The 57,671-nt window shown below is 63.3% G+C and carries 47 protein-coding genes and 1 tRNA gene (2 of these 48 running past the window's edge); 17 read left to right on the top strand and 31 right to left on the bottom strand.

The window, feature by feature from the left end:
* The 4 genes in view from ACXZ1M_RS17025 to ACXZ1M_RS17010 are tightly spaced (at most 33 nt apart) and all read right to left on the bottom strand, a layout consistent with a single transcriptional unit that may run on beyond the window.
* Window positions 1-1,709, bottom strand: partial view of a xanthine dehydrogenase family protein molybdopterin-binding subunit gene (locus ACXZ1M_RS17025; protein WP_459048849.1) — the 5' portion only. Its footprint begins 520 nt before the window's first position; 1,709 of the gene's 2,229 nt are visible here — the first part of the coding sequence; the start codon lies at window positions 1,707-1,709; its stop codon lies off the left edge, out of view.
* Between the two features lie 10 nt (window positions 1,710-1,719).
* Complete coding sequence (locus ACXZ1M_RS17020) at window positions 1,720-2,178, bottom strand: (2Fe-2S)-binding protein (protein ID WP_373990404.1); 459 nt, start codon at window positions 2,176-2,178, stop codon at window positions 1,720-1,722.
* 28 nt (window positions 2,179-2,206) lie between these two features.
* Entirely contained in the window at window positions 2,207-2,935 is a 729-nt protein-coding gene (locus ACXZ1M_RS17015) for a DsbC family protein (protein ID WP_459048848.1), read from the bottom strand.
* 33 nt (window positions 2,936-2,968) lie between these two features.
* Entirely contained in the window at window positions 2,969-4,195 is a 1,227-nt protein-coding gene (locus ACXZ1M_RS17010) for an FAD-dependent monooxygenase (RefSeq protein ID WP_459048847.1), read from the bottom strand.
* 77 nt (window positions 4,196-4,272) lie between these two features.
* Between ACXZ1M_RS17010 and ACXZ1M_RS17005 the strand changes: the two genes are divergently transcribed.
* Window positions 4,273-4,348 (top strand) — tRNA-Phe (locus tag ACXZ1M_RS17005).
* 506 nt (window positions 4,349-4,854) lie between these two features.
* On the top strand, window positions 4,855-6,687 hold the full coding sequence (locus tag ACXZ1M_RS17000) for an ATP-binding protein (protein WP_459048846.1): 1,833 nt from the start codon (window positions 4,855-4,857) through the stop codon (window positions 6,685-6,687).
* Window positions 6,688-6,921: 234 nt separating this feature from the next.
* Here the strand turns inward: ACXZ1M_RS17000 and ACXZ1M_RS16995 are convergent, their stop codons facing one another.
* Window positions 6,922-8,172, bottom strand: a complete 1,251-nt coding sequence (locus tag ACXZ1M_RS16995; RefSeq protein ID WP_459048845.1) for a P63C domain-containing protein — start codon at window positions 8,170-8,172, stop codon at window positions 6,922-6,924.
* Between the two features lie 285 nt (window positions 8,173-8,457).
* On the opposite strand from ACXZ1M_RS16995, the gene ACXZ1M_RS16990 reads away from it, so the two are divergent.
* From ACXZ1M_RS16990 to ACXZ1M_RS16980, 3 genes are all read left to right on the top strand, one after another.
* On the top strand, window positions 8,458-9,876 hold the full coding sequence (locus ACXZ1M_RS16990) for a hypothetical protein (protein WP_459048844.1): 1,419 nt from the start codon (window positions 8,458-8,460) through the stop codon (window positions 9,874-9,876).
* A gap of 577 nt (window positions 9,877-10,453) precedes the next feature.
* Window positions 10,454-10,735 carry a type II toxin-antitoxin system RelE/ParE family toxin gene (locus ACXZ1M_RS16985; RefSeq protein WP_459048843.1) on the top strand — a complete coding sequence of 94 codons (282 nt, stop codon included), beginning with the start codon at window positions 10,454-10,456 and terminating at the stop codon, window positions 10,733-10,735.
* 16 nt (window positions 10,736-10,751) lie between these two features.
* Window positions 10,752-11,081 carry a HigA family addiction module antitoxin gene (locus ACXZ1M_RS16980; protein ID WP_459048842.1) on the top strand — a complete coding sequence of 110 codons (330 nt, stop codon included), beginning with the start codon at window positions 10,752-10,754 and terminating at the stop codon, window positions 11,079-11,081.
* 28 nt (window positions 11,082-11,109) lie between these two features.
* Here the strand turns inward: ACXZ1M_RS16980 and ACXZ1M_RS16975 are convergent, their stop codons facing one another.
* Together ACXZ1M_RS16975 and ACXZ1M_RS16970 are read right to left on the bottom strand one after the other, a co-directional pair.
* On the bottom strand, window positions 11,110-13,206 hold the full coding sequence (locus ACXZ1M_RS16975) for a TonB-dependent receptor family protein (RefSeq protein ID WP_459054031.1): 2,097 nt from the start codon (window positions 13,204-13,206) through the stop codon (window positions 11,110-11,112).
* A 147-nt stretch (window positions 13,207-13,353) separates the two neighbouring features.
* Complete coding sequence (locus ACXZ1M_RS16970; RefSeq protein WP_459048841.1) at window positions 13,354-14,298, bottom strand: MYG1 family protein; 945 nt, start codon at window positions 14,296-14,298, stop codon at window positions 13,354-13,356.
* A gap of 110 nt (window positions 14,299-14,408) precedes the next feature.
* On the opposite strand from ACXZ1M_RS16970, the gene ACXZ1M_RS16965 reads away from it, so the two are divergent.
* Window positions 14,409-15,752: a diguanylate cyclase domain-containing protein gene (locus tag ACXZ1M_RS16965; RefSeq protein WP_459048840.1), complete on the top strand. Its 1,344-nt coding sequence runs from the start codon at window positions 14,409-14,411 to the stop codon at window positions 15,750-15,752.
* 3 nt (window positions 15,753-15,755) lie between these two features.
* Here ACXZ1M_RS16965 and ACXZ1M_RS16960 read toward each other — a convergent pair whose 3' ends face one another.
* On the bottom strand, window positions 15,756-16,628 hold the full coding sequence (locus tag ACXZ1M_RS16960) for a bile acid:sodium symporter family protein (RefSeq protein ID WP_459048839.1): 873 nt from the start codon (window positions 16,626-16,628) through the stop codon (window positions 15,756-15,758).
* A 145-nt stretch (window positions 16,629-16,773) separates the two neighbouring features.
* Here ACXZ1M_RS16960 and ACXZ1M_RS16955 point away from each other — a divergent pair, with 145 nt between their 5' ends.
* From ACXZ1M_RS16955 to ACXZ1M_RS16945, 3 genes are all read left to right on the top strand, one after another.
* Window positions 16,774-18,555, top strand: coding sequence for a DUF885 domain-containing protein (locus tag ACXZ1M_RS16955; protein WP_459048838.1), 1,782 nt, complete (start codon window positions 16,774-16,776; stop codon window positions 18,553-18,555).
* Between the two features lie 112 nt (window positions 18,556-18,667).
* Window positions 18,668-19,438 (top strand): ParA family protein, encoded by a 771-nt coding sequence (locus tag ACXZ1M_RS16950; protein ID WP_459048837.1) that lies wholly within the window; start codon window positions 18,668-18,670, stop codon window positions 19,436-19,438.
* A 59-nt stretch (window positions 19,439-19,497) separates the two neighbouring features.
* Entirely contained in the window at window positions 19,498-21,510 is a 2,013-nt protein-coding gene (locus ACXZ1M_RS16945; protein ID WP_459048836.1) for a DUF4910 domain-containing protein, read from the top strand.
* Between the two features lie 13 nt (window positions 21,511-21,523).
* Here the strand turns inward: ACXZ1M_RS16945 and ACXZ1M_RS16940 are convergent, their stop codons facing one another.
* Window positions 21,524-22,060, bottom strand: coding sequence for a DUF2058 domain-containing protein (locus ACXZ1M_RS16940; protein ID WP_459048835.1), 537 nt, complete (start codon window positions 22,058-22,060; stop codon window positions 21,524-21,526).
* Between the two features lie 97 nt (window positions 22,061-22,157).
* Between ACXZ1M_RS16940 and ACXZ1M_RS16935 the strand changes: the two genes are divergently transcribed.
* Window positions 22,158-24,107, top strand: coding sequence for a S9 family peptidase (locus ACXZ1M_RS16935; RefSeq protein WP_459048834.1), 1,950 nt, complete (start codon window positions 22,158-22,160; stop codon window positions 24,105-24,107).
* Here the strand turns inward: ACXZ1M_RS16935 and ACXZ1M_RS16930 are convergent.
* From ACXZ1M_RS16930 to ACXZ1M_RS16845, 18 genes are all read right to left on the bottom strand, one after another.
* Window positions 24,091-26,520 carry a cyclic nucleotide-binding domain-containing protein gene (locus ACXZ1M_RS16930; RefSeq protein ID WP_459048833.1) on the bottom strand — a complete coding sequence of 810 codons (2,430 nt, stop codon included), beginning with the start codon at window positions 26,518-26,520 and terminating at the stop codon, window positions 24,091-24,093. The genes ACXZ1M_RS16935 and ACXZ1M_RS16930 overlap by 17 nt on opposite strands.
* 2 nt (window positions 26,521-26,522) lie before the next feature.
* A complete protein-coding gene (locus ACXZ1M_RS16925) occupies window positions 26,523-27,878 on the bottom strand; it encodes a multiheme c-type cytochrome (RefSeq protein ID WP_459048832.1) in 1,356 nt (451 codons plus the stop codon).
* On the bottom strand, window positions 27,875-31,636 hold the full coding sequence (locus ACXZ1M_RS16920) for a hypothetical protein (protein WP_459048831.1): 3,762 nt from the start codon (window positions 31,634-31,636) through the stop codon (window positions 27,875-27,877). The genes ACXZ1M_RS16925 and ACXZ1M_RS16920 overlap by 4 nt, the downstream gene beginning before the upstream one ends.
* Window position 31,637: 1 nt before the next feature.
* Entirely contained in the window at window positions 31,638-33,665 is a 2,028-nt protein-coding gene (locus ACXZ1M_RS16915; RefSeq protein WP_459048830.1) for an SH3 domain-containing protein, read from the bottom strand.
* The gene (locus ACXZ1M_RS16910; RefSeq protein ID WP_459048829.1) at window positions 33,655-35,595 is read right to left on the bottom strand and encodes a heme-binding protein; all 1,941 of its coding nucleotides are present in this window, start codon (window positions 35,593-35,595) and stop codon (window positions 33,655-33,657) included. Before ACXZ1M_RS16910 ends, ACXZ1M_RS16915 begins: the two co-directional genes overlap by 11 nt.
* Window positions 35,592-37,040, bottom strand: a complete 1,449-nt coding sequence (locus ACXZ1M_RS16905; RefSeq protein ID WP_459048828.1) for a cytochrome c3 family protein — start codon at window positions 37,038-37,040, stop codon at window positions 35,592-35,594. The genes ACXZ1M_RS16910 and ACXZ1M_RS16905 overlap by 4 nt, the downstream gene beginning before the upstream one ends.
* Before the next feature lie 6 nt (window positions 37,041-37,046).
* Window positions 37,047-37,847 (bottom strand): hypothetical protein, encoded by an 801-nt coding sequence (locus ACXZ1M_RS16900; protein WP_459048827.1) that lies wholly within the window; start codon window positions 37,845-37,847, stop codon window positions 37,047-37,049.
* A gap of 130 nt (window positions 37,848-37,977) precedes the next feature.
* Window positions 37,978-39,231: a c-type cytochrome biogenesis protein CcmI gene (ccmI, locus tag ACXZ1M_RS16895; RefSeq protein ID WP_459048826.1), complete on the bottom strand. Its 1,254-nt coding sequence runs from the start codon at window positions 39,229-39,231 to the stop codon at window positions 37,978-37,980.
* On the bottom strand, window positions 39,228-39,668 hold the full coding sequence (locus tag ACXZ1M_RS16890) for a cytochrome c-type biogenesis protein (RefSeq protein WP_459048825.1): 441 nt from the start codon (window positions 39,666-39,668) through the stop codon (window positions 39,228-39,230). The genes ccmI and ACXZ1M_RS16890 overlap by 4 nt, the downstream gene beginning before the upstream one ends.
* Window positions 39,661-40,200, bottom strand: coding sequence for a DsbE family thiol:disulfide interchange protein (locus tag ACXZ1M_RS16885; RefSeq protein WP_459048824.1), 540 nt, complete (start codon window positions 40,198-40,200; stop codon window positions 39,661-39,663). Before ACXZ1M_RS16885 ends, ACXZ1M_RS16890 begins: the two co-directional genes overlap by 8 nt.
* Window positions 40,197-42,152: a heme lyase CcmF/NrfE family subunit gene (locus ACXZ1M_RS16880; protein ID WP_459048823.1), complete on the bottom strand. Its 1,956-nt coding sequence runs from the start codon at window positions 42,150-42,152 to the stop codon at window positions 40,197-40,199. The genes ACXZ1M_RS16885 and ACXZ1M_RS16880 overlap by 4 nt, the downstream gene beginning before the upstream one ends.
* Window positions 42,149-42,586, bottom strand: a complete 438-nt coding sequence (gene ccmE / locus ACXZ1M_RS16875) for a cytochrome c maturation protein CcmE (protein WP_459048822.1) — start codon at window positions 42,584-42,586, stop codon at window positions 42,149-42,151. The genes ACXZ1M_RS16880 and ccmE overlap by 4 nt, the downstream gene beginning before the upstream one ends.
* Window positions 42,576-42,734: a heme exporter protein CcmD gene (ccmD, locus tag ACXZ1M_RS16870; protein ID WP_459048821.1), complete on the bottom strand. Its 159-nt coding sequence runs from the start codon at window positions 42,732-42,734 to the stop codon at window positions 42,576-42,578. Before ccmD ends, ccmE begins: the two co-directional genes overlap by 11 nt.
* Window positions 42,731-43,471: a heme ABC transporter permease CcmC gene (gene ccmC, locus ACXZ1M_RS16865; protein ID WP_459048820.1), complete on the bottom strand. Its 741-nt coding sequence runs from the start codon at window positions 43,469-43,471 to the stop codon at window positions 42,731-42,733. The genes ccmD and ccmC overlap by 4 nt, the downstream gene beginning before the upstream one ends.
* Before the next feature lie 25 nt (window positions 43,472-43,496).
* Window positions 43,497-44,153, bottom strand: a complete 657-nt coding sequence (ccmB, locus tag ACXZ1M_RS16860) for a heme exporter protein CcmB (RefSeq protein WP_459048819.1) — start codon at window positions 44,151-44,153, stop codon at window positions 43,497-43,499.
* Window positions 44,147-44,851 carry a cytochrome c biogenesis heme-transporting ATPase CcmA gene (ccmA, locus tag ACXZ1M_RS16855; RefSeq protein ID WP_459048818.1) on the bottom strand — a complete coding sequence of 235 codons (705 nt, stop codon included), beginning with the start codon at window positions 44,849-44,851 and terminating at the stop codon, window positions 44,147-44,149. The genes ccmB and ccmA overlap by 7 nt, the downstream gene beginning before the upstream one ends.
* A gap of 15 nt (window positions 44,852-44,866) precedes the next feature.
* Entirely contained in the window at window positions 44,867-46,504 is a 1,638-nt protein-coding gene (locus tag ACXZ1M_RS16850; RefSeq protein WP_459054030.1) for a M28 family metallopeptidase, read from the bottom strand.
* Between the two features lie 51 nt (window positions 46,505-46,555).
* The gene (locus ACXZ1M_RS16845) at window positions 46,556-48,019 is read right to left on the bottom strand and encodes an amidohydrolase family protein (RefSeq protein WP_459048817.1); all 1,464 of its coding nucleotides are present in this window, start codon (window positions 48,017-48,019) and stop codon (window positions 46,556-46,558) included.
* Between the two features lie 120 nt (window positions 48,020-48,139).
* On the opposite strand from ACXZ1M_RS16845, the gene ACXZ1M_RS16840 reads away from it, so the two are divergent.
* From ACXZ1M_RS16840 to ACXZ1M_RS16830, 3 genes are all read left to right on the top strand, one after another.
* Window positions 48,140-49,093: a DUF2167 domain-containing protein gene (locus tag ACXZ1M_RS16840; protein ID WP_459048816.1), complete on the top strand. Its 954-nt coding sequence runs from the start codon at window positions 48,140-48,142 to the stop codon at window positions 49,091-49,093.
* Between the two features lie 3 nt (window positions 49,094-49,096).
* Complete coding sequence (locus ACXZ1M_RS16835) at window positions 49,097-49,810, top strand: site-2 protease family protein (protein ID WP_459048815.1); 714 nt, start codon at window positions 49,097-49,099, stop codon at window positions 49,808-49,810.
* A gap of 61 nt (window positions 49,811-49,871) precedes the next feature.
* Window positions 49,872-50,684, top strand: a complete 813-nt coding sequence (locus ACXZ1M_RS16830) for a DNA-formamidopyrimidine glycosylase family protein (protein ID WP_459048814.1) — start codon at window positions 49,872-49,874, stop codon at window positions 50,682-50,684.
* Here ACXZ1M_RS16830 and ACXZ1M_RS16825 read toward each other — a convergent pair.
* From ACXZ1M_RS16825 to ACXZ1M_RS16815, 3 genes are all read right to left on the bottom strand, one after another.
* On the bottom strand, window positions 50,626-52,047 hold the full coding sequence (locus ACXZ1M_RS16825) for a GntP family permease (protein ID WP_459048813.1): 1,422 nt from the start codon (window positions 52,045-52,047) through the stop codon (window positions 50,626-50,628). The genes ACXZ1M_RS16830 and ACXZ1M_RS16825 overlap by 59 nt on opposite strands.
* A gap of 125 nt (window positions 52,048-52,172) precedes the next feature.
* A complete protein-coding gene (locus tag ACXZ1M_RS16820) occupies window positions 52,173-54,077 on the bottom strand; it encodes a hypothetical protein (RefSeq protein WP_459048812.1) in 1,905 nt (634 codons plus the stop codon).
* Window positions 54,070-55,017 carry a glycosyltransferase gene (locus ACXZ1M_RS16815; RefSeq protein ID WP_459048811.1) on the bottom strand — a complete coding sequence of 316 codons (948 nt, stop codon included), beginning with the start codon at window positions 55,015-55,017 and terminating at the stop codon, window positions 54,070-54,072. Before ACXZ1M_RS16815 ends, ACXZ1M_RS16820 begins: the two co-directional genes overlap by 8 nt.
* A 91-nt stretch (window positions 55,018-55,108) precedes the next feature.
* Here ACXZ1M_RS16815 and ACXZ1M_RS16810 point away from each other — a divergent pair, with 91 nt between their 5' ends.
* From ACXZ1M_RS16810 to ACXZ1M_RS16795, 4 genes are read left to right on the top strand one after another with little or no spacing between them, the layout of a single operon-like run.
* Entirely contained in the window at window positions 55,109-56,257 is a 1,149-nt protein-coding gene (locus ACXZ1M_RS16810) for a TIGR04552 family protein (RefSeq protein WP_459048810.1), read from the top strand.
* A 43-nt stretch (window positions 56,258-56,300) separates the two neighbouring features.
* Window positions 56,301-56,621: a hypothetical protein gene (locus ACXZ1M_RS16805; protein ID WP_459048809.1), complete on the top strand. Its 321-nt coding sequence runs from the start codon at window positions 56,301-56,303 to the stop codon at window positions 56,619-56,621.
* Entirely contained in the window at window positions 56,540-57,076 is a 537-nt protein-coding gene (locus ACXZ1M_RS16800) for a hypothetical protein (protein WP_459048808.1), read from the top strand. The genes ACXZ1M_RS16805 and ACXZ1M_RS16800 overlap by 82 nt, the downstream gene beginning before the upstream one ends.
* 29 nt (window positions 57,077-57,105) lie before the next feature.
* Complete coding sequence (locus ACXZ1M_RS16795; RefSeq protein WP_459048807.1) at window positions 57,106-57,528, top strand: hypothetical protein; 423 nt, start codon at window positions 57,106-57,108, stop codon at window positions 57,526-57,528.
* A gap of 53 nt (window positions 57,529-57,581) precedes the next feature.
* On the opposite strand, the gene ACXZ1M_RS16790 is transcribed toward ACXZ1M_RS16795, so the two are convergent.
* Window positions 57,582-57,671, bottom strand: the final stretch of a protein-coding gene (locus tag ACXZ1M_RS16790) for a S8 family serine peptidase (RefSeq protein WP_459048806.1). Its footprint extends 3,084 nt past the window's final position; only the last 90 of its 3,174 coding nucleotides appear in the window; its start codon lies beyond the right edge, outside the window; the stop codon is at window positions 57,582-57,584.

Raw genomic sequence — 57,671 nt, 5'->3', positions numbered from 1 at the left:
CCCATCAGCTTTTTGCGGTAGGCCACCGGATCCATCTTGGCCGCGTGCGCGGCTTCGTCGATCAGGGTTTCCATCACAAAGGCGGTGTGGGTCGAGCCGACGGAACGCCACCACAGCACCGGCACATTGGCCTTGACCGAGTGTGCGCTCAGATTCAGCGGTACTTCATACGGCTCGCCCATGCCTTCGACCATGGTGGCGTCGACGCCGTCCTTGACCATCATCGGCTCGAACGGCGTGCCGGTGACGATGGATTGGCCGACAATGACGTGATCCCACGCCACGATCTCGCCCTTGGCATCGATGCCGATGTCGGCGCGGTGCACGTGCGACGGACGGTAGTAGCCGCCCTTGATGTCGTCCTCGCGGCTCCAGACGACTTTAATCGGCTCCTTGTGGCCTGCGGCCTGCCACACCTTGGCGATGTTGACCGCTTCCACCAGATAGTCGGAGGTCGGCACCGCGCGGCGGCCGAAACCGCCACCGGCCATCATCGTATTCAGCGTCACCTGCTCCGGCTTCAAACCGGCGGTGGCGGCGATCGCGCCCTGGTCCACGGTCTGGAACTGCGAGCCGGCCCACACGGTGCAACCGTCCTTGCGCAGGTCGACCACGCAGTTCAACGGCTCCATCGGCGCGTGCGCCAGATAAGGGAATTCATAGACGGCCGAGATTTTCTTCGCCGCGCCGGCCAGCTTGGACGTGTCGGCCTTGCGCACGGGATTCCCCGGCTTTTGCGCCAGCGCCTTGTACTCGGCCAGCTGCTTGTCGCTGCTGACTTTCTCGACGGCGCTGGTGTCCCAATCGATGGCCAGCGCTTCGCGGCCGCTCTTGGCCGGCCAGTAACCGTCGGCGATCACCACCACGCCGCTGCCGCCACGGTCGGTCTTCACTTCCAGCACGTCGATCAAGCCCTTGATGGCCTTGGCCTTGCTGGCGTCGAACTTGGCCACTTTGGCGCCGAACACCGGCGGACGCGCCACCACGGCGACCTTGCTATCGGGCGCCTTGAAGTCGATGCCGAACTGCTGCTTGCCGCTGGACTTGGCGCGCGCATCGAGCCGCTTGACCGGCTTGCCGATGATGGTGAAGTCCTTCGGGTCCTTCAGCTTGACGGTGGCGGGCACCGGCTGCTTCATGGCTGCATCGGCCAGCGAACCGTAAGTGGCCCGCTGCCCCGCAGGTCCGATCAGTGTGCTCTTGACGGCTTTGATCTGGTCGGCCGGAACCTTCCATTGTTCGGCCGCCGCCGCGATCAGCATCATGCGCGCCCTGGCGCCGATTTCGCGGTACTGGATGAACGAATGCGCCACGCTGCCCGAGCCGCCGGTGATCTGGATGCCGAACAGCGGGTCCTTGTACTGATCACCTGCCGGCGCCAGCGCGCCGTCCACCAGCGACCAATCGGCCTCCAGCTCTTCGGCGATCAGCATCGGCAGCGAAGTCTGCACGCCCTGCCCGAACTCCAGGCGATTGACCTGCACCGTCACGCGGTTGTCCGGCGCAATCCGCAGGAAGGCGTTGGGCTGGTGCACCGTGGCCGGCGCCTGCTGCGCATTGGCGAAACGGCCGGCGCCGGGCAGGAAGAAGCCCAGCACCAGACCACCGCCGGCCACTGCGCCGGTTTTCATGAAGCTGCGGCGCGACAGGCCGGAGGCGGATGCGGACGCGCTCACCATCGCGCCTTGATTAAACCATTCGATACGCATGGTGTTTTCCTCAGGCGATGGATTTGGCGGCGTCTTTGATGGCGGAGCGAATGCGCTGATAGGTGCCGCATCGGCAGATATTGCCGCTCATGGCGTTATCGATATCGGCATCCGAAGGATTTTTATTCGTGCGCAGCAGCGCGGTGGCGCTCATGATCTGGCCGCTCTGGCAGTAGCCGCACTGCGGCACGTCGATCTTGACCCACGCATCCTGCACGGCCTTGCCGACTTTGTCGGTTTCCATCGCTTCGATGGTGGTGATCTTCTGCCCGGCGACGGCCGAAATCGGCGTCACGCAGGAGCGGGTCGGCTGGCCGTCCAGATGCACGGTGCAGGCGCCGCACAGCGCCATGCCGCAGCCAAACTTGGTGCCTGTCATATTCAGGTTATCACGCAGGGCCCACAGGATAGGCGTCGACGGATCGGCGTCCACCTGTACATCTTTACCATTGACGTTCAAAGTGATCATGCATGTCTCCCTGGTTTGGCTACGATTGTTATTGCTTAACCTTGCTGAACTTCTCTTCCAGCGTCTTGGTGTCGATGGCGCCCGGCACGCGCGAGCCGTCGGCGAAGAAAATCGCCGGCGTCCCCTGCACGCCCAGCTTGCGGCCCAGCGCCAGCACTTCATCGTTCGGCGACTCGCACGACGCGGCGGCGGCCGGAGCGGCTTTACCGCCGATCATCCAGTCGTCCCAGGCCTTGCCGCGATCCGCCGAGCACCAGATGTTCTTCGACTTGGCGAACGAATCGTCCGACAGGATGTTATACATGAAGGTGTAGATGGTGACGTTGTCGATTTCCTTCAGCGTGGTCTGGCGCAGGCGCTTGCAATAGCCGCAGTTCGGATCTTCGAACACCGCGATCACGCGCGAGCCGTCGCCCTTGACGGTCTTGATGGATTTATCCAGCGGCAGATCGGAGAACTTGATCTTCGAGATTTCCTCGATGCGCTCGCGCGTCAGGTCGGCGCCGGTGGTTAGGTTGAAGATATGGCCGTTGATCAGGTAGGTGGCGGTTTTGTCGGTGTACAGGATGTCGCTGCCGATGCGCACTTCATACAGGCCGCTGTACGGCGTTTCCTTGACCGAATCGACCTTGACGTTCACGCCCAGGCGCGGCTCGATCAGCTTCTTGATCGCCTCGGTGCTGGGCGGGGTTTGTGCGCCGACGCAGGACGCCATCAGCACGGACAAGGACAACAACGCGAACTTACTCTTTCTCATGACTTCTCCGGTAACTGCTGTTTCAACTGCCGATTACTTGCCCATCGCGTGGGAGATGAGGCGGCGCTTCAGCACAGGTAATTTATTCAACAAGTTTAATCCCAAATTGCGCACCACGCGCAGGGGCTCGATATCGGTCTCGAACAAGCGCGCCAGGCCGTCGGTGGTCAGCTGCATCAACAGCACGTCCTCCTTGCGCGCGCGTTCGTAGCGGGCCAGCACGCGGTCGTCGCCGATGCCGCGCTGCGGTTCGCGCTCGGACAGCGTCTTGACAAGTTGCGCCACATCGGCGAAGCCGAGGTTCATGCCATGGCCGGCCAGCGGATGGACCACGTGGGCGGCGTCGCCGATCAGGGCAACGCGCGGCGCGATCATGCTGTGCGGGCGCACCAGGCGCAATGGGAAATCGCGCACCAGTTCCGGCTGCAGCGGCGTCAGCGCGCCCAGCTTCTCCTGCGCGTAGACGGCCAGGCGGGCGGCGATCTGCGCGGCCGATTCGGTGCGCAGTGTATCGGCCAGTTGTTCCGGCGCGGACCACACCAGCGACACTTTATTACCGGGCAGCGGCAGCAGCGCCACGATGCCTTCTGCGCCGGTGAACCACTGGTAAGCGGCGCCGTGGTGCGGCAGTTCGCATGCGAAGTTGGAGACCACGGCGCACTGGTTATAGCTGCGGTAATCGAGGCCGATGTCGCACTGGCCGCGCACCCAGGACTGGGCGCCGTCGGCGCCGACCACCAGTGCGGCCTTGATGCTGGTGCCGTCGTCGAGGTGGATGCTGGCGCTGTCGTCGGCGCGCAGCAAGCCAGTGGCGCGGCCGCTGACCAGCTTCACGTTCTGGGCGAAGCGCAGCGCGGCGTCGAGCGCCTGGTTCAGGTTGCGGTCTTCCAGGATCCAGGTCAACGCATTGGTGTGGGCGCCGTAGGCGTCGAAGGCCAGCGCGCCGGCGTGAGGGCCGTCGCCCTGGACGATCATCGCATCGACCGGCGCCACGCGGGAGTGATCGAGCGCATCCCAGACCCGCAGGGACGACAACAGATGATGTGCGGTGTGATTGAGCGCGTAGACGCGCGCATCCCACCCCGGCTCGCCGGCCTGCTGCTGTAGCGACGGCGGCGGCGCCGTCGGCCCGAGCAAAGTCACACTCAGGCCGGCCTGGGCCAGGCCCAGCGCAGCGGTCTTGGCAATCGCGCCATTGCCAACGATGCAAATATCACTTTCGATCACGCGCAGCGCAGCGGGAGAGGTGGGCTTATTCATCCGGCCATTATAGCGTTTGTAGGAAACAGAATTTGCCCCTTGCGCTTTTTCCGGCAGATGCTATAATTCTGCTCCTTGGCCTGGTAGCTCAGTTGGTAGAGCAGAGGATTGAAAATCCTTGTGTCGGTGGTTCGATTCCGCCCCGGGCCACCAAGAATATAAAAAAACGCCACCTTCGGGTGGCGTTTTTGTTTCTACGACACATAGTCCTTGTGTCGATAGTCCTTGTATCGGCCCATTCCCGAGTCGAGCCCCCCCCCCCTCCCCCTCAAATATCGCTTCAAGTTAAACTGGCCCGAGTGAAAAGACACACACGACGGGAAAGATTGGTAGGCGTCAGACAGGCAACAGCCCTCTCTAGCCTTCATATGCCTCCCTTCACTCCGTACCCAGCCGAGGTGCCGACCTATGCAGCAATTCGATCAATCAAATGCGGGCGACATATAACCATGCCCACCAGAGCTAAGCCTTGAACCCAGAGCTCCTTGTAGTATTCCGCCCGCCTCTCGTTTAAGCCTTAAAACGCTTGTCAGAGCTGTGCAGCGCTCGTCAATGTTTCGCTGCAGATACTCAAATCCTCTCCGCTGAACTATACTCGGGTACGGTGTTCAGACATCTGCATTGGCGTCGGCGGGTGAGTTAACTTTGGGGGGATTTGCATGGACGAAGTACTGGTGCTACAAGAGCGAATTGACTTGGCCACGCGCATCGGCGAAAGTCATTATCGCGAGTTCAAAAGCGCTGTTGAAGGACCGCCAGAATCCAAAAGAAAGCGGCCTCCGAAGGATATTTGTGCCGATATCGCAAAAACGCTAGTTGCGTTTGCCAACTCCGATGGAGGCGAACTTTATGTCGGCATAGAAGACGACGGAACGATCTCTGGGCTACTGCACACTCCCGCCGAAATTGAATTGCTTCAGGGTGCATATAAAAGCCATGTGCATGGCGACACGCCCCTGCCACGCCCCCAGATCAGCCTCGTGGCAATCAACGACAAAACGGTCCTTTACTTCTCCATTTCAAAGGGCAATGATTTCGCATACCTAACGTCTGATGGCAAATGTCTAAAACGACTTGATTTGGAATCTGTACCTGTCGGAGCCGAGAAAATTCAGGCAGAACGGCTAGAACTTACGTCCCGCACTTGGGATCGCGCCATTGAGCACTCCGCAACGCTCGACAATTTGGATCTCCCCCTCTTACAACAAGTATCCAATCAGGTTGCATACGGCGTAACGGCGGAGAAATGTTTGCAACACCTTGGTCTCGCCGAATTTACCCCGTCAGGATTAAAACTAAAAGCAGCTGCACTATTGCTGTTTGCAAAAGACGTTCGGAATTTTCATCCAGGCTGCTTCGTTCGTATTTTTACGATTGGCGGCAAGGAACGGCGATCAGGTGGTGCTTTCAACGTCATGAAAGACGACATCGTATCGGACAATGTGCTCAAGTTGGTCGAAAGTGCATGGGAGCGCGTCAGCTATGCGCTGACAATGCACACCTCCTTAAGTGACCAAGCGCGCTTCAAACAAAGCTATTCCTACCCTCAGATCGCTTGCAGAGAGGCACTAATCAACGCCATCGTTCATCGTAACTACGCCATTCAAGGCCGCGGCATTGAAATCAGCATTTTCTCCGACCGATTAGAAATCGCAAGTCCAGGCAGGGTGCTTTCTACTATATCACTGGACGATATTCGAAAACTACGTGGGGCACATGAATCGCGAAATCCGTTGATTGCAAGGGTATTACGCGAGGTGGGATATGTTCGTGAAATGGGCGAAGGCATTCGCCGCATCTATGATGTCATGCGGAGCAATGCGCTGGCCGAACCAGACATACAAAGCAATGACGACAATTTCACCGTAACGCTTTTCCATCGATCACTGTATGATCCACGTGTAAAACTCTGGTTGTCCCTCTTCGAAGAATTCAAATTATCAGAAAATCAAACAGCCGTGCTGGCGTTAGGTTTTGAAGGCAAGGAATTTTCGACTCAAGACATCATTGACCGTCTAGGTATTGTGGACACCGATCAAGTTAGAGAAATTCTGACACCACTGCGTCAACTGAAGCTTGTCATACGCACAAAAAATGACACCAAAGCTATGTCTATATCAAAAGCGAGAAAGATCCCGAAACGCTCTGTGCCGATGTTCAAGGTCACCGCCAAGCCTGCTGACGCGTCAACCATGATCGACGAGGCCTCCATCGATGAATTGGGGGCAACTGCTCCATCGTCCGTGGAAGCTCAGCTGTATTTTAGTAATTTGAATTTTAACTCGACAGTAGAATCGATTTGCGGGATTCTTGAAGAAAAATATAGTGTCTTATCTGTCGATTTGCCGGAAAGCACTACACCGGGGCGCAATCGTGGCTTTGCCTTTGTGACAATTGAGGTGGTGAAAAGCCCTGAACGCGCCCTAGTGAAGGCATTACAGGGAATTGAGATCGATGGCCGAAAGGTCAATGTCAGGACCCGGCGGAAGTAAGGTCAACAGCTCTTTGCTATCTTATGTCTGCGAACGCACTCCTATTTCCGCAAATGTGGGGACTTCGGGAGACGGTAACCCTTATCCATGCAGGCGGCATGGATAAGGGGCAAACCAAGTCTTAGCGCGGCGTTTTATCCTTAACATAATGGCGTTTTCTTATCGTGTGCTGCCGTCGATCTCATCTGCGAACGATCAGACCGTCTCCACGTATTGATTAACGTCGCAACATGCCTACATCCCTTCGCCATCATCCCCCTCTAGTTCAAACGGTAATTGGAGAGTCTCATCATAGGCTGGTGCAATACGGTCCAGCTTAGTTTTGAAATCCACCCATTTCTCGCTGAGCTGCATAACTGTAGTAACACGGGTAATCAAATCCTTTAGACGTGGATCGCCAACATCTGGACTCAACAGTCGGTGTAACTGATGAGTAGGACGTCCTTCTGCATTTTTCTTGGCTTTCGCTTTTAATTCCAGCCACACCCCAGGAGCCAATCGGCGATAAATAATGTCATTTGTGAGATGTCCAAAATATGGAGGCCGCTTTACCGATGTGGGATCAAATGGAAGTCCTCGTAATCTAAACATCTCTTCATAGAAACTGGCTGGAAATTTCTTGACATATGGTTGAAGCTCTTTGGCCACGAATGCCTCCAAAATCTTCGCCAACGCATCGCGAGCTCGATCTTTCTGATAGCCTGTAGCCTCATCGACTAAGGCTATAATTCCGACTCGAGCAAACGCGCGTACGAGAATTTCGCATTGATCCGCGATCGCCGTCTGACGTGATGGAAGTTTGCCGGCACGACGGGCCGCCAACACCGTTTCGCAAATATCCGCCAAAATAATCGCTGGGTAACCATATGCTGCACGACCACCGTGCTGCGGACGGAACTGAATCGGAGCCCTCAGCACCGCCGTTAAGTTATTGATTTCAAATGGTTTTATGGCATCCGACTCAAAGAATGCGACGTGTCGCGCATCGCCGGTATTCGTTGAGCCAGTACTCATTCCTATACCAGCAATTAACCCCCGCTGCGAAAGAACCCGGGTCCCGTCCTCCAGCACGTAGCAAGGGATTTCAACATCACCAATCTTCAATGGTCGATCGACTGAGCCATGCGTTGCCTTGGGCAAGGACGAAAGCAACCTTTTTGCTTCTACGCCTTTTCTCGAAATTTCTTTAAGTTCGGCGGTACTGAGCTTAGCGGCACGCGCCACCCCACCTTTGGCTTTCCCTTGCGCCACTGGCTTCTCTAGTGGCTTTCCCGCCGACTTAGCTACCGGCTTTGTCGCTACCTTAACTACCGGCTTTGTCGCGGGCTTAGCTACCGGTTTTGTCGCTATCTTAGCTATCAGCTTTGTCGCGGGCTTCGCTACTGGCTTTGTCGCTGGCTTAGCTACCGGTTTTGCCAGCGCCTTCGCTGCCGGCTTCGCTTTCGCTGGTGAACTTACAAGAGATGGGAATGCAGGCTTTTTCATAAAAATCCTTACGCTTCATTGAAATGCAAGTATAAACCTGCATTTTTCAATCATGCAAGGAAAATCTTTAAAAGTAAGAATGAGGCTTATTTAAAACTATATGAGCTGAGGTGCTCCTAGCAGGGTCTGCAGTGTCGCGCCCGGGCGTCGCGCAAGCCTCACCCTCACCCTCACCCTCACATGCTTAGTGAAGCATAGGAATCCCAGCCCTCTCCCCATGGGCACAGTGAGATCGAGTAAGATTACTTTAAAGCTCAACAACAAACCAGCGCGAGAATCATATCTATGCCTACAGACATTCGACTTCTTTTGCGCAAGTGGGACTTTGATCTAGATTCCGCAACGCTGGGTCCCATCCGCTGTGCCAGCTTGGACGTGGTGACGACTTTTGCTGAGTTCGAGGAGCGAATCAAGGCCAACTCCATTGACAGCATCGAATTTGCGCGACGCGTGTTCCAGTCTGTAGCGCACAGGCTCACTGGCGACGAGACAGTAGATGCCGAGTGCGCCGGCCCGACACTGACAGACGACGAGGTGTCAGGCGTACCGGTCGATGAACTGGACGCATTTTGCAATCACCTGATTCTCCGGCTTCGCGGCACCAAGGCTCCAGATACAGCTGATAAGCAAACTCCATCAGGGTGCGAAGGACTCGCCAGCGCGATGAGTATCGCTATCGTTGCCAAGCGAGCGGCCAGAAAGAAAATGACGGACTCCATCAAAAAAAGCCTAACCGAGGCCTCTAACATCGAGGCCATCTTAAAACGCGACTATCAAGGCTTGATCGGCGGTGAGGCCGCCACGCAACGAGCCCTGAACGATTTTTTACGCACCGAAGAAATGATGAAAGCGGCGCGGCATGACGCAACTGCGGGATTCGGACTTCAAATCGTGGAGGACATTAAGCGCGCGGAAGAACAAAGGCGGTTAGCGATCGGGGCCTTTGTGGGACCTGGCAACGGTATTTTCGGCGCAGATGCTCTCGCCGCCGATGCATTATCTTTGAGAGCGATGATGGTCAATGCAATGGGCGGATCGTTTGCCGTACGGGATATGCAAGCAAGCCAAGGATATGACTTCGGAACATCGGCGATCAAGAACCTGGATTTTTACTCGAAATCCTTTGGCGGTGGTTTGGCCTCTGAAGCGAGCATGGCTGCCGCTATGGGTTCACTTCCAACGCTAGCAAGCAACCAAGCACTCCCGACTGAAAGCCACATGGAACGTTTTACGCCTCCAGCCTTCCATATAGCCACGAATCCGATCCACAAGACAAATGAGTTGGTGAGAAATCTACTAGCACATCAAAAAGAAGAAGCTGCCAAAGCAGAGGTAGACAAGGTGGAAGCTAAAATTGATTCTGGGGAGTCCAAACAGCTTGCCGCATCCGGCTTGTTCTACACAAGGGCCAGCTTTTGGACGACAGTTATTGCGTTCACTGTTCCATTCACTTGGGGTGTCTGGCTCTATGTAGACAGCAAAGCAGATGCCGCAAACGCTAAGGCAGAAGCGATCGAAAATGCAAAACGGGCAGAAGCTAAGATGGATCAACAACGGGCGGAATATTTGAATTTAATCGCGGTGGGCAACGAGCGGCAAGCGGCCTTAGAGAAAGCAGCCCAAAGAAATGGGCAGGCTTTTTCAGGGGGGCAGCGGACCAGCAATCGCAAGAAAGAATCGCCAAGCTCGGCCAAGCCCGACTAATTCAAGACCTCATTCTGCCATCCAGATATTCCTGCACTCCTCCTGGCGACGTAAGCATGCAAGAAGAAGGCAGGATCAACTTATTCGATTTTGCCCTCCGCCCCGATAGAGCAGCGTCATCTGCGGTGTCCCCGTCAAAAAGCAATCAAGCCACAGCGCTAGAATCGCACTTTCACGAACTCCCTTGGAGAGGGCAAGCATCACAACGATTTGATTCATTTTCTTTGCTTGCTGGCAACGTCTGCGGGCCGAACTAAGACCCAGCAACAGAAACTCGTCGCGTACTCAATCGCTGCAAATTCGAAGAAGTGTCTGAAACAAATTGCTGAGCACGACAAAGGTGCCACGCAGATGCCCAGTTCACTCACATGAAGTCCGCTGTTGAAAAATGGCGGGACGACGCATGAAGGCCTAAAAGGAGCTCCAGCCAACCGATTTAACTCGGCTTCGCTTCGGCAAAGAGGGTGAGGAACTTTAGTGCTGGACGCATACCCAAGCGATCAATGACCGAGCTCATTCGTACCGTACTAGGCGGGTGCTATGCTTGCTTACCGCACTTTGATAAACGGCATACAATATGGCCATACAGTCCTTTCGGTGCAAGCAGACCAAAAAGCTGTTCGAAGGAAAGGCCGTGCCGCGGTTCGCTAGCTTTCGAGCCAGCGCGGAACGTAAGCTTCAACTGCTGGACAGTGCAACCACCTTGGAGTTGTTACGCGTTCCGTCCGGAAATCATCTGGAAGCGCTCAGCGGCAAGCGCCAAGGGGAGTACAGCATTCGCATAAATGCGCAGTTCAGAATCTGCTTTGTCTGGACAGCGAACGGGCCGCAAGACGTGGAAATCACGGACTATCACTAACTGATCGAAGCTGCGAATGATGAAGAATGAAATGCGGCCCATCCATCCCGGTGAGATCTTACGGGAGGAGTTTCTTGCCCCGTTGGGGATGACGCCACACGCGCTATCGAAGGCGCTTCACGTCACGCCGTCGCGCGTCCATGACATCGTCAACGAAAAGCGTGGCGTAACCGCAGATACCGCGCTGCGGCTCGCTCGCTACTTCGGTGGCGATCCGCAGTCCTGGCTCAACCTGCAACAAGCCTACGATCTGAAAGTGGCCACCAGACAGGCCATGCACAAAATCGTCGATGAGATCAAGCCGCGCAACGCCGGTGGCGACAACGGCCAAGCATTGGCGGCGTGAGCGGCTAGCGCGCCGGCCGCAGTCTTGTTTAGAACCGATACACGACACCGCCGTACACCGAGAAACCATCCCCCGGATAGAAGTTGGCGGAGTCCAGTCCCCTGGCGTTATCGACCGTGCTGGCGGCGGAGGCATAGTGTTTATCGCCGAGATTGCGCAGATCAAGGTAGGCTTTCCACTTCTTGCCCGGTTCCTCATAGCCTAGCTTGGCGGCCCAGATCACGGCCGACGGCGCTTTCAGGCTGTTGGCATAGTCGACGTAATAGCCCGACAGCGCGCGGGTGCTGATGCCCGCATAAAAACCGCCAGCCCGCTGCAACAGCAACTCGCCCTGATACACCTGACGCGGCAAGCTTGGCAGTTCATTCGTGCCGTAGCGCGCATCACCCCGGTAGTAGAAATCGCTGAAGGTGTAGGCCTGGCGATAGCTCAGGCGATCCCCTGCACCGCTTTCCCACAACTTGGACGTCAACGCCGCTTCGATCCCTTGATGGATGGTCTTGCTGGCGTTTGAATTGGCAATCAGCGCATCGACACCCGCACTGGCCTGCCGCACCACCGTCGACAGCAATTCATCGTGCAGATAGGAACGGTAGACCGACAACGTCCCTTCATGATTGTAGTTGCCGGCCCGCAGACCCAGTTCCGCCGTGTTGGCCTTCTGCGGCTTGAGCGGACGGATATACGGAACGCCGGTACTGCCCATCTGCCACGTCACCGGTGGATCGATCGACCGCGATACGTTGCCGAACACCGCCAGTTCGGGCGTGGCCTGATAGCGGAAGCCGAGGCGCGGCGCGATGGCGTGTTCGTTGTAGCGCACGGCGCGCGGGAACAGCTCCGTCGTGGTCAGGATGGTGCGGTCGATATGCGCATCGCGGTCAACTTCGATGAACGACAGGCCGGACGACAAGGTGAACTGCTCGCTCCAACGCAACTCATTGGCGAACGACAGCACCGTGTCGCGCGATCCCGAGTAGACGGCGTACTGGCGTTCGTTCGAGCGAACGGCGGTCACGATGTTCTGGTTGTAGGCCGTGACATCGCCCTTCAGCAGGCGCGTATCGCTGAAGGCGATGGTGGTGTCGCTGGGCTTGCCGAACAAGGTGTCGCCGGTGCGCAGGTAGCGCAGCGACACGGAACCGTCGGTCGAACGCCAATCCTGCGGCGTGGTCGAATAACGCCAGCCGTTGTCCAGCGGATAGTTATTGTAGGCGAGGCCCAACTCCAGCTTGGCGCGGTCGTCCAGCGCGAACGTGGTCTTGCTGGTGATGAGCGTGGTGCCCTTTTTCCGCCGCGCGCTGGTGGTCGCGTTGCTCTGCTGCGGATCGGCCTCCAGCTGGGCCAGGGTGATCGTGCTGCCGTTACGCAGTTCCTCATTGCGATGGCGTATGGTCAAACGCGTCTGCACGCGGTCGCTGAAACGGTGGCCGAAATTGGCGACATATTCGTTGCCGCTGTTGGGCGTATCTCGCTGAAAACCATTGCGTTCGTTGCGGAAGTAAGCCAGGTAATAATCGGTATTGTTGTCGGCCGATACGCCGCCGGTGCTGAGCGCGTATTTACGATAGCCGAAGCTGCCGGCTTCAACGCCGACCGCACTGCCCGGCGACGAACGGCCGGTGTGCGTGACAAAGTTGATGGCGCCGCCGAGCGACAATGCCGCATACGAAAAAGCGTTGGCGCCGTTCAGGATCTCGGTGTAATCGAGCCCGTTCAAGGTCAGCAGGTCTTCCTGCGTGCCGCCGGGGCCGGTGATCGGCAGGCCGTCGTAAAGGTATTTGATGCCGAGCGAATAGCCCTGATAGAAGGCATTCAGCCCCGAGCCACGGATGGAAATCTTGTTGGCGCCGTTGCCGCTGGTGGCGGCGGCAAACACGCCGGGCTGATAGGCCAGCACATCTTCCGCATTGGCCGCGCGGCCGCGCTCCACGTCGGCGTTGTTCACGATGCTGACGGTCCCGGCAATCTCGTCGAGCCGGGCTTTGGCCTTGTCGGACGCGCTTTGCGACTTGCCTGCGACCACGACCGTGGCGCCGACCAGCGTTTCGTCTGCGGCGGCTGCGTCCGCTGCTTGGGTAACGCCGGCAGCCAGCCACAAGGCGGCGCCGACGCTGTATTTCATTTTGTTCACTTGATTCACTTGTCTTGTTCTCCGGACGGTGGTGCAAAAATGTGCCAGGAAGAAGTTACAACCTACAGACAAGTGAAACAAACAATAAAAACTTCGATCTAAAGCAGGGTGACTCTCATATCGACAGGCGCTAAATGCCTAAGCGTCCACTGCCTGCAGCGCCAGGTCCGCCATGGCGCGGATGCCGTCGTAGGACTTGGCGGACGCGATAAACCTGCCGTTGTGGCAGAAACCGGCATCGGCCACGCCGGTAACGGCTGCCAGCTCGGCATCGCGCAGTCCCGCCCAGGCTTCGGGCAAGTCGGCCCGTGCGATGAAATTCTCCGTGCTGGTGGGCACGGTGTGCAGCATGTAACGCTGCTCGGCGAGGTTGTGGCTGATGACGAACAGCACCTTGGGCATTTCCTTGCGGACCACTTGGCCCCACGGCAGCGCGCCGTTCTTCAGGAACAGCAGCTTGCCGTCCGCCAGCGCTTCCGATTGACGGACTTGCTCGACCGCCAGCATCGCGCCCAGCCGGTACCTTACCGCGTTGACCAGGACATTGGTCAGCATGGCCATCGCCATGCGGAACTGGTCCAGGCGGTAGGTGTCGGCCGCCTCGCCATAGCCCAGCCTTTGCTCATCGAGCCAGTTCGTATTGAAGCCCGAAACCACGGCCGACAGCCCATAGCCGCCGGGCGCGCTTTTCGCCGCGCCGACGTCGGACAAATCCAGGTATTGCACGATGTCGGCATCGATGGCGTAGGCAATATCGCGCGCCTTGTCTTCAGGAACCACCTGCCCAAGCTGCGCGGTGGCCAGCGCCATCACGCAGCGCGCGCCATACTCGCGCCACACCAGGCCAGCACTGGCGTAAGGAACACCGGTCTGCCGGGCGACATCGAAACCCTTCTGGTGATGGTCGAAACGGCCGGTGGGCGGATCGTAGACGCCGCCGACGTCGATCGCGAAATCGGCCGCCTCGATAACCGCCGGCTCGCGCGTCCGGACCAGTTCCGCATCGGGAAACAAGATATGCAGCACCGCGCAGGCCCAAGCATCGTCCGCGTGGAACTTGCCGCTGTGAGTGACTATGACCATGGTGTATCCAATCGTTGAGGCGAAAGGCACGATCATACTTGATCACACTTGTTTAGCGGTTCGCCCCCCGATTCCATCCTCTTCAAGCAATTGCCCGTTAGAATAACCACATGGACTCCCGCATAGCCGCCCCCGTGGCCAATTTTACCGACCTCCTGCTCGACGCCGTCTGCATGGTCGATATCCATGGACGCTTCGTGTTCGTCAGCGCCGCCTGCGAACGCGTGTTTGGCTATACCCAACAGGAAATGATCGGCCAGGCCATGATCAATTTCGTCGCGCCCGCAGACCGTGCGCGCACCCTGGCGGCGGCGCAGAACATCATGAATGGCAATTCCCATATCAATTTCGAAAACCGCTACCTGCGCAAGGACGGCAGCATCGCCCACATCATGTGGTCGGCGCGCTGGTCCGAGCCCGATCAGCTGCGCGTCGCGGTCGCGCGCGACGTCACGGCCCTGAAGCAAGCCCAGACCATGCAGGCGGTGCTGTACGCCATCTCCGAGGCGGCGAATGCCAGCGATGACCTGGCGGACCTGTTTCAGCGCAGCCACGCCATCCTCGGCGAGCTGCTGCCGGCCTCCGGCTTCGGCGTCGCCCTGCACGACGCCGCCAGCCAGCACCTGAATCTGACCTATTACGCCGACCACGGCCCGGTGCCCGACGCCGCCCTCATGCAGCTGCTGTGCGCGGAGGCGGTGCAGCGCGCTGCGCCGCTGCTGCTGCTGACCGGCGCCACCGAAGGCCTGGCGGCGCACTTGCAGGCTGCGGCGAACGCCATGGCCGGGACGGCGCTGGCGGTGCCCTTGACGACTTCCGAAGGCATCGTCGGCGCCATCGTGCTGCGCACCGGCACCCTCGACGCCGACGACCTGACGCGCGAGCGCGCCCTGTTGCTGTTCGTCGCGGACCAGCTCGCCGCCACCATCCAGCGCAAGCGGCTGCACGCGCAAATGCGCTTCATGGCCATGCACGATGAACTGACGCGCCTGCCGAACCGGCGCCTGTTCCACGACCGCTTCGACACCGCCCTCGTCCGCGCCAAGCGCCATCACGAGGGCATGTCCGTGCTGTTCATCGACCTCAACGGCTTCAAACGCGTCAATGACCGCTACGGCCACGTATGCGGCGACCGGCTACTGCAGCAGGTCGCGCTGCGCATCGCGTCGTGCCTGCGCACCAGCGACACGCTGGCGCGCCTGGGCGGCGATGAATTCGTCGTGCTGCTGGAGGAAATCGCCATCCCCTCGGATGCCGAACTGGTGATGGCCAAGATTCACCTGGCACTGAGGGCGCCCATCGAGGTTGCCGCAGGCTGCCAACTACAGACCTCGGTCAGCATCGGCCTGGCGCATTATCCCGTGCATGGCGACAATCGGCAGGCACTGGTGTCGCATGCGGATCAGGCCATGTACGCGGCCAAGGCCAGCGCGGCTGTTGCCGAAAAGAACTGAAAATCACTGCTCAGCGCCTCCGGCCTGCCGCCGCATCAGCCAGGCGAACAGCAAGCCGCCGGCATACATCAGTACGCCATACAGGGCGCCCGGCACCGCCATCTGGTCCTGCTGCAGCACGGTGCTGGCGATGACCATGGCCAGGGTTGCGTTCTGCACCGAGGTCTCGATACCGAGCGTGACCGACTGCTGGCGCGACAGGCGCGCGAGCCGCGCCATGCCGAAGCCGACCGCCAGCATCAGCAGGTTCAGCGCGATGGCGAACGGCGCCAGCGTGGCGAAATTATCGCGCAGCGCCGCCCAGTTCTTCAGCACCGCACCCAGCACGATCACGACAAACAGCACCGTGGCGATCCTGGTCGCCACCGGCTCGATGCGCAAGGCGTGCGCAGTCCACATCCGGCGCACGATCATGCCCAGCGCCACCGGCAGGCCCAGCATCACGAAGATCTGCCCCATCATCATGCCCACCGGCGCGCGCACCGTCTGGCTGGCGCCGGCGAAATGATCCAGCGCGAACGAGACGATCAGCGGCAGGGTGAAAATGGTGAGCACGCTGGCCACGGCGGTAAAGCTCAGCGCCAGCGCCACGTCGCCGCGCGCCAGGTAGGTCAGCAGATTGGAGGTGGTGCCGGTGGGACTGGCCGCCAGGATCATGAAGCCGACCGCGAACACGCCGGCCATGCCACTCACCTTGATCATCGCGAAGCACACCAGCGGCAGCAGGATGAAATGGCACACCACCCCCACCAGCAGGGCGCGCGGCTGGCGCACGATGCGCGCAAAGTCGGCCGGCGTCAGGCCCAGCCCCAGCGAGAACATGATCAGCGCCAGCGACAGCGGCAGCAGCACCGATGAAAGCAGATCTCCTTGCACGCGTTCCTCCATTGAATAGATGAATGACAAGGAATCATACTGTGTTTTAGTATCGCAACTTAATTATTAATCAAGCGCTTGAAAATCCTTGCAACGGCGGACGCCATGCTATGCTTTTTTCTTGCTTTCACCACCAAAGGAAAACATGACCCGCTCCCTCCCACTCCTGCTGTGCACCCTGCTGTGCGCCGCCCTGCCCGCCTTCGCTCAAGCCAAGGAACCGGCCACGCAGGAAAAGATGAACCAGCTGTACGCCGATTATTGGGAAGACTACCTGCGCGACAATCCGATCGCCGCCACCTTCAACGGCGACCAGCGCTACAACAACCGCTTCGGCGCCGTCACCTCGGCCGAGCAGCGCGCGCAAAGCCGCGCGCTGGCGGAAAAATACCTGGCGCGCAGCGCCCAGTTCGATCCCGCGCCGCTGCCGCCGGAAGACCGCATCAGCTATGACCTGCTGCGCTACCGACTGCAGGAAGTGCTGAATGGCCTGCGCTTCCCGACCGACCTGGCGCCGGTGGACCAGTTCTCCGGCCTGCACCTGACGCTGGCCCAGCTCGGTTCCGGCACCTCGGCGCAGCCGTTCCAGACCGTGCAGGACTACGACAACTGGCTGCAGCGCGCTGCCGGCTACGCCCCGGCGGTGGACGCCATGATGGTCGACATGCGCACCGGCATCGCCCAGGGCGTGGTGATGCCGAAGGCGCTGATCAGCCGCGTGCTGCCGCAGCTGGAAAACGTCGGCACCGACGACCTGGAAAAAAGCACCTACATGGGACCGGTCAAGAAATTCCCGGCCTCCTTCAGCGACGCCGACAAAGCGCGCCTGACCGACGCCTACGGCAAGCTGGTGCGCGAACAGCTGGCGCCCGCCAACCGCAAGCTGCTGGCCTTCATGCGCGACACCTACCTGCCGGCCGGCCGCGACACCGCCGGCATCGGCGCCCTGCCCGGCGGCCAGGACTGGTATGCCTTCCTGGCGCGCCGCTCGACCACCACCGCGCTGACGCCGGCGGAAATCCACGACATCGGCCTGCACGAAGTGGCGCGCATCCGTGCGCAGTTCGAGGAAGCCAAGGTCAAGGTCGGCTTCAAGGGCACGCTCAAGGAATTCTTCACGTATCTGAACACCGCGCCCGAGCTGCGCTTCAAGTCGCGCGACGAAATCCAGGCCGCGTATGAAGCCATGCGCCCGCGCGTGGAAGCCAAGGTCGGCCTGCTGTTCGCCAGCGTGCCGAAGGCGCCGTTCGAAATCCGTCCGGTCGAGGCGTTCCGCGAAGTGAGCGCCGCGCCGGCCTCCTACCAGCGCGGCTCGGTCGATGGCAAGCGTCCCGGCGTGTTCTACTTCAACGCCTACAAGCCGGAAACGCGCACGCGCTTCACCACCACCGCCTTCTTCCTGCACGAAGCGATTCCGGGCCACCACTTCGAGCGCAGCCTGGCGCAGGAAACGGCCGGCCTGCCGGCCTTCCGCCGCTTCGGCAGCAGCACCGCGTTCTCCGAAGGCTGGGGACTGTACAGCGAAATGCTGGGCCAGGAGATCGGCATGTATGACGATCCGTGGCAGTGGGTCGGTCGCCTGACGGCGGAAATCTGGCGCGGCGTGCGCCTGGTGGTCGACACCGGCATCCATTCGAAAGGCTGGACGCGCGAGCAGGCCATCGCCTACTTCAAGGACAACGTGCCGCAGGACGAGGTGACGGCGGTGCAGGAAGTCGAGCGCTACATCGCGGTGCCGGGCCAGGCCCTGAGCTACAAGATCGGCGAGCTGAAGCTGCGCGAACTGCGTGCGCGTGCGGAAAAAGCGCTGGGCAAAGGCTTCGACCTGCGCGCCTTCCACAACGAGGTTCTGTCGCACGGATCGGTGCCGCTGGACGTGCTCGATGCTGCGGTGGACCGCTGGATCGCCGGTCAAAAGAAAGGCTGAGTCTCCAAAAAACCACGCTGCCGCTTTTGTTTGTGCATCGCACAATTTTTGTATCCCGGGCTGGCCCACATCATCTAGAATGGTTGTATTTTCATCATGAGATGGGCAAGCTATGAAACGGGTAATCTTCAATCAAAAAGGTGGCGTGGGCAAATCGACCATTGCGGTCAACCTGGCGGCCATCGCTGCCAGCCAGGGCAAACGCACCCTCTTGATCGACATCGACCCGCAGTGCAATTCCAGCCGCTATCTGCTGGGCGCGGCGGCGCAGGAGGCCGTGCCGACGCTGGGCGCCTACTTCGAGCAGGTGCTCAGCTTCAGCATGTTTGCCCAGCCGGCCAGCTACTACGTCCATGCGACGCCGTTTGAAAACCTGTCCGTCATCGTGTCTCATCCCGAACTGGGCGACCTGCAGTCCAAGCTGGAATCGCGCAACAAGATCTACAAGCTGCGCGACCTGCTGCGGGAGCTGGCCAAGGAATACGACGAAATCTTCGTCGACACCCCGCCCGCCTACAACTTCTTCAGCCAGTCCGCCCTGATCGCGGCCGACAGCTGCCTGATCCCCTTCGACTGCGACGATTTTTCGCGCCAGGCCCTGTACACCCTGATCAACAACGTCAAGGAAATCAAGGCCGATCACAACGCCGACCTGGCCATCGAAGGCATCGTGGTCAACCAGTTCCAGCCGCGCGCCCTGCTGCCGCAGCGCATGGTCGATCAACTGAAGGAAGAAGGCTTGCCGGTGTTCGACAACAAGCTATCGAGTTCGATCCGCATCCGCGAATCGCACGAGCGCAACCTGCCGATGATTCACCTCGACCGCAGCCATAAACTGAGCCAGGAATATCTGGCGCTGTACGGCGAACTGCAACCAGCTTAAGCGGCGCGGCCCAGAACCGGCTGTAGAATGGGCTGCACGATTACCGCCCAGGAGCCGCCTTGTCCAAACTACCGCCGCTGCTTGCCCTGCTCTTTGTCGCCGCCACCTCCTCCGCCGCAGAGCGCCACATCCCCTTCTGGCCGAACGCCGTGCCGGAGGCGATACACGCCGCAGTAGACGGCCAGGCCGCGCTGGAAAGCGTGCGCGCGCTGGGCCGCTTCCATCGCGTGCACGGTTCGCCGGGCTACGCCGCCGCCGCGCAGTGGATGCAGGAACAGGCCCGCGCCGCCGGCATGCGCGACGCCACGGTCGAACACTTCCCCGCCGACGGCAGCACGCAGTACGCGCACTTCCGCAGCTATCTCGGTTGGGATGCGCAGGATGCACGGCTCGATGAAATCTCGCCGCAGGCGCGGCCCGTGGCCCGCTTCCCGCAACTGCCGGTCGCGCTGGCCGACTACAGCCAGGACGCCGACGTCAAGGCGCAGCTGGTCGGCGTGGGCGCAGGCGCCGCCGCCCAGGATTACGAGGGCAAGGAAGTCAAGGGCAGGCTGGTGCTGGCCAGCGGCCCGCTGGCCTTGGTGCATCGGCTGGCGGTGGAGGAACGCGGCGCGCTCGGCATCCTGTCCGATTATCCGAACCAGACCAGCGCCTGGTCCGGCGACGATACGGACCTGGTGCGCTGGGGCCACCTGTCGCCCTACCAGAAGCAGAACCGCTTCGCCTTCATGCTATCCAAGCGCCAGGCCAATGCCTACCGTGCGCGCCTGGCCGCCGGCGAAGCCATCACGCTGCATGCGCAGGTACGCGCCAGCATGAAGCCCGCCACTTTCGACGTCGTCAGCGCCACCATTCCCGGCACCGATCCCGATGCCGGCGAAGTGATACTGACCGCGCACCTGTGCCACCAGTCGGCCGGCGCCAACGACAACGCCTCCGGCAGCGCCGCCATCCTGCAGGTGGCGCGCACGCTCAACCAGGCCATCCAGTCCGGCGCCATCGCCCGTCCGCGTTTGAGCATCCGCTTTTTGTGGACGCCGGAGATCGCCGGTTCGCAAGCGTGGCTGGCACGCCATCCGGAACTCAAGGGCCGCATCGTCGGCGGCATCCACATGGACATGGTGGGTGCGCTGCTGGGCGCCACGCACAGCACCTTCCACCTGTCGCGCACCGCGCAAACGCTGCCGCATGTGCTCAACGATATCGGCCAGGCCTTCTTCGAGCAGGTCAGCACCGCCTCGGCGCGCTACGCGGAGCGCGGCGGCGACGGCTACGCCGGCTTCGTCACGCCGGGCGCCTCGCGCGACCTGTTCCTCGGCGATGTGCGCAACGTGGAACTGGGCAGCGATCATGAAGTATTCCAGTCCGCCGGCTGGGGCGTGCCGATGCTGTACTTTCACGACTGGCCGGACGTCACCATCCACACCAACAAGGACCAGCCGGAAAACCTGGACGCCACCAAGCTGGGACGCGTGACCTATCTCGGCGCCGGCATCGCCTACACGCTGGCGGCGCTGCCGGAGACGGAGGCGCCGCGCCTGTTGGCGGTCAATCGCTATCAGGGCGAGCAGCAGCTGGCGCAAGCGCGCCTGCGCGCTGCGCTGGACGACGACGCCCGCGACGGCGCGCTGGCCGTGCGCGAAACGCTGGCGATGAATGCCGCCAGCCTGCAATCGCTGGCGCGGCGCTGGCCCTCGACAGCCGCCGCCACGCGTGCGCTGACGGAACAGATCAAGGTGCAGCAAGCGGCCCTGCCGCTGCCGGTAAAAGGGAACCAGCGCGATACGCGCGTGCCGCTGCCGTCGCCGGCCATACAAGGCCCGCTGGGCGTCTACTACTACGATCATGTGGAAGAAATGGAAAAGGCGCGCGGTCTCAGCGCCGCGCCGCTACCGGCCTACGACGGCGACACCGGCCTGCTGCTGTACGAAGCCATGAACCTGGCCGACGGCCGCCGCAGCGTCGGCGACATCCGCGACATCCTCAGCGGCCGTTATGCGCCGGTGCCGCAGGCGCTGCTGGCCGCCCACTTCGAACGGCTGGCGGCGGCGGGCATCCTGCGCTGGCAGTGATGCCCGCCACTGATTACCACATCAGGTCATCAGGGATCTTGAAGTCGGCGTAAGGATCATCCTCCTCCACCTCGGTGGTGGCCTGCTTGACGCGCACCACGATGTCCGGATTGCGCTGGGCGATCTTGTCGGCGAACACGCGCGGCACCAGCTCGTAGCTGCCGCCGTCGCCGACGATCACCAGACGTCCCGCCACCAGGTGCTCGCGCACGGCGGCGGTCACGTAAATGCGTTCGATCTTGGTGCCGAAGGTGAAGTTGTAGGCGATGTCGCCGTTGTGGCCCTTGCTCTGCTTATTCTGCTGCACCATCTGCGTGATCTGCGCGGCGATGGCCTTCTGCTGCGCGGCGGCGTCGCGCTGGGCGTTGGCCAGGCGCGCCTTCTCGGCATTGACGCGCTGCAGTTCCAGCGCGGCCAGGCGCGCCTCGTCCACGGTCTCCGTGCCGCTGCGGCGCTCTTCTTTTTTCTGCTTGCTCTTGTTCTGATTGGCGACTTTGACTTTGTTCTTGTCGACCAAACCGGCTTTTAACAACTGATCTGCCAGTCCCATGTTGCCACTCCTTATAAACGAAGGCGATAGCATACCATTCCGCTGGACAGTATCGGGCATCTGCGCTATCGTTATTTTTTAAGCAACGGTGGCTTGTATGAAACTAGCTAGCATTTTCCTCGCTTGCCTCCTCGCCGCCGGCGCTGCGCAGGCGGCCCACACCGCGCCCATCCCGGTCGAGCAATTCTTCAACAAGCCCGCAGTGACCGGCGCCAGCATCTCGCCCGACGGCCGGCACGTCGCGCTGCGCATGACCTCACCGGCGGGACGCAGCATGTTGAACGTGATCGACGCCGACGCGCGCACGCAGAAAATCGTCGCCAATTTCCGCAACGCCGACGTCGACATGTTTTACTGGCAGAGCGATCAGCGGCTCATCTACAGTACCGTCAATGTCGATCACGGCGGCGACATCGGCAATCCCGGCCTGTACGCTGTGGACCGCGACGGCAAGCGTTTCAAGACCTTGTCGCGCACCATCGAACGCCAGCGCTCTTTCGCCGACGGCTACCGCGGCGGCAGCAACTACCTGTCCGCGCCCACCATCAACGGCTTCCCGTACCGGAAATCCGAATCCATGTTCGTGATCGCCAACACCGACGACGAAGTCTCTCTGGCGCTCATCGGCACGCACGACGGCAGGATTTTTCCCGTGCACGCGCCACGCAGGACCTACCGCTGGCTGTCCGATCCGAACGGCGACATTCGTGTCGCCGTCACCCGCATCAACGGCAAGGACGTCATGCACTTCAAGGACGAGGGAGGCTGGCGCGAACTGGCCTCGTTCGACCCCGACTCCGCCGGCCGCCTGCAACCATTGCTGTATGAGGACGGCAAATTGTATGTGCGGGCCTTCAACGGCAAGAACGAATCATCCATCTATCTGTACGACGTGACCACCAACAAGCTGGGCGAACAGCCGGTGATCACAGTGCCCGGCTACGACGCCGAAGGATACTTCACCGTCAATGACGTCAAGGCACTCGGCTTTCGCGTCGATGCGGGTTCCGAAACCACCATCTGGTTCGACGAATCCATGAAAGCGCTGCAGCGCGAAGTCGATGCCCTGCTGCCCGGCGACGTCAACATCATCAGCTACGGCGCGCACAGCGAAACACCGCATGTGCTGATCGATACCTACAACGACACCCAGGGTCATCTCTACCTGCTGTTCAACCGCGACACCAAGAAGATACTGAACCTCGGCGAAGCGCGCCCCGGCCTCGATGCGACGCGGATGTCGCGCATGGCCATGGTGCGCTACCCGGCGCGCGACGGCCTGCAGATTCCCGCCTACCTCACCCTGCCGGCCGGCGGACCGAAAAAATCCCTGCCCACCATCGTGCTGGTCAGCGATCCGCAATGGCAGCGCACCGACCGTTGGCAATGGAATGCCGAAGTGCAGTTCCTGGCCTCGCGCGGCTACGCCGTGCTGCAGCCGCAGACACGCGGCATGCCCGGCTTCGGCCGCGCGCACGAAGCGGCGGGCGCCAAGCAATGGGGCCTGGCGATGCAGGACGATATCGCCGATGCCGTCAAATGGTCGGTGGCGCAGGGTCACACCGATCCCGCGCGCGTCTGCATTGCCGGCACGGGCTACGGCGGCTATGCGGCCATGATGGGATTGATCCGCGACCCGGCGCTGTTCAAGTGTGGCGTCAGCTGGTCCGGTATCACCGACATCACCTCCATGTTCAACCGCGACTGGAAAGATACGGCGGGATCTCTCGCGCTGTCGCAGCTACGCGCGATGGTGGGCGATCCCAAGGCCGATGCCGAGCAGTTCCAAGCCACCTCGCCGCTGCACAACGCCGCCCGCATCAAACAGCCGGTGCTGCTCGCCTACGGCAAGGAAGATGGCCGGGTGCCGTTCAGCGATGGCCGCAAGTTTTACCAGGCGCTATCCGCGACCAACCCGCAAGTGGAATGGCTGGAATACACGCCGAGCGTGGAAGACTGGAAGACCCAGGGCAACAGCATCGATCTGTGGCGGCGCATCGAGGCCTTCCTCGGCAAGCATCTCGGCGCCGCTACGCCTGGTTCTTGAAGAACTTCTCCGGCGAGATGCGGATGGCGGCGCCGGTCGGGCAGGCGCGCACGCAGGACGGGCCGCCTTTCAGATCCTTGCACAGATCGCACTTGACGGCCTTCTTCTGCACCGCCGGATCGTAATCGGCCTGGCGCTCGCCCGGCGTGGCGCCGAGGCCGAACAGCAGCCACGATAAGCCGCCGCCGCGCTTGGGCGGCTTGTCCACCGCCATCTGGATCACGCCGTAAGGGCAATTGCGCTCACAGTTGCCGCAGCCGATGCAGGCGTCGCTGATGAACACTTCCCCTTGCAGCGAACGGCCGATGGCGTCCGGCGGGCAGTCCTTCATACAGTGCGGGTTCTCGCAGTGTCGACAGGCGGTCGGCAGGTGGATGTTGGCGAAGGTCGGACCCAGCGCGCGTTTCAACCGCGACGTACCGTTATGCGTTTCCGCACACGCCGTCTCGCAGTTATTACACTGGATGCACATGGTCTCGTTGATCAGCAGGACGTCGGACGCCTCGCCCACGCCCTGCCCCAGCAGGAACTGCATCAACTCGCCGTCGCGGCTCTTGGTGTGCTCCAGCAGCACGTTCTGCTCCGTGCGCGAGATCACCTGGTCCTCGACCGACTTGCGCCAGCTTGGATTGGCGATCAGCTGGTCGCGCACCGTCTCCGCATCCAGCACCAGCGCTTCGGTCAGCACCGTGGCCGTCACGGTGGCGCTGCGCGGCGCATCGCGTAGGAGCGCCATCTCGCCGACGTAATTGCCAGCGGCGACATACGACAGGATACGCTCGCCGCCGCGCACATCGTCCTTGCGCGATACCGTCACCGAGCCGCGGCGGATCAGATACATGCCGTCCGCGCTGTCGCCTTCCTTGAACAGCACCTGTTTGGCCTCGTAGCGTTTCACCGTCACGCCGCCGGCCACCAGCGCATCGATGGCGGTGCGCGACAGCATATTGCCAAGGTAGTTGTAGATCGCGTTGCGCACGAAGACCATGTCCATGCGCTTGCGCACATCGTCCACCGAAGCGATCAGCTTGAGCATGGTGCGGCGCGGCGTTTCCATCAGCACGCAACCCTGGCCGGCGCGGATGGTGGCGGTACGGCGACGGCCGGAGATCAGGCCCATCTCGCCGAAATACTGCCCCTTGTCGAGTTTAATCTGGCGCACCTTGCCGTCGTTGCCGGTCAGTTCGATCTCCACCGTGCCATCCAAAATCGAATAGAAGGTGTTGGTGTAGTCGAACTTGCGGAAAATGATGTCGCCCTTCTTCGGCGTCAGCAAAGTCGAATCGAGCATGAACTCGCGCAGCTGCAGCGTGGTCACCTGGTTAAACAGCGGCACGCCGGCCTTGATCTCGTCGATCACCTGCGACACCTGCGTGTTCGGACGCCAGGGCGCCAGCTTCGCGCGCAGCAGGTCTTCGTCCACCGGTTGCACCGGCTTGCCGACGATGGTCTGCACCACCTCGTAGCCCTGGTTCATGGCCTGCTTGATCAGCGGGTAGCCGCCCAGCGCACCGACGATGTACAGCCCCGGCACGTTGGATTCATAGGAGTCCGACAGCGCCGGCGTGGACGCTGGATTCGCGTTCGGGAACACCACGCCGAAACTTTCGATCAACTTGCGCGGCGGCGTCGCGCCAAGGCGTGCGATCACGCGGTGCGCATGCACCGATTCCTCGCCGTGCTTGCCGTTGAAGACAAACAGCAGAGGCGTATCGTCCGCCGTCTCGATGTACTTGGTGGAAGCGCTGTAGCGCACCTTGATCTTGCCGCTGCGTTCAGCGGCCGTGATCAGCACCCGGTTGCCTTCCTTGCAGGTGGCGAATTCCTCCTGGCGGTTCAGGATATAGACGGTATTCTTCTCGGCCAGCGCCAGCGCGTTCTCGATGCCGGCGTCGCCCGCGCCGACCACCACGATGGTCTCGCCCGAGTACTCGTCCGGATCGGACAGCGTGTACTGCACCTGCGGCAGGTCTTCGCCCGGCACGCCCAGCTTGCGGATATTCCCTTGCAGGCCGATGGCCAGGATCACCGCCTTCGAACGCCACGTCAGCGCACCGCCGCCGTTGCTCTGCGTGGTCAAGGTGAAGATGCCAGTGTCGGCGTCGCGCACGATGGCGCTGACGCGCTGGCCGTTCACCACGTTGACGTCCTGGCTGCCCATCTCCTCGTTCCAGGTCGAGAGCAGCATCTCGCGCTTGCCGGCGCCGAAACTGAGGTCGCTGCGCAGCGGCAGGATGCCCGGTTCGGCCATCACGTGCTTGCCCTTCTGGTACTGGTAGATGGTGTCGGATAAATGCGGCTGTGCTTCCAGCAGCACGTGGCGCACGCCCAGCGCCTCGGCGCGGGCGGCGGCCGACAGGCCGGCCGGCCCGGAGCCGACGATAACGATCTCGTACAGTTCAGTAGCGTCCATGATTAATTCGCCTGCAGTGAAATGGTGCGCGACAGGCCTTGCAGGCCTTTCGCAAATACGTCCGGCTTGAACGCGTCTTCGTTGGCCAGCGACGCGCGCAGCGCGGCCAGCTTGCGGTTCATCTCGGCCGCGCCGGCCGGGCCGCCCAGCGCCCCCTCGCGCGCCAGCGACGACGACACGCTGGAAATCGCCATATAAGCCTGTTCGGCGCCGGCATAGTCGGAGAATTGCTGGCGTTTGGCTTCATCGATCAAGCCCGCCAGCACGGCGCGCTGCAAGGCCGGCGTGAAGCGCTGCTGTTCCAGCTTGCCGATGTAGCGCTGAATATTGGCCGACAGCGCGGCGGCCAGCGCCAGCGGATCGGCGCCGCGACCGGCATCGCCCGGATTACCCGACACCGCCATGTGCAGCTTGGCCACCTGGTCGCTGAACGCATTCGCGCCGGATGGATCGGTGGCGCGCACGATGGCGCGCAGCATCAGCAGGTTGCTATCGTTCAGGCGCATGCGGCCCGGCCCCACGCCGAGGCGCGGCGTCCACTTCTTCTCGCTCATCGGGTGATGGCAGGAGTGGCAGTCGAACAGCGCCAGTTCCGGGAAGAGGCCATCGCGGCCGCGTTTCGGATCGGTCAACGCGTCCAGCTGGTTCTTCGACGCCAGCGCCTGGCCGATGGCCCACAGGCGCACGCTGTCGTAGTCGCCCTTACGCTTGCGCCAGTCGTCATCGACCTTGTAGTGTGCGGGCGCCAGTTGGGCGAAGGTGTCCAGCTCAAAGCTCAGGCGCGGGTGGCCCGCGCCCATCAGGCGGTGCGAAACGAAACGGCTGCTGTCGCCCACGTGACAGGACAGGCACAACTTCGCCTGCTCCACCGGCTTCTCGGTTGGGTACATGCCCTTGGCGACGTTGTCGGCATGGGTGGCGCCGGGTGCGGTGTGCGAGCGTATCCATTTATCGGCCGGGCCGTGGCAGGCTTCGCAGCCCACGCCGTCCGTCACCATGTGGCGCTCGCCGCGTTGCGCCGGCGGCGGCGTATGCGCGTGGCAGTCCAGGCATTCCTGCGCGTTCTCGGCGCCCTGCTTGAGCCCCAGCTTGGCGGCGATGGAGCGCGACTGCGCGTTCAGCAGGATGGCATAGGCCTTGGCGTGCTTGTCCAGCCGCAGCCAGGTGGTGTACTCGTTCTGCTGCACATTGGAACCGGTCCATGGCGCGACGGCGCCGTGGCAGGTGCTGCTGGCGCAGTTGACCGTGCCCACCGACTGGTGCGGCGAAGCGTTGGGCAGCACCGGCGTGGTGGACGAACTGGCGGCCAGCACCAGCCCGCAGGCCAGCATCAGGCAGGCGGACAGCATCCTTTTCATTTCTTTCCTTTCTGGGTGCGCGGCACATAGTCACCGGGCACACCCTGGTCGCTCACAGTCCATACCTGTGAATCCGGCCGCAAATACAGTTTCGCCATCTCGGCGGCGTTGAACGGACGCGAACCGATACGGCCGAACACGGCGATCTGGCCACCCGTTTCATCAACCGCGCGATCGCGGTCCAATCCCTTGGACAACGCCAGCGCCGGCGAGCGCGTGCGGCTCCACGCGATCAGCTGCGGCTTCGGTTCCGGCGAGAAGCCGTAGAAGCGCGGCTGCGTATCTGGTGCGGTCAGTTGCAGCACCTTCAGTCCATTGGCGCCGTCCGCCACGTAGCCGAACAGCGAGGCATTGGTGGAACCGACGATGACGTCGCGCGCATCGTTCAATTGGCCATCGGCGTCGAACATCTGGTACACCTTGGGTGCGGCCGGCTTCTCGATATCGATGATGGCCAGGCCCTGCTTGCCCGCCGCCACGTAGGCGTAGGTGCGCGCCAGGTAGACCTTGCGCGCATCGGCCAGCGCTACGCCACCCGGCAGCAGCACCGGCTTGGCCGGCAGCGTTACGTCGATCACGCGCAGGCCGCTCTTGTCGGTCACGAACAGGTAGCGGAACTGCAGCGCCGAGGCGCGCGCGCCGTTCAGCGCGATGGTGGCCAGGTGACGCGGCTTGAGCGGGTCGTCCAGGTCGACGATCACCATGCCGGCATCGGCGGCGATGTAGGCGATATGGCCGCCGAGGACGATGTGCTGCGCGCCGTTCAGCAGGCCGTTCGGATTCCACGTCAGTGCGCGCTTGAGGAAGTTGTTGCGCGCCTCGCCGTCGGCCAACGTGTCCACGTTCACCAGGATCAGGCCCTCCTGCGCATCGCTGATGGCGGCGTAGTGATAGATCGGATGGAAGGCCTGCTCCTGATTGGTCACCCGCATCAAGTCGCCGGTGTTGCGGGTCGGCGCGATCGGCTGGTTGGTCGGCAGCGCCATGCAGGTCGCGTCCTTCGACTTCACTTGCGTGTTCTGGCCCAGCGGCGAATACGGCGCGGTGACGATGCGCTGCGAGATGCCTTTGTTGGCGATGCTGGCCACGTCGTACACGCGCAGGCCGCCCTTGCCCTCCGCAGTGAACAGGTACTCGCCGCGCAGCTGCAGGCAGTTGGCCGCGCCATCGGCCGGATGCGAGTGCGTTTCGGTCAGCTCCATCTTGCGGTCCTTGTGCTGCTCGTACCAGTCCGGATAGGCGTAGCGCTGCAGGTAGCTGCCCTTCACCGCCTGCGGCTCGTCCCACTCGGTGACGGTGGCCGCTTCCACGTGGCCGGCCTCGCCGATCCAGGCGTTGTAGCCGACGAAGTTGACGAAGTTGGTCCCTTGCAGCAGCAACTGCGCCATGATGGCGTTGTTGTCGTTGGCCTTGGAGACGTGGCAGTCGGAGCAGGTCTTGGTCTCTTCCTTGCGCTCCGTGTGCGGATAGTGCGGCGCGAAGGCCTGCGACGAGAAGCCGCTGGCGGCAATCGGCGGCTGCTGGATGTAGATCTTCTCGCGATTGGCGTTCACCGACGACAGCACCAGCGCGGAGCTGGAACGCACCGGCGTGATCTTCGAGCCCTTGACCGGACCGGCCACGCCCAGCTGGAACATGTCATCGCGCGCCACCTGCGGATTGTAGGAAGCGTAGTTGCGCGACTCGCCGCCCTCGTAGTGCAGGCGTTCCGTCTTCCAGTTGGCCTGGATCGGCAAATGGCAACCGGCGCAGCTGGTGGTCCAGGACAGGTGGCAGCTGTGACAGCTCATCTTGTCGTTGTCGTGCGCCAGCTTGCCGACGCCCGGTCCCCACTTGCCCTGCTGGCCTTCCGGCCCGGCGCTCATCAACTTGGCGCGCGCGGCCTTCTCGTTGTAATGCGGATTGGCCGGATTGACGGAATCCTTCACCAGGCTGACTTCCCATTCCTTCTTCGGATCGGTGGCGGCGCGCTGGAACAAGCGGCCTTCGCGCCATTCGAAGCGCTGGCGGCCGTCCTGAGTTTTCAACAGCGACATGTCCATGCCGCCCGGCTTGGCAGCCGGGCCGCTGGTGCGCAAGGTCGGGTACTTGGAGGCGCTGCCGTGGCAATCGATGCAATCGACCTCGATGGCTGCAGCCACTTCGCCATAAATGTGGCCATTGCCGTGCGCATCCTGCGAGAAGTGGCAATCCACGCACTGCATGCCCTTCTCCATGTGGATGGAAGCCAGGTGCACAGTCTTCTTGAATTTGTCCGGATCGTTGTCGTCGATGATGTTGCCGGTCTTGTCCAGCAGCGCGCCCTTGCGGTCACGCTTGTAGATGGCGCGGAAGTTCCAGCCGTGGCCGTGGTAGTCGGCGAACTGGGTGTCCTTCAGGGTCGGATTCAGCTTGGAGACGTTCTTCAGGAACTCCGGATCGCTCCAGTTGCCGCGTATCGCCGCCTCTTCCGGGTTGCGCGCCTGGATGGCGCGGATCTCGGCGTCGGTCGGATACTTCTGCTTCTTCGGCCACATCGACGGCGCATCCGATTCGTAGTCCCACATGGTGTAGCCGTAGAACGAGTTCACGAAGATGTTCGGCTGGTGCATATGGCAAGTCATGCACTGCGACGATGGAATCGCGCGGGTGAATTCGTGCTTGATCGGATGGCCGGAACGGTTTTTCGGTATGGTCGGATCGACGGTTTTGCTCATGCCGCTGTTGCCGGCCGCCGCGTAAGGACCGGAGTGCAGCGGATCGCGGTCGTTGGCGTAGATGGTGTGGCAGGCGGTGCAACCGGAAGAACGGTAATCGCCCGGCTGCTCGTTGGTGCCGAGGAACCACAGGTGCGGATCGTTCAAGCGCGTCTTGGTGATATTGATGGCCGGGACGGCGATGCGGCCGCCGGTGCCAGGGCCACGGTTCGACTGGTGGATGTCCGGACGCCCCGGTTCATCGAGCTTTTGCAGCGTGCCGGAGCTGTTCGGCAAACCGACTTCCGGGAACTGGCTGCCGATCACGCGGCCGCCGCGCTCGAACACGCGGAACACGTCGGCCGGGGCGATGGTCTCCCACGCCGGCAGCGGATACAGGCGATCCAGAATGCCCTTCTCGACAAACAGCTGCTGGTCCACACGCAGTGGATTGACGATGGCCGCCGCCGCGCCTTCCGGCGTGTAGGACTCGCCAAGGATGTAGCGCTTGTACGGCAGGATGCCGTTGTTGTAGCTGGCGCCGCCCCACAGCATGGCGGACGTCGCCATCAGGCTGCGCTCCTGCGCCTGGATGATCGGCAGGTGGCAGGCGCCGCAAGCATCGCGCGCCACCCGCAGATCGCCGGGATTGATGAAGCGCACGTAGGCAGGATGCTCCTGATTCAGCTTGGCATAGGAGCCCTGTGGATTGGCCGACGACGGATACTGCCAATACTTCTCGTTGCGCGGCAGGATGTGCGCGGCGTCTTGCGCCGAGCGGTAAGCCGGGCTATCCGGTTTGCCTTCGCCGACCACGGAGGCATTGCCGCCGTGGCAGTCGGTACAGCCCAGCACCACGCCGGGATTGGCGTGCATGGTGTGACGGTCGGTCGTGGTGTGGCAGCTCAGGCATCCCGAGGTTTTGGCGTCGGCCTGCTGCTCGCTTTGCGCGGCGGGTGCGGCAGGCGCCATGATGTACTGGCGCAGGCTCACGACCGCCGTGGAATTGGCGCTCACCAGCGAGACCGCCGCTGCGGCCATCAGCAACAGCGCCAGTGCGAGGATGTGTTTGAACGCCTTCATGTCAGAAACTCAGTACCATGTTGAATAAAACGGAATACAGCGTGCCCTGCTTCTGGCCATACAGGGCTTTGAGCGCTTTGCCGGGCCGCAGGGCGGCGACGGAGCTGTTGATGATTACGTTCTGGTTGTAGAAAGGCCGCCAATGCATGCCGGCCGAGAAATCGATGCCCATCTCTTTCGAGGGCAATGCCTGCGCGCGCAGCACTTCCAGCACGCGGGTGTCCATGAAGCGCAAATACGATACGTTGCCGAACACGCGCAGCTCCGGCGCCAGGTCCAGGTCCGCACCCACGCCGATCAATGCCAGGCCGGGATTGACGAAGTTGGACTGGCCTTCGTCCTTGGACGAACGCAGCGACGGCAGGATGCCGTTGCGACCCGACAGCGCCACTCCGCCGCCGCCGATCAAAGGCAGGTTCTGGCGGATCGAGAAGCTGGTGTCCGAACCGGCGATCTGCGGGTTTTCCAAGATGGCGTCGTAGCCGGTGGACTTGTTGTCGTAAGGGTCTTTGTCGCCGGAGGCCAGCACCAACGAGGCGCGCGCGCGTATCCAGCTGAAGTCGCGCGACAGTTCGCTGGCGTGGAAGCCGGCGCGGATTTTCTGCGCCGTGTGCGCCAGCGGATCGTGTTCATTGTGGCCCAGCGCCAGATAAGTCGACGTGGCCAGGTTCCACTCGCCGATATGGCCGTCGCCGCTGTAGCCGAGATAAGTGACGTGGTAGCGGTGCGAACGCAGGTCGCCGAGGAAGGCCGGGCGCACCAGGAAGCCGTTGGTGTCGTAGGTCTTCTCGGTTTCCGAGTTGCGGTTGTGGACCACGCTGGCCTGCGAGGTGAAGCCAATAAATGGCCAGTCCTGGCGGTATAGATTGGCCAGGTAGATCTGGTCGTGGCGCAGGCCTTTGCCGACGGCGTTCAAGCCGCTGTTGCTGTCCTTTTCAAAGCGCGCGAAGGCGGCGATGTTGTACTGCCAGCGGTTGTTGTCGCGGTTGCCGAACAGGCGCACGCCGAACGGCGAGTCCTGGAACAGGAAACCACGGAAGTCGTTGGTGAACGGCTGCACGCCCACGCGCAGGCTGTCGAAGTCGTAGCGGTCGGAGACGTTGCGCAGGTGGATATCCGCGAACAGTTCCTGGACGCCGACGAAGTTGTCGTTGCGGCGCCTGCCCAGCGATGGGTCGATGCGCAGCGCGCCCGCCTCCTCCACCATCACGCGGTTGAAGTTGAACACCGGGACGAAGCGGAATTCGTAGTCCGGCGGTCGGAAGGTGGTGTCGCCTTTGCTCAGGCCCAGGTTCAGGATCAGATTCTGCACCATGATCGTTTGCTGGCCACGGCCGAAGATGTCGTTCGCGCCGGGCGCGATGCCTATCTGGCCGGACACCGGTGTTGGCAGGCGTCGCAGTTCCAGCAGCGAGTCCGAGACCACGCCGACGTTGAAGAACAGGTCCGGAGCGTACTGCCGCAGTACGGGCAGGTCCGCCTTCAAGGCGTTCTGGTTGTATGGGTCGTACCATGGGAATTTGAAGCCCAGGGTTTGCATCAGCCGCCAGCGGTCCGGCACGGAGATGGACTCGCGCGGCAAGTGCGCTTGCGGCGGCGGCACTTGCAAGGGATCGATGGTCGGAACCACGGCCAGTTGCGGCACGCCGGCTGTCGCGCCGGGACGCGCGGGCGTGATGCCGGACTGGCCGACACCATCGCCGTCCGCACCAGCGGCGGCGGCAAGCGCAGCGCCGGCGGGCGCGTTGAATACCTCGATGGTCATTTCATCATATTCGGCGGGCACCATTTGTACCCAACCGGCACGCTGGCCGTCCACCGCGACCTTGTACCAGTCGCCGCGCTGTTCAAGAATGGCGACCACCGCGCCGCGCGACAACTCGGCCAGAGGCAAAGCGCGGACCGACGGCTCGGCGCGCACCGGTAAGGTGACGGCGAGCACTTGCAGCTGTTGCAGAGGTGCGGCTTGCGCGGCGACGGCAACTAGGACCGTGGCCGCGCCGAGAGCGAATGCGGTTCTATATGCCATCACACACGCTCTGCTCTGTACTGTTGTTGAACGGCGCCTGCGGGCACTGGGCATAGCGCAGGTGGCGGCCCTGCGGCGCCAGCGTGTCGGCGCGGCGCGCGGCCGGCGCATGGCCGATGCCGGTCTTCAGCGCAGTCGCCGCGCGCGACACGCCCAGCATGCCGATCATGTCATCCTGGTCCACGCCGTCGCCGGACACGCCGATCGCGCCGATCAAGGTAGCACCGCGATAAATCGGGAAACCGCCAGGGAAAGTCTGCATGCCGTTTTCCAGCCCGATGGCATTGCCCGTGCAGCTGCGATTGGCCGACGCCGGCGCCAGGATCGCTCCCACCAGCGACGGATACACCAGATCCAGCTGCAAGCCGACGTTGAAAGGACTCCAGGTGGCGGCAGGCTTGGACAACGGCCCTGCCGGATTACCATCTATCCCGTCCGGGAAATTGGGCCGCGCGATATTGCCGATCGCGCGCGCCGAAAACGCCACGCCATCGCTGAACGCCGCCCCATTGGCGAAGAAGCTGCGCGAACCAGCCATATAGCCATCGATACCGAACAAAGCGCCCTGCTTGAGCGAACCATTGAAGTAGCCCAGCTGCGGCAAGGACGACAACGATGCCGACGCCCCGGTCGACGAGAAGAACGCCGCCGTGCGCGCCTTCTGCAAGGACACATCCACGCCGAACACCGGACCGTCGCCGCTGCGCGCCAGGCCCAATACATGGCCGCCCGTATCCACCACGGACACCGTCACCTCGGCCGCCGAACCTACCGGTATCCGAATCTGCGCGCGCGCCTGTGCGGCCACGCCCAAAGCCTGCGACAACAACTCCTGCACCTCGGCCGCGCTCATGCCCGCGCCGCCGGAAGCCACCGGCGCCGGCGACAGCGAAGCGCTGGCCGGATAGCGATTGCCCTGCGTCGCGTTGACCAGTATCTGCGTGCTGCCCTGCGCGACGAAACCGGAGGCCGGCTCGCCGAACGCGACGCCGGCCAGGATGGCCGTGCCGTCGTAGTAGCCGTCCACCGCCAGCAGGTCGCCGGCAGCCAGATCGCCGATGCGCTTGGCCGTCACCGCCACCGGTGCGGAAGCCGCGTTCGCGTAAGTCAGCGTCACGCCGCCCGCCGTGATGCGGTCCGCACGGATGCAGTCCGGCGCGGCGAAGCCGCTTTGCGCCGACAGGGCGATGCGTTCGTCGAGGTCCGCACCGCTGGTGGTTGGACTCGGATCGAGTCCATACACACCGTCCGCGATCACGCCGATACCTCCAACCACGCGGCCGTTTTTATACAAGGGAAAGCCGCCCGGATCGGCCGACAGTCCCAGTGGCGAACGTTTTGGTCCGATGCCAATACCGGCGCCACGCTGAACCAGATCGCCGCAAGGCAGTTGACTGAACTGCACGCCGAACAGCGGGCCGCCTGCGGTCTGCGCGATGCCCGGAACGAAATGCTCCTGCACGATGAGGCTGGCGGTGCGGGTGCTGAAGGCGTTGCCGGACGAGGACAGGTAGGCGCCGGTCAGCGCCTTGGCCACGGCCGCCAGGTCGGAGCCGATCAAACCGCTCAGGCCATCGAGGCCTTGCGGGCTGTCAGCGCTGTTCTTGCCGCTGCCGCTCAGGATATTCACGGTCGTGCCGGCGCCGGTCATGCGGTACACGGCCAGCACGTTGCCGGCGCGGTCCACCACGGCGAAGGTGGCCTTGGCGCCCAATTTGGACGCGGCTTCCGCGCCTTGTGCTAGCACCTGTTCCACTTCGGCCGCCGTAATCGACTGCGCCGTGGTGGCAGGCGTGAAGCAACTGCCGGAGCCGGAGCCTGGCGTGCTGCCGCCACCCGTGCCGGGCGATACAGCATTGGAGCCACCGCCGCTGCACGCAGCCAGCGCGGCAGCCATCATCAGGAACGATATGTGTGTGCGCGCACTCATGGCTTCATCGCCTTGGCAGGCTTGGCGCCCGTGTGCAGGTCCGGCATGTGATAACCGTGGCACATCGCGCAATCCGACTTCACCTTGCCTACCACCGGCTCCGTGCCGCCATGACAATCGCGGCACTCTTTAATGGTCGGCATCAGCACATCGCTGGACTTGCTGGACTTGGCCGCCAGATGGCAATCGGCGCATGGCGCCTGCCGGTGTGCTGCATGATCGAATCCAGCCTTCGGCATCCACGGATGCGACGGCGTAACCGGCGCGATCTTCCACTGCGGCAGATCCGCACCCGGCGTCCCCGCCTTGCCCGGACCGGACACGCGGCTCACTTCATGACAGGTGATGCACGAAGTCTTCTCAAACAGCTCAGTCGCGGCAGCAGCGGCGCGTGCACGCGCATCGTCAGGGCCTTGCACGAAGCTGGCGGCCGCACGCTCCGGCATGCCGGGACGTACCGTGAACACCGGCCCACCGGCCGGCGGCGCATCGATGGCAACCTTGCTGCCACTAACGTAGCCATAAAACTCGCGCAGCGTGGACAGCACCTCGGACGGCGCACCATGCGGCACCTGGCGCTGCGATAGCGCCGGCTCAAACGCCAGCGCGTGGCAGGACTGGCAGTCGCGCTGCATGCTCACGCGCTCGAAACCGACACCGCTCTGGGTTGGACGATGGCAGCTTGCGCATTCCAGCCTGGTCTTGCCCTCCGGCCCGGCGATGCCGCCCACGGCCAGGTGTTTATCATGCGGGAACTTGAGCGTGTTAGCCTGGCCGACGGCCTGGCTGCCCTGACGCAGTCGCACGAAGGTGGTGTCGGACGCCGCCACCTGCACGCGGAATTGCGGGTGCGCCTTGGCGAAGTCCTTGACGTTCGCCACCTGCGTGCCCGGCAGCTTGCTTTCCAGGTCCGCATGGCAGGACGCGCAACCGGCGCCAATGTAACGGCGGTTCTGCGACACCAATCCCTCCGGACCCTGATGATCGCGGTGGCAAGTGGCGCAGCGCGTTTCGTGCAGGGCCGGCATCGACGCGACTTTGTCGGCCACGTGATTGCCGATGCCGCGATGGCACGCGAGGCAGTCCTTATCCTGCACCTGCTGGAACGGCTTGGAGTGGCAGGACTTGCAGTCCAGCCCAAACGGCTGGTGCGACGAAGACAGCGTGCCCGGATTCCATTGCGCGTCCAGTCCCAGCGCCGTCGGCGAGGCGCGCACATAAGCGTGGTTGAGCACCGGCGCCGGCGCCGGCGTCTTGCGCAGCTTGACGGCCGTCTCCTCCACCGGATGGAAGACGTCCGGCCATACCGACGCCAGCACCGGCAGCACCAGGGCGCCCAGCAGCACCAGCACGAACAGCAGCCATGACATGCCCCGGCGTCCGACCAGCGGACGTTGAAGTGCATCGATCTCCGTCTGGAGCTTATCGTTGTTGCGAGATTGCATAAGCGATTACCAGTAGAAGAAAACCGAGACGATGTGCGCGGCCAGCGCGACCAGCAGTGCGATCGACATCGGTACATGGAACAGGAGCCAGATTTCCGTCAGCGTGCGCAGTCGCACGAAGGAGCGGATGCGTTTGAGCTGTTGCAGGCGGCGGAATTGCAGGGTGTAGATTTCGTTCGCGTTCGGGTCGGCCTGATCGCCCACTTCGCGCAGGCGCGTCAGCACGCGCGCGGTGGCGCATTGGCGGTTGCGGCCAGTCAGGCGCTGGCGGCGTTTGTTGAAGATCGCGCAGGCGGCCGATTCCTCCACCAGCGCCAGCAGCATCGGCGGACGGCCTTGCGCCAGCATGCGGCAGCGGTCGTCGAGGTCGCGCAGGTCTTGCGCGATCTGGTCCAGCGTGCGGCCGTCGAGCAGGTCGCCCATCAGCGACGGGTGGTACAGGTACAGCACCACGCCCCAGATGCCGCTGATGATGACGGCCATGGTCAGTGCATAGGCGAAGGTGTGGATGTTCCAGCCGAATTCAAAGCCGCTGTGCAGCGTCGCCACCACCGCCAGCGCCAGGCCGAGGTAGACGTGGGCCGACAGCCAGCCGCGCAGTGTGCCCATGCGCGAGGCGTAAGCGCGTTTGCGCACGCCGAGCAGCAGCAGGAACAGGATCAGCAGCGCGCCCAAGGTGCCGAGCACGTAACCGAGGATGGTGCCGCCGCCTGGTTTGATCGGCGGATTGTCGACGGCGTATAGCGCGATGCAAGCCACCAGCAGGACAATGGCCCACTTGGCATAGCGAAAGCGCTGGAATGACATGAAATTCTCTTGCAACATAAGTGCGACTTCTGGCTGTAGGCTGGTGTCAGATTATTTAACTATGATTACAAATAGTTAACTATGTTCTTGCAGTCTAACACTATTAGACTTGGGAAATTTTGAGATATCGTCATTTGGCGCGTATACGCAACTGTATCGACGTGTCGCCCGGTTTCGCGGGCTGTGGAGTCGATTCCAAATCGCCCGGCGCGGCGATGGCATTGCCGGATTTGGAGATGCGGGCGGTGATGATCAGCTTGTCGAACTGCGACAGTTTCACGTCGGGCATCATGCCCATGCTGTCGTCCAGCGTGAATTGCATGGGCAGGTCGCGTACCTGTTTGCGCAGCACGGCGAGCGGGAAACGCGGGCCATCGGCGGCTTTCGCGACGATGAAGACGGTGTCGGTGTCGGATACCTGGGCGCGCAGCGCGGGATCGAGTTCGAGGCTGCCGCTGACGGCGGCGTTGGCCGCAGCCGGATGGCTGGGCGGCATGGCGGCGATTGGCGCGGCCGTCGCTGATGCCGGGCCTTCGCTTGGCGCACCAAGGTGGGCCAGGTTGTCGCGGGCCATCTGGGCAAATTCCGAGCCGGGAGTGGCGTTGGCCAGGGCGGCTTGCCAGCGCAGCGCGGCGGTGGCGTTATCCTGGCGGCTGAAGGCGGCGTCGCCGGACAGGATCAGGGCTTTGACGTTTTTCGGATCGGCGGCCAGGGCGCGCGCCAGCAGGCGTTCCGGCTCGCCGTCCAGCTTCTGGTTCTGCGTCATGGCCAGGACGTCGGCGTAGTCGGCCAGGATCTGGGCGTCGTCGGGGATCAGGGCGACCAGACGCGCGTAGGCGCCACTGGCGGCAACGAAGCGGCCCATCGCGCTGTAAGAGCGGGCCAGCAGCGCCCAGCCGTTCGGGTCCTGCGGCTCGCGCGCCATGCGCTCGGCCAGCTTGGCGACCATGGCTTCGGCTTCGGTGCTGGTGTGCGGATCGAGGCCTTGGGCGGCGACCGCAGGCGCGGCGTCGGGCGTGACCAGAGCTCCTGGCGTGCCGAGAAAGCCGTACAGACCAGCCGCACCGGCGACCAGCGCGACCGAAACCACGGCAGCCTGCCAGCGCAGAGCCGGCGACGCTGCTGCGGCAGGTCGCGCGGCCGGATGCACGTCTTCGGCGACGCGCTGTTCGAGTTCGCGACGGGCGGCGGCGTAGGCCTCGGGATCGATGCTGCCCTGCTCGCGGTCCGCATCCAGCTCGCGCAATTGATCGCGCAGGACGGCCAGATTCAGTTGATCGGCCTGCGGCGCGGCGGCCATGTCGCGGCGCGACAGCAGCGGACGCAAAATCAGCCACAGAACCGGCGCGCAAATCACAGCGGCGGCGAATACGAAGCCGTTCATGGCTGCTCCTTGTCGTTATCCAGCAGCGCGCGGGCGCGTTGCAATTGTTCTTCGGACGGCTGCACGCCGGCCACGCGCGTCCGCGCCGCGCGCAAGCGCGAAATCAGCAGCAGCGCGCCGGCCGCCACCAACAGGAAAGGCCCGAACCACAGCAACCAGGTGCTGCTCTTCACCGGCGGCCGATATAGCACGAAATCGCCATACCGCTGCACCATGAAATCCAGCACCTCCTGCTCCGACTTGCCCTGCGCCAGCTGCTCGCGCACCTCGCGCCGCAAGTCGGCAGCCAGGCCGGCATGCGAATCGGCGATGGTCTGGTTCTGACACACCAGACAGCGCAACTCTTCCTCCAGCGCCGCCGCACGCTTGTCCAGATCCTCATTGGCCTGCGCGCCGCAAGCCAACACCATCAGCAAAGCAGCAATCCACTTAACCATTGCCGCTCTCCTTGTTCAACTTTTCAATCAGCGGCACGATGGTGCGAGTCATCACCTCCGGCGTCAAAATTCCGATCTGCTTATGACGGATCACGCCGCGCTTGTCGATCACGAAAGTCTCCGGCACGCCATACACGCCATAGTCGATGCCGACCCGGCCGTCCTGATCGAACGCCGACACCACATAAGGATCGCCAGCCTGCTGCAAGTTGGCGATGGCGTCATCACGCCCGTCCTTGTAATTCAGCCCGACGATGGGCGCCAGCTTCATGCGCGCCATTTCCATCAGCAGCGGATGCTCCTGGCGGCAAGCTACGCACCACGAAGCCCACACATTCAATATCCACACCTGCCCCGCCATATCGCCCGTGCCGATGCGGCGCTCGGGCAAATGCAACTGTGCCAGCGCGAACGCCGGCGCCGGCTTGCCGATCAATGGCGACGGCACCTCGCGCGGATTCAACCGCAGGCCCACCCACAGGAATCCCAGCAGCGCAATGAATACGCCCAGCGGTACGATAAAGCGCTTCATGCCTTGCCCTTCTTCAGGCGGTAGCGCTTGTCCAACGCCGCCAGCAAACCGCCGAACGCAATCAGCAAAGCACCAGCCCAGATCCACGCGACGAACGGCTTGTGCTGAATGCGCACAATCCAGTTGCCCGACTTGACCTCTTCACCCAGCGCCAGATACAGGTCGCGCGACAGGCCGCGATTGATCGCCGCTTCCGTCATCGGCATGCCGCCGGAGGCGAACTGACGCTTCTCCGGCAGCAGCGTGGCGATATGCTTGCCGTCACGCGTCACATCGAAGGTGCCGCGCACCGCCGTGTAGTTCGGCCCCTGCACGTTCTGCAGACCGACAAAGCGGAAGTCGTAGCCGCCAACGTGATGGATGTCGCCGCTCTGCATCGGCACGTCATGCGAAATCTCGCGCCCCTTCACCAGCGTCACGCCGATCACGAACACGCCGATGCCGGCGTGCGCGATCAGCATGCCCCAATAGCTGCTCGGCAGCGTGGAAAGGCGATGGCTCAAGCGCGTGCGGTTGTCTTCAAACACGCGCAGGCGCTGCAGCAGGTGCCACACGGAGGCCAGCAAAATCCAGGCGGCCAGGGTCAGCCCCATCACCAGCAGCGGCGAGGCGCCCACCGCAACAGCGGCAGCGATCGCGCACAGCAAGGCGGCCACGCCCACCCAGCGCAAGCTGCGCACATCCTTGAAGCCGGCCTGCTTCCAGCGCAGGAACGGCCCGGCGGCCAGCAACAACAGCATCGGCGCCATCAGCGGCACGAACACGGTTTCGAAATACGGCGGGCCGACCGAGATCTTGCCCATGTCCAGCGCATCGAGGAACAGCGGGTACAGCGTGCCAAGCAGCACGGTGCCGGCGGCGGCCACCAGCAGCAGGTTATTCATCAGCAGCAGCGACTCGCGCGAGAACACGGCGAAGCGCCCGCCCACGCCCACTTGCGGTGCGCGCCACGCGTACAGCAGCAACGAGCCGCCGACCACGATGGCCAGGAACACCAGGATGAACAGGCCGCGCGCGGGATCGGTGGCGAAGGCGTGGACCGACGTCAGCACGCCCGAACGCACCAGGAAAGTACCCAGCAGCGACAGCGCGAACGCCATGATCGCCAGCAGCACGGTCCAGTTCTTGAAGCTGCCGCGCTTTTCCGTCACCGACAGCGAGTGGATCAGCGCCGTGCCGACCAGCCATGGCATGAAGGAGGCGTTTTCCACCGCGTCCCAGAACCACCAGCCGCCCCAGCCCAATTCGTAATACGCCCAGAAGCTGCCGAGGAAAATCCCCAAGGTCATGAAGGTCCACGCCACCAGCGTCCATGGACGCGACCAGCGCGCCCACGCGGCATCAAGCTGGCCGCCGATCAGCGCCGCGATGGCGAACGCAAACGCCACCGAGAAGCCGACGTAGCCCATGTAAAGCAGCGGCGGATGCGCGATCATGCCGATATCCTGCAGCAGCGGGTTCAGGTCACGCCCTTCCACGGCGGCCGGCAGCAGGCGCTCGAACGGATTCGAGGTCCACAGCGTGAAGGCCAGGAAACCGACGCTGATCAGGCCCATCACGCCCAGCACGCGCGCCACCATCTCGGCCGGCAGTTGGCGGCTCAGCGCCGCCACAGCGGCGGTCCACACCACCAGGATCTGGATCCACAACAGCAGCGAGCCTTCGTGGCCGCCCCACACGGCGGAGATGCGGTAGTGCAGCGGCAGCAGCGTGTTCGAATGCGAGGCCACGTACAGCACCGAGAAGTCGTTGACCACGAAGGCCTGCACCAGGCACAGGAAGGCGAACGTCACCAGCCCGAATTGCGCGTAGGCGGCCGGCCGTGCCAGCGCCATCCAGCGCGCGGCGGCGGGCGTGGGCTTGCCCAGCGACGCCGCCAGTGGCGCCACGCCCTGCAGCAGCGCGACACAAAACGCCACCATCAGCGCGAAGGAACCCAATTCAGCGATCATTTCTTTTCCTTGGCCTCGGCGGCCTCTTTGAGTGCACGCGCGGCATCCGGCGGCATGTAGTTTTCGTCGTGCTTGGCCAGCACTTCGGTGGCGATGAAGACGCCCTTGTCATCCAGCTTGCCCTGCACGACCGCGCCTTTGCCTTCCTTGAACAGGTCGGGCAGGATGCCGCTGTAGCGCACCGGCACGCGCTGCGCCAGGTCGGTGATGAAGAATTCGACGGTGACGCCGTCGCCGTCCCGGCGCAAGCTGCCCTTCTCCACCAGGCCGCCCATGCGCAGGCTGCGCGCGCGGTCATGGCTTGCCAGCACCTCGGTCGGCGTCACCGAGAACACCAGGTTTTTCTGGAAGGCGGACGAGATCAGCCAGGCCGCCAGCGCCAGCAGGGCCAGGCCCGCCGCCACCAGCGCCAGGCGCTTTTGTCTAGGTTTCATCGTGATCCTGTTGATGTTTCAGCTGTTCCAGCGCGGCGCGCCGGCGCAGCCGCAGGGCCACGCTTTCGCAGACCGGCAGCAGCAGCGCCGCGCCGATCGAACCCCATACGTAGAGGGCGTAGCCGCCCATGTGCAGCCATTCGCTCATGCTGCTTCCTTTAGCCAGGGGCTGCGCCGCTCGCGTTCGAGGATGATGCTGCGTACCCGCGACAACGCGGCGGCGAAAGTGTAGGCCCAGGCGCCCAGCGTCACCAGCAGCATCCCGGTCAACATCACGGCGGCCATGCTGGGCGCGGCGGTCAGGCTGACGGATGCGCCCTGGTGCAGGGTGTTCCACCATTTGACGGAGAAGTAGATGATCGGGATGTTGACCACGCCCACCAGCGCCAGCACGGCGCCGGCGCGATCCGCGCGGCGCGGATCGGTGATGGCCGATTGCAGCGTCATGAAGCCGATGTAGAGGAACAGCAGTATCAGTTCGGAGGTCAGGCGCGCGTCCCACACCCACCAGGCGCCCCACGTCGGCTTGCCCCACAGGGCGCCGGTCCACAGCGCCAGCACGGTGAACATGGCGCCGGTCGGCGCCAGCGCGCTGGCCATCATCGAGGACAGGCGTGTGTTCAGCACCAGTCCCAGGCCGGCCCAGAAGGCCATCGCCAGATAGATCACCATGGACATCCAGGCGGCAGGCACGTGGACGTAGATGATGCGGTAGGAGTCGCCCTGCTGCCAATCGGTCGGCGCGCGTACCAGGCCGACGTACAAACCGGCGGCCGTCAGCAATACCGCCAATGCGGCGAACCAGGGAACCAGTTTGCCTGCCAACGGATAGAAGTGCTGCGGGGACGCGTAGCTGAACAGCCGACGGTTAAGCTGGATTTTCATGAGGATGACATTGTATCAACGTCCATCACTCCAGTGCAATGCGCAAAGCCGCCGCCGTGGCCCACGGCGCCAGCGCCACAGCGCCCGCCAGCAGGCCGCCCAGTAAATAGAGATGCGATTGTGGATCTGACGCCACAGCCGCACCGGCGCCGAAAATCAGTACGGGTACGTACAATGGCAAAACCAATAACGCAATCAGCACGCCGCCGCCGCGCAGGCCGAGCGTGAGCGCCGCGCCGATGGCGCCGATCAGGCTGAGGATGGGGGTGCCGAGCAGCAGGCTGGCCATCAATATGCCCATTTGCTCGGCGGGCAGGCCGAATTGCAGTGCGAGCAGCGGCGAAAGCAGGATCAGCGGCACGCCGGTGCTGAGCCAGTGCGCGAGGATTTTGCCGGCCACCAGTAGCGTGAGCGGTTCGGGCGATAGCAGCATTTGTTCGAGCGTGCCGTCGGCGTAGTCCTGCGCGAACAGGCGGCCCAGCGCCAGCATGGAGGCCAGCAAGGCGGCGATCCACAGCATGCCGGGGCCGATGGCGCGCAGCATGGCCGGCTCGGGGCCAAGGCCCAACGGCGCAAGTGCGGCGACGATCACGAAGAAGAATAGCGACGACAGCACGTCCGCGCGGTTGCGCAGCGCCAGCAGCAGGTCACGGCGCAGGATGCCAAGGAAGGCGATCAGCATGGAGGTGCTTTCGGCCCGGCGCCGGCCTGCGGCGACGCATCGGCGCGGTCAGCACCGGCGGGCGCGGTGGCGCGGTCCAGGTTTAGCTCCAGCGCCTGCGCGGGATGCAGTGGCAGGTCGGTGTGCGTGGTGTAGACCAGCATGCCGCCACGGGCGAAGTGCTGATCAAGCGCGCCACACAGGACGGCAACCGCATCCTGGTCCAGCGCATTGAAAGGTTCATCCAGAATCCAAAGTGGTGCGGCCTCGCCCTCGGCGCCGTGCAAGCGCGCCAGCGCCAGACGCTTGCGCTGCCCTTGCGACAGCGCGCGCGCCGGCAGTTGCGCCGCGCGGCCCAGTCCCAGCGCGGCCAGCGAACGCTCGGCATCTTCGCGATCCAGCAGCCGCCCGTTCAGGCGCGCGGCGTAGACCAGGTTTTCCCATGCCAGCAGTTCATCCTTCACCGCCGCCGCATGGCCCAGATAAATCATCCGGCTATGATATTCATCGCGGCAGGCGGCAATAGCACGTCCCTGCCAGCGCACCTCGCCCGACTCGGCTTGCGCCAGGCCGGCCAGGGTGCGCAGCAAGGTGGTCTTGCCGCTGCCGTTGGCGCCGCGCACGCGCAGCGCCTGTCCCGCCGCCAGCGACAACGACAAGCCCTTGAACAGGCGGCGTTCTCCGCGAACGCAGCATAGATCGTGGGCCTGTAACGTCATCGCGCGGCAGCAACCCTACTTGCGCTTGGCAGCGCTGGCGTCACGCGCCGCGCGGAACTCGGCGTCCTTGGACCAGTTAGGCCAAGCCTTCGAGTCGGCCAGGTCGCGGCCCAGCGAATACAACATGCCCAGGTCGTGCGACATGCCGGCAAAGCTCCAGTCGGCGCTCCACTCGTCGGACGGTTGATGGTAGTTGTTGGTGGTGTAGGCCTCCTCCGCCTTGCGGCCGGCTGCCTCGCCACCTTCGACCAGATCGTTACCCGAGCCATACGAGATGGCCGGCACGCCGCGCTTGGCGAACGGGAAGTGGTCCGAGCGGAAGAAGTGGCCCGCTTCCGGCAGCGGATCCGGCGTGTAGGCCAGGTTGTACTGCTTGGCCTTGGCGATCAGCTGATCCAGCAGATCCAGCTTGGCGCTGCCCGAAATGGTGAAGTTGCGGGCGATGCCGGTCGCGCTCAGCGCATCCATGTTGATCACGCCAACGGTGGTCGCCAGCGGATACACAGGATTGGCCGAGTAGTACTCAGAACCGAGCAAGCCTTTTTCTTCAGCCGTCACCGCCAGGAACACCACGCTGCGCGCAGGCGCAGATGCCTTGCCATAAGCGCGCGCCAGTTCCAGCAGCGCGGCGATGCCGGTGCCGTTGTCGATCGCGCCGTTGTAGATCTTGTCGCCCTTGGCATCCGGCAGGCCTACGCCCAGATGGTCCCAGTGACCGCTGTAGATCACGGTTTCATCAGGCTTCTTGGCGCCGACCACGCGTGCCACCACGTTTTTCGACGTGATCACCTGCGCATCGACTGCGTAGTTGGCCGACAGCGTCACACCCTTGAGCAGCGCCGGCTTGAAGTCGCGCGTCTGCGCCTGCTTCTTCAGCGCTTCGAAATCGAGGCCGCCGCGCTTGAACAGATCCACCGCCAGGTCGCGCTGAATCCAGGCTTCCATCGGCGCATGCGCCTCGGTCGGCTTCTTGCGCACGATGTCGTACATGACGTTGGTGTTGGAGTTCTTCACCGTCGCCCAGCCGTAGGAGGCCGGCGCGGTTTCGTGCACGATGATGGTGCCCAGCGCGCCGCGACGCGCCATCTCTTCATACTTATAGGTCCAGCGGCCGTAGTAGGTCATGGCCTTGCCGCCGAATTCACCGGCGCCGGTTTCGAAGTCCGGATCATTGATCAGCACCACGGCCAGCTTGCCCTTCAGGTCCTGGCCCTTGAAGTCGTCCCACTTGCGCTCCGGCGCGGTGACGCCGTAACCAACGAACACCAGCGGCGCGTTCTTGAAGTCGACCAGCTTGGAGCCGTTCATCGACGCGCGCACGGCCAAGTCATCGCCCTGCTTCAGTTCCTGCGTGGTCTTGCCGTCGTTGACGGTCAGCTTGACCGGACCTTTGATTTCAAAGCGCCCCAGCGGCACGTCCTGGGTCCAGGCGCGCTGGCCCTTGATCAGGTCACCGCCCGGCTGCAGGCCGGCGGCCTTGAACTGGGCGATCAGGTAGTCGACGGTTTTCACTTCGCCGGCAGTGTTCGGGCCACGGCCTTCGAATTCGTCGGACGACAGCACTTTCACATCCTGCGACAGACGTTTTGCGTCGAACTCAGGACCGTTTGCCGCCTGCGCGGCGACCGCCGAAAACGCCGCGATCAGCGACATTACAAGCATGGTTTTTTTCAAGCTACTCTCCCTTGGTTACATAAAAAACGGTCAGCGTATGCCGACCATGCCGCGAACGGACGCGTTCAGCTTGACCGGGTCGTAGCCGTAGCCGTCCTTGAACACGATTTCCACGTTTTCGACATCGGCGATGCGCCGTGTCGGATCACCCTTGAGCACCACCAGGTCGGCGTGCTTGCCGGGCGCGATGCTGCCGATGCTGTCCTGCCGGCCCAGGTACTGCGCGCCGTTCAGCGTGGCGATGCGGATCGCCTCCACCGGCGTGAAGCCCGCTTCCACCAGCAGCTGCACTTCGCGCTGGTCGCCGAAGCCGGGCAAGGTACCGCCGTTGCCGGTCGGGTCGGGACCGGCGATCAGCAGGCCGCCGGCGCGCACGAAGGCCAACTCGAAGGCCATCTCTTTTTTCAACAGCGCTTCCTGGCGCGCGGCGTAACCCGGCACGGCGGCCGTCAACGCGCGCGCTTCCAGATGGCTGCGCAGCGCCTCGGGCGACATCATCGCCATCTGCTTGCGCGACAACAGCGGGCGCGTTGGCACAAAGGCCTCGAACACCGGCAGCGTGGAGGTGATGGCGACTTTGCGCGCCACCAGTTCGGTGATCAACGAGCGCACTTCCGGGCTGTCGATCTCGCGCTTCTCCCACGAAGCGGCCACCGCCCCGCCGGCAGGACATTCGTCGGGCTTGCGGTCGGCGACGAAGCCGGTGTCGGTGAACACCGGGCCGTGTTCCAGGTTGTCGATGCCGAGTGCTGCGGCCTGGCGGTAATCGACCGCGCACAGGTGGCCGGTCACTTTCAGGCCGTGCTTGTGGGCCTGGTCGATGGCCGCGCCCAGCACCGCGCTGGAGATCTTCATGTAGGCCTTGAACGACGTCGCGCCCTCGCCGGCCCAGAAGTCGACGGTCTTGCGCGCGTGTTCGGTCTCGGTCAGCATCGCCATCTGCGGGAAGAAGCTGTCCGTGCCTTCGAGGTAAGGACCGGTGACGTCGATGTGCGGGCCGGGGATCTTGAAGTCGTCGATCTGGCGGCGGATATTCAGGTCGGTGTACGGCTCCACGCTGCCGGTGGTGCGCATGGTGGTGACGCCGGCCGCCAGATACATGCGCGGCGCGCTGAAGGCGATCTCGGTGACGAACACGCCGGGCGGCGGCGTCTTGCCGTCTTCGTCGCGGTTGATCGACTCCACGTACATCAGGTGGTTGTGCATGCCGACCAGGCCGGGGATGACGCTGCGGCCGGTCAGATCGATCACATGCGCGCCCTTGGGCGGCGCGCTGCGGGCGTCGGTGATGGCCTCGATGCGGCCATTGCGCAGCACGATGGTGCGGTCTTCCTGCGCCGCAGCGCCGGTGCCGTCGATCACACGCACGTGCGTGAGGGCGATCAGCGGCTGGTCGTACTGGATGAACTTGCGCACTTCGGCGGACGGCGTCTGCGCCATCGCGGCGGCGCTGAAAACCAGGGCCACACCGGCCAGCTTGCTCTGAAGTCGCATTCATCCCCCTTGTATTGACCGGACATACTGCCACGAATCAACCTTGCCGACAATGCCATAAGTAATTACCAAATGCGCAACTATTTCCTGTAGGATACTAACTTTATACAAGGAGAATGCATGCCCCGCTTTTTTGCCGCTCTGCTGAGCCTGATCCTGATCGCCGGTCTGCCGGCCACCGCCACTGCCGCAGCGACCGGCGCCGCCCCCAAGCTGAGCGCCGAGCAATTGCTGGCATCGCTAACTTTCCGCGACGGCAAAATCCAGCTGCCGGGCCAGATCGCCACGCTGGATCTTCCGTCCAACTTCCGCTACCTGGATCCGGCCGACACCGGCAAGCTGCTGAGCGAGGGCTGGGGCAATCCGCCGGGCGCCAAAACGCTGGGCATGATCGTGCCGGCCGACGTCAATCCACTCAGTTCTGCCGGCTGGGGCGTGGTGGTCACCTACGATAAGGATGGCCACGTCAAGGACGACGATGCCGACAAGATCAACTACACCGACCTGCTCAAGGACATGCAGGAAGGCATGGAAGAAAACAATAAGGCGCGCAAGGAACAAGGCTATGCGCCCATGACCCTGGTGGGCTGGGCCGAACAACCGAGCTACAACAAGGCCCAGCACAAGCTGTACTGGGCCAAGGAGCTGCGCAGCGAAGGAGACCAATACAATGGCTTGAACTACAACATCCGCGTGCTGGGCCGCGAAGGCGTGCTGGTGCTCAACGCGGTAGCCGGCATGGACCAGATCGCGCAGGTACGGCAAGAAATGAAGAACGTAACAGCGTTCACCGATTTCACGCCGGGCAACCGCTACACCGACTTCAACGCCAGCACCGACAAGGTGGCCGAGTACGGCCTGGCCGCGCTGGTGGCCGGCGGCGTCGCGGCCAAGCTGGGCTTCTTCGGCAAGATCTTTGCGCTGCTGCTGGCGTTCAAGAAAATCATCCTGATCGGCGTGGCCGCCGTGGGCAGCTGGGTCTACAAGCTGCTGGGCCGCAAGAAAGCCGAAAAAGCCGAGCAGGCCGAACAAGCCCAAGCGGCAAGCACGGTCGATCTGAGCAAGCCGGAGTAAGTCATGGGCAAGCTGATCATCTGGCTGCTGGCGGCGGGCAAAATGGGCAAGCTGCTGATGACCTGCGGCACCATGTTGCTATCGGTGATCGCCTACAGCTGGATCTACGGCTGGCGTTACGCGGCCGGCTTCGTGGCGCTGATCTTCGTCCACGAGATGGGTCACTACGCTGCCGCGCGCCAGCGCGGGCTGGACGTCGGAGCGCCGACATTCATTCCCTTTGTCGGCGCCTGGATCGAACTCAAGGAACTGCCGCACGATGTGGAGACCGAAGCCTACATCGGCTTTGCAGGGCCGCTGGCCGGCACGCTGGCGTCGGTGGCCTGTTACTTTGTCGCGCGCGATCACGACAGCAACCTGCTGCTGGCCCTGGCCTACGCCGGTTGCATGCTCAACCTCTTCAATCTGATTCCGATCTCGCCGCTGGACGGTGGCCGCATCACGGCCATCATCTCCCCCAAGGTTTGGCTGGCCGGCGTGCCGCTACTGGCGGCGCTGTTCTTCTACCATCCGAGTCCGATGTTGATTCTGGTGGCGGTACTGGCCTATCCACAACTGAAGGAAGCGATCTGGGGCAATCCGGCCAAGTCCGCCACCTACTATGAAGTGCCACGCGACACCCGCATCAACTACGGCGTGATGTACCTCGGCCTGGTGGCCTTCCTTGCCATGATGAGCTACAACATTCATGAGATGCTGGGCGGCTCGGTGAGCTAACGTACAGTCCGGCGCGCGGTGCGCAGCCACACTGTCAGCTCACCGTACGCGGAGGCTGATCATGCCGGAAGGTCCATCGATTGTTATTTTGCGCGAGCAGGCGGAGGGCTTCGCCGGCCGCACCATCGCGCGCGCCAGTGGCAATAGCAAGGGTATCGACTTCGCCGCGCTCGAAGGACAGCCTATCGTGGCGCTGCGCAGCTGGGGCAAGCATTTCCTGATCCAGTTGCCGACCTTGGCGCTGCGCATCCATTTGCTGATGTTCGGCAGTTACCGCATCAACGAACGCAAAGATGCCGAGCCGCGTCTGAGCCTGCAGTTCGACGACGGCGATGAATTCAATTTCTACACCTGCTCGATCAAACAGTTGCCGCCCGACCTGGACGACACCTACGACTGGCGCGGCGATGTGATGTCCGACCTGTGGGAGCCCAGGCTGGCGCTGAAGAAGCTGCGCGCCGCGCCGGACACGCTGGTGTGCGACGCCCTGCTCGATCAGGATATCTTTGCCGGTGTCGGCAACATCATCAAGAACGAGGTGCTGTTCCGCATCCGCGTCCATCCGCTATCGACGGTGGGCGCACTGCCGGCCGCCAAGCTGCGCGAGCTGGTGGCACAGGCGCGCGAGTACAGTTTCGATTTCCTCAAGTGGAAGAAGGCCTTCGTGCTCAAGCAGCACTGGCTGGCCCACACCAAACGCATCTGCCCGCGTTGCGACATTCCCTTCCACAAGGGACACCTGGGCAAGACGCGCCGGCGCAGCTTCTTCTGCACGCAGTGCCAGAAGCAGTACCCGCCGGCGCTGCAGCCCAAGGCTAAACCAGCCCGGTCAGGTAATAGACCGCAATCACCACGAACACAGCCAGCGTCTTGATGACGGTGATGCCGAAGATGTCGCGGTAGGACTGACGGTGCGTCAGGCCGGTGACGGCCAGCAAGGTGATCACCGCGCCGTTGTGCGGCAGCGTGTCCATGCCGCCGCTGGCCATGGCCACCACGCGGTGCATTACTTCAAGCGGAATCTGCGCCGCCTCGGCCGCCTTGATGAACTGGTCCGACATGGCCGCGAGCGCTATGCTCATGCCGCCCGAGGCCGAACCGGTGATTCCCGCCAGCGAGGTCACCGACACCGCCGCATTGACCAGCGGATCGGGCACGCTACGCAGGGCATGGCTGACCGACAGGAAGCCCGGCAGCGCCGCGATCACGCCACCGAAGCCATATTCGGACGCCGTGTTCATGGCCGCCAGCAGCGCGCCGCCCACCGCCGCCTTGGTACCGTCGGCGAACGTCAGGCGGATGCGGCCGAAGGCGGTCGCCACCGTCAGCAGGATGCCCAGCAGCAGCGCGCCTTCCACTGCCCAGATGCCGATCACCGACTTTATCGGCAGGCTGACCGGCGCGTGCAGGCCGGGCAAGGCGTCGGCCGTGAGCGCGTAGGTGTCGCCGTACCAGCCGGGAATCATTTTGGTCAGTGCGAAGTTGGCCACGCCGACCAGCAACAGCGGCGCCACCGACAGCAGCGGATGCGGCAGCTTGCCGCGCGTGGCTGCGGCATCGTCGCCGGCGGCTTTGGCGGCGTCCTTGCCGGCGTCGGCACCGTAGCCTTCACCGGTGGCCATAGCCGTACGACGGCGCCACTCAAGGAAGGCCAGCCCGGCCGCCAGCGTGACGATGGAGCCGATCACGCCCAGCCACGGCGCGGCCCAGCCGGTGGTCTTGAAGAAGGTGGTCGGGATGATGTTCTGGATCTGCGGCGTGCCCGGCAGGGTATCCATGGTGAACGAGAACGCGCCCAGCGCGATGGCGCCCGGCATCAGGCGCTTGGGGATGTTGCTTTGCCGGTAGAGCTCGGCGGCGAACGGATACACGGCGAACACCACCACGAACAGCGACACACCGCCGTAGGTGAGCAAGGCGCACACCAGCACGATCACGGCGTTGGCGCGCGAGCGGCCGATGTATTTGATGGCCGCCACCACGATCGATTCGGAAAAGCCGGACAGTTCGATCAGTTTGCCGAACACGGCGCCCAGCAGGAATACCGGGAAGTAGAGCTTGATGAAGCCGACCATCTTGTCCATGAAGATGCCGCTGAACACCGGCGCCACGGCGCCAGGGTCGGTCAGTAGTACCGCACCCAGCGCGGCGATGGGGGCGAACAGGATGACGCTGTAGCCGCGATACGCGGCAAGCATCAAAAATACCAGCGCTGCAAGGACGATCAGGAAGGACATGCCGTCTCCGGGGACAAGTTGATTTGTCTCCATTGTAGAGCTTGTCGCCTGCCGATGCTGCTCAGTAGCGGGAGCGGAGTCGCGCAGGTGGCCGCATGGCGGATGGGCAAAGCAGCCAGTCTGTGCTAGGGCTGGCGCGTCACCGGGCACCATAGGAAAGGACGCGGCTCGGCGCCCACTGCCGCGCGGTGCGTGCCGCAGGCGGCGACGTCCAGTTGCAGGCCGTATTCCTGCAGACGCTGTGCGGCCGCCGCGATGGTGGCGCGGTCCTGCGCGGCCAGGTCGACGCGGTGTTGCGGCAGCAGGTCGAAGGTGCAGCCGCCCGTCGGCAGGCGACGCAACTCCACTTGCAGGCGCACGCGCACGCGCTGCATCAGGCTGTCCAGCTTGTCGCAGCCGGCCGCGTCGCCGGTCAGGCCCAGCCACTGCGCCACCGCCAGCTTGCGCAGGCGCGTGCCGTCGCGGTCGTTGCGGGCGGCGCTCAGCAGCAGGTAGTGTGGGCCGGAGCGTTCGGCGATGGCCGCCAGTTGGCGCGCGCGCCAAGCAGGCGCTTCCGGCATGCCGGTGCCTAGCGCGATCACGCGCACTTCCGGCGGCAGGAAAGTGGCCATCCAGCCCGACGGCGGATCGGGCTGGGCGAAGAAGACGATGCTGTCGGCCGGCTTGGCGATCGGCGGCAGTTCGGCGCTGAAGGACTGGTCGGCCCATGCCGCGTGGCCCCAGTTGGCCATCGGGAACACGCCGAGGGCCAGCGCGGCCAGCACCAGGACGGCCAGACGCTGCGCCTGCGGTGCGATGTAGCGCCATGCCAGCCAGATCGCCAGCGGCGCCAGCAACTCCAGCGGCACCAGGTAGCGGTAGATGCTGAACATGCGCATCCATACCAGATAGGCCAGCGCCACGAACAGCAGGAGGAAGCCGCTGCGCGGCGCCAGCGTTGGCGTTGGCGTTGGCGTCAGATTGGCGCTTCGTCGGCGCAGCAGCCACACCGCCGCCACCGCCAGCAACGCCAGATACAGGAGCGGCCACACGGCCAGTTTGAGCGGAATCTCCGACACGCGGCGCGTGTTGAACATGAAGATAAACGGCCACAGCAGGTTTTCCAACACGCCCTGCGGACGGAAGAAAACGTCGATCACGCCCTGCTCCGGCGCCAGCGGGCTGCGGAAGATGTTGTTGAATTGCGGAAACACCGGGTTGCCGAAGGTCTGCCACATCTTGAGGAACCACCAGCCGCCGCTGACAGCCATGCCGCCCAGCACACCGATGCCGAACAGCAGCGACAACCGCAGACGCTGCCACCATGGCAGCGGCACGCTCAGCAAGGTCGCGCACAGCGCCACCGCATACAGCGCATTGGTCAGCTTGAGTCCCGCGCCCAGCCCCATCGCCACGCCTGCCGCCAGCAGCACCCGCAGGGCCGGCAGCAGCGACAAAGCCGGCGACGTCGGCGCGCTCCGTTGCGCCAACGTGTCCCATCCGCGCAGCACCAGATACAGCGAGGCCAGCACCGGCAGCGCGCTCAGGTTGTCGCCCATGGTGTTGCCCAGCTCGCTGAGGAAGCCCGGCGCGCACAGGCCGGCGGCAGCCAGCAACACCACCACCCGACGCGGCGCGGCAACGCCCAACAGCTGGCGCGCAATACCGTACAGCAGCACGAACGCCAGGCCGTGCAACGCGCCCAGCACGAAACCGACCGCGCGCGGCGGCAGCCACTGGTTCAGGTAGTAATACGGCAAATCCAGCGTCGGATTGAAATAGCTCTGGAAGCCGGCCGGCGACAGGTCGAATCCGATGCGGCCATTCAGCAGCGCGTGGACGTTGTACAGGTGATAGTTGCGCATGTCCCAGCCGTCGTCCTGGCCGCTGGCCAAAGACAGCAAGCCCAGCAGCGCCGGCACCAGCAGCATGGCCCACCAGCCGGCGTGCGGATGGTTGAGAAAAGCGGTACGGCGCGCCAGCCATGCGCAGGGCGCCGCCAGACGTGCGTCGAGGCGGGCCAGCAGGCCGACGGCAAGGCGATCACTCATCGGCAGATGCGCCCGGTCCGGGCTGGGCCAGGTAGGCAAATCGCTTCTGCTCGGTGCGGCCCTTGGTGACCGCGTCCAGCACGATGCCGCACACCAGCAGGATCACGCCCAACAGCATCAGCGCTGCGCACAGCGTGGCGGTCGGCAGGCGCGGCACCAGGCCGGTATCGAGATAGGTCTGCACGATGGGCTCGGCCAAGGCCAGCGACAGCAGCGCGCTCAACGCCGCGAAGATCGAATAAAACGCCAGCGGCCGCTCGGACTTGAACAGGCGCAGGATGGTGCCGAGGATGCGGAAACCATCGCGATAGGTATTGAGCTTGCTGACCGAACCTTCCGGACGCGCCTTGTACACGGTCGGCACTTCGGCCACCGGCATGCGCAGCGCCAGCGCGTGCACCGTCAGCTCGGTCTCGATCTCGAAACCGGCCGAGTGCGCCGCGAACGACTTGACGTAGCGGCGCGAGAACACGCGGTAGCCGGACAGGATGTCGGTAAAAGTACGCCCGAAAATCGACGACACGAAACCGGTCAGCATGGCGTTGCCGAAACGGTGGCCGGGACGATAAGCCGCCTGCTCGGTGCTGATGCGGTTGCCGACCACCATGTCCAGCCCCTCTTCCACCAGCCGCGCCACCAGCTGCGACGCCACGCTGGCGTCATAGGTATCGTCGCCGTCGACCATCACATAGGCATCGGCCTCGATGTCGGCGAACATGCGCCGCACCACGCTGCCCTTGCCCTGCGCCGGTACGTGTCGCACGATGGCGCCGGCCTCGCGCGCAATCAGCACGGTGTCGTCGGTCGAGTTATTGTCGAACACATAGACTTGCGCCTGCGGCAAATACGTCTGGAAATCGCGCACGATGGCGGCGATCGTCAGCGCCTCGTTGTAACAAGGCACCAGAATGGCGATGCGCGTGGTGCGGGGTAGGGTCATGATGCGAATAAGAGGGGTGGTGGCGGGCAAAGGCGCTATTATAGTTCCAACCGACAAGCAATTATTAGAAAAGTAATGCGGTGGAGGAGACATGACGGAACTGCACGCTTCGCTCAAAAGCGAAGGCAAGTTGTCGCTCAACTGGAGCTATCTCAACGCGATCGCCAATGGTATCTCGGCGATCGACCTGGGGGCGCTGGCCTTGCGCAACCTGCACGATGCGCGCCAGTTTGTGCGCGAGTATGGCTTTGACCTCGACCAGCCGGCCGCTGCCGCGCTGATCCGTCGCGCCCATGCGGAAGCGGTGGCCTTCATCCGCTGCTCCTTTCTGACGCCGGAGCAGGCAGCACTGATCCCCGCCGAAGTGGCCGAACCGGACGACCCGCTGCAACTGCTGGTGTTCGCCTCCCTGCGCGGCCAGCACGTGGACGCGCGGCGCATGTGGTCGTGCGCGGTGCTGAAGGTGATGCACGGGATCTTCTACATCGACAACAACCTCAAGCTGCGCCACTTCCACGCCATCCGCGCCCAGGTGTTCGGCACACTGGACGAAGTGATCCGCCACGACGGCGATCAACATTTCCTCACCGACGGCGAAGTCTGTCTGCCGCTGCTGCACTACGACCGCAAGGACAACAAGGGCCGCAACAGCATCCTGCTCAAGCTGCTGCAAAAAGCCGCCTACCTGGCGGCCGACATCTTCGACCACCTGGGCGTGCGGCTGGTATTCGCCACCCGCTGCGAATGCCTGCTCGCGCTGCGCACGCTGCAGCGCGCGCACTTGCTGTCGGTCACCAACGTCGACGCCGAACGCACCCGCAACACCCTGCTGGATCTGGACGCGGCCAAGCAGGTGTTCTGCAAGTACCGCGCGCAGCTGGAGCACAGCAAGGACTATCCGCTCGACTTGCTGCGCGCCATGGATGCCGAGCTGGCCGAGATCGCGCAGCCGCAAACGCGTTGCGACAATCCGCACAGCGGCGTCGGCTTCAACAGCATCCAGGTGACGGTGCGCAAGATGATCCACGTACAGCAACTCGACGCCGCGCCCGAACTGGACTACGACGTCGGCTTCTTTTTCGAGTACGAAATCCAGCTGATGGACGAAGCCAGCTACCAGCGCAGCCTGAGCGGCCCGGCCAGCCACGATGCCTACAAGAAGCGCCAGATCGACACCGCCCGCACCCGCGTCTTCGGGCGCGACCTGGTGCGCTGGATCGAGGCCCAGCCCGCCGCCTGAACGGTGCGCCGCCGGCGGCAGGCTTGCCTTACCATCGGCAACCATGCGCATCCCGACTCTCCTGATGGTGGCAACGCTGCTGGCCGCAAGTTGCGCGGCAGCCCAGAACGCACCCAGCGTCACGGTAAAGGCCACGCGCGATCCGGTCGACAAATCCTACCGCAAGATGATCGCCGGCATGGAGATCTTTGAGCGCCACCGCGCGCTGGCGCCGCAAGCCACCTTGCGCTTCCAGCTGCTGCCGCGCCTGCCCGATACGCAGCTCGACGGCATCACCTGCGCGTGGCCGGCGACACCGTCTCGCTGCCGGTGCCGGTGGCGCCCGATCACACCTTCACGCTGGAACGCAACCAGCAGGCGTTGAAGGAAGACGCGGCCCTGATCGCCAGCCGCAAGACCACCACCCTGACTTGGCGGGCCCAGGTCCGCAGTCCCAATGTGCCGGAAGGCAAACGCCGCCTGGGCGACCTGCGGCTCGAATGCCTGGTCGGCGTCGAGGCCGGATTGCTGTCGAATAATGCACAGCTGTTCGCCTGGCTCGGCGAGCTGTTTACCAGCCCGGAGCGCGTGTGCAATGCGCCCGATGGCAACTACCTGTTCTTTGCCGAGCGTCCGTTGTTGGGCGTGACCCTGTACGACGGCAACCGCAGCGCCAACCTGCCGCCGACGATGCTCCATGCGGGCGGCACGCAGACGCCGGCCACGCTGCCGTATTGCGACTGCCAGGTGTTGCTCGACCGCAGCTATTACGCGCCGATCTGGGACCGCAGCTGGTCCAACGACACCCTGCTGGAATTTGAATCGCCGTCCTTCTTGTAATTGTCCTCACCTTGGATCATCATCAAACCATGAACAACCTATCCCACTCCCTGCGCCTGGCCGCCGCCAGCCTGCTGATCCTCACCGCCTGCGCCGGCGCGCGCCCGCCTGCGCCGACCTCGGAAACGGCCGGCCTGTGGCAAAAAATCCAGGCCGCCAACACCAACCTCGCCTGCGACGACAACAGCCAATGCCACAGCATCGGCGTCGGCTCCAAGGCCTGCGGCGGACCGGAGAACTACCTCGCCTGGTCCAGCAAGAACAGCGACGGCGCGCAGTTGAAGGCGCTGGTGGAACAACATTCCGCCGCCCGCCGCGCCGAGGACAAACGGCTCGGCATGATGTCGACCTGCTCCATCGTCAGCGATCCAGGCGCCAGCTGCCGCGCCGGCACTTGCACCCTCAATCCACGCTCGCCCTTCGGTTCCGGCGGCCAGCCCAACGCCCAATAAAAAAACCCCGCGTCAACCTGCACGCGGGGTTTTTGTTGCTGACGCTATCGCGATCAGAATGCCAGCGCTTCCTTCGCGCGGGAGTTCTGGAACAGCGGCAGCGGATCGGTGGTGTCGACATCGATCACGGTGGTGCCTTGCTT

This window comes from Duganella paludis (assembly GCF_054461335.1).
Note: the sequence above shows the minus strand (reverse complement) of the source record. Positions and strands in the feature narration are given on the sequence as shown.

What these genes read in the sequence shown, in the direction of transcription:
- ACXZ1M_RS16955 (WP_459048838.1), top strand. Translation starts at nt 16,774, where the DNA reads ATGACCCGCTCCCTCCCACTCCTGCTGTGCACCCTGCTGTGCGCCGCC.
- ccmI (WP_459048826.1), bottom strand. Translation starts at nt 39,231, where the DNA reads ATGAACGGCTTCGTATTCGCCGCCGCTGTGATTTGCGCGCCGGTTCTG.
- ACXZ1M_RS16810 (WP_459048810.1), top strand. Translation starts at nt 55,109, where the DNA reads ATGACGGAACTGCACGCTTCGCTCAAAAGCGAAGGCAAGTTGTCGCTC.
- ACXZ1M_RS16915 (WP_459048830.1), bottom strand. Translation starts at nt 33,665, where the DNA reads ATGGCATATAGAACCGCATTCGCTCTCGGCGCGGCCACGGTCCTAGTT.
- ACXZ1M_RS16880 (WP_459048823.1), bottom strand. Translation starts at nt 42,152, where the DNA reads ATGATCGCTGAATTGGGTTCCTTCGCGCTGATGGTGGCGTTTTGTGTC.
- ACXZ1M_RS16840 (WP_459048816.1), top strand. Translation starts at nt 48,140, where the DNA reads ATGCCCCGCTTTTTTGCCGCTCTGCTGAGCCTGATCCTGATCGCCGGT.
- ccmE (WP_459048822.1), bottom strand. Translation starts at nt 42,586, where the DNA reads ATGAAACCTAGACAAAAGCGCCTGGCGCTGGTGGCGGCGGGCCTGGCC.
- ACXZ1M_RS16890 (WP_459048825.1), bottom strand. Translation starts at nt 39,668, where the DNA reads ATGGTTAAGTGGATTGCTGCTTTGCTGATGGTGTTGGCTTGCGGCGCG.
- ACXZ1M_RS16885 (WP_459048824.1), bottom strand. Translation starts at nt 40,200, where the DNA reads ATGAAGCGCTTTATCGTACCGCTGGGCGTATTCATTGCGCTGCTGGGA.
- ccmB (WP_459048819.1), bottom strand. Translation starts at nt 44,153, where the DNA reads ATGCTGATCGCCTTCCTTGGCATCCTGCGCCGTGACCTGCTGCTGGCG.
- ACXZ1M_RS17010 (WP_459048847.1), bottom strand. Translation starts at nt 4,195, where the DNA reads ATGAATAAGCCCACCTCTCCCGCTGCGCTGCGCGTGATCGAAAGTGAT.
- ACXZ1M_RS16995 (WP_459048845.1), bottom strand. Translation starts at nt 8,172, where the DNA reads ATGAAAAAGCCTGCATTCCCATCTCTTGTAAGTTCACCAGCGAAAGCG.
- ACXZ1M_RS16795 (WP_459048807.1), top strand. Translation starts at nt 57,106, where the DNA reads ATGAACAACCTATCCCACTCCCTGCGCCTGGCCGCCGCCAGCCTGCTG.
- ccmC (WP_459048820.1), bottom strand. Translation starts at nt 43,471, where the DNA reads ATGAAAATCCAGCTTAACCGTCGGCTGTTCAGCTACGCGTCCCCGCAG.
- ccmD (WP_459048821.1), bottom strand. Translation starts at nt 42,734, where the DNA reads ATGAGCGAATGGCTGCACATGGGCGGCTACGCCCTCTACGTATGGGGT.
- ACXZ1M_RS17020 (WP_373990404.1), bottom strand. Translation starts at nt 2,178, where the DNA reads ATGATCACTTTGAACGTCAATGGTAAAGATGTACAGGTGGACGCCGAT.
- ACXZ1M_RS16825 (WP_459048813.1), bottom strand. Translation starts at nt 52,047, where the DNA reads ATGTCCTTCCTGATCGTCCTTGCAGCGCTGGTATTTTTGATGCTTGCC.
- ACXZ1M_RS16990 (WP_459048844.1), top strand. Translation starts at nt 8,458, where the DNA reads ATGCCTACAGACATTCGACTTCTTTTGCGCAAGTGGGACTTTGATCTA.
- ACXZ1M_RS16920 (WP_459048831.1), bottom strand. Translation starts at nt 31,636, where the DNA reads ATGAAGGCGTTCAAACACATCCTCGCACTGGCGCTGTTGCTGATGGCC.
- ACXZ1M_RS16970 (WP_459048841.1), bottom strand. Translation starts at nt 14,298, where the DNA reads ATGGTCATAGTCACTCACAGCGGCAAGTTCCACGCGGACGATGCTTGG.
- ACXZ1M_RS16935 (WP_459048834.1), top strand. Translation starts at nt 22,158, where the DNA reads ATGAAACTAGCTAGCATTTTCCTCGCTTGCCTCCTCGCCGCCGGCGCT.
- ACXZ1M_RS16930 (WP_459048833.1), bottom strand. Translation starts at nt 26,520, where the DNA reads ATGGACGCTACTGAACTGTACGAGATCGTTATCGTCGGCTCCGGGCCG.
- ACXZ1M_RS17015 (WP_459048848.1), bottom strand. Translation starts at nt 2,935, where the DNA reads ATGAGAAAGAGTAAGTTCGCGTTGTTGTCCTTGTCCGTGCTGATGGCG.
- ACXZ1M_RS16940 (WP_459048835.1), bottom strand. Translation starts at nt 22,060, where the DNA reads ATGGGACTGGCAGATCAGTTGTTAAAAGCCGGTTTGGTCGACAAGAAC.
- ACXZ1M_RS16965 (WP_459048840.1), top strand. Translation starts at nt 14,409, where the DNA reads ATGGACTCCCGCATAGCCGCCCCCGTGGCCAATTTTACCGACCTCCTG.
- ACXZ1M_RS16815 (WP_459048811.1), bottom strand. Translation starts at nt 55,017, where the DNA reads ATGACCCTACCCCGCACCACGCGCATCGCCATTCTGGTGCCTTGTTAC.
- ACXZ1M_RS16975 (WP_459054031.1), bottom strand. Translation starts at nt 13,206, where the DNA reads ATGAAATACAGCGTCGGCGCCGCCTTGTGGCTGGCTGCCGGCGTTACC.
- ACXZ1M_RS16835 (WP_459048815.1), top strand. Translation starts at nt 49,097, where the DNA reads ATGGGCAAGCTGATCATCTGGCTGCTGGCGGCGGGCAAAATGGGCAAG.
- ACXZ1M_RS16820 (WP_459048812.1), bottom strand. Translation starts at nt 54,077, where the DNA reads ATGAGTGATCGCCTTGCCGTCGGCCTGCTGGCCCGCCTCGACGCACGT.
- ACXZ1M_RS16830 (WP_459048814.1), top strand. Translation starts at nt 49,872, where the DNA reads ATGCCGGAAGGTCCATCGATTGTTATTTTGCGCGAGCAGGCGGAGGGC.
- ACXZ1M_RS16905 (WP_459048828.1), bottom strand. Translation starts at nt 37,040, where the DNA reads ATGCAATCTCGCAACAACGATAAGCTCCAGACGGAGATCGATGCACTT.
- ACXZ1M_RS16910 (WP_459048829.1), bottom strand. Translation starts at nt 35,595, where the DNA reads ATGAGTGCGCGCACACACATATCGTTCCTGATGATGGCTGCCGCGCTG.
- ACXZ1M_RS16900 (WP_459048827.1), bottom strand. Translation starts at nt 37,847, where the DNA reads ATGTCATTCCAGCGCTTTCGCTATGCCAAGTGGGCCATTGTCCTGCTG.
- ACXZ1M_RS16845 (WP_459048817.1), bottom strand. Translation starts at nt 48,019, where the DNA reads ATGCGACTTCAGAGCAAGCTGGCCGGTGTGGCCCTGGTTTTCAGCGCC.
- ACXZ1M_RS16985 (WP_459048843.1), top strand. Translation starts at nt 10,454, where the DNA reads ATGGCCATACAGTCCTTTCGGTGCAAGCAGACCAAAAAGCTGTTCGAA.
- ccmA (WP_459048818.1), bottom strand. Translation starts at nt 44,851, where the DNA reads ATGACGTTACAGGCCCACGATCTATGCTGCGTTCGCGGAGAACGCCGC.
- ACXZ1M_RS16805 (WP_459048809.1), top strand. Translation starts at nt 56,301, where the DNA reads ATGCGCATCCCGACTCTCCTGATGGTGGCAACGCTGCTGGCCGCAAGT.
- ACXZ1M_RS16950 (WP_459048837.1), top strand. Translation starts at nt 18,668, where the DNA reads ATGAAACGGGTAATCTTCAATCAAAAAGGTGGCGTGGGCAAATCGACC.
- ACXZ1M_RS16925 (WP_459048832.1), bottom strand. Translation starts at nt 27,878, where the DNA reads ATGAAAAGGATGCTGTCCGCCTGCCTGATGCTGGCCTGCGGGCTGGTG.
- ACXZ1M_RS17000 (WP_459048846.1), top strand. Translation starts at nt 4,855, where the DNA reads ATGGACGAAGTACTGGTGCTACAAGAGCGAATTGACTTGGCCACGCGC.
- ACXZ1M_RS16850 (WP_459054030.1), bottom strand. Translation starts at nt 46,504, where the DNA reads ATGTCGCTGATCGCGGCGTTTTCGGCGGTCGCCGCGCAGGCGGCAAAC.
- ACXZ1M_RS16980 (WP_459048842.1), top strand. Translation starts at nt 10,752, where the DNA reads ATGATGAAGAATGAAATGCGGCCCATCCATCCCGGTGAGATCTTACGG.